The sequence below is a fragment of the Alteromonas sp. ALT199 genome, assembly GCF_018619335.1.
GTDB lineage: Bacteria > Pseudomonadota > Gammaproteobacteria > Enterobacterales > Alteromonadaceae > Alteromonas.
On the sequence record NZ_JAHHDX010000155.1, the window covers coordinates 1 to 57,671 of the forward strand.

51 protein-coding genes and 1 pseudogene (1 of these 52 running past the window's edge) are annotated in these 57,671 nt (G+C 44.3%); 16 read left to right on the top strand and 36 right to left on the bottom strand.

Annotated elements, in window-relative coordinates; all coding sequences use genetic code 11:
* Nucleotides 1-80: 80 nt before the first annotated feature.
* Both guaA and guaB read right to left on the bottom strand, forming a co-directional pair.
* On the bottom strand, nt 81-1,658 hold the full coding sequence (guaA, locus tag KL866_RS17540) for a glutamine-hydrolyzing GMP synthase (protein WP_214996240.1): 1,578 nt from the start codon (nt 1,656-1,658) through the stop codon (nt 81-83).
* 70 nt (nt 1,659-1,728) lie between these two features.
* Nucleotides 1,729-3,198 carry an IMP dehydrogenase gene (gene guaB / locus KL866_RS17545; RefSeq protein ID WP_025255901.1) on the bottom strand — a complete coding sequence of 490 codons (1,470 nt, stop codon included), beginning with the start codon at nt 3,196-3,198 and terminating at the stop codon, nt 1,729-1,731.
* Nucleotides 3,199-3,298: 100 nt separating this feature from the next.
* Between guaB and xseA the strand changes: the two genes are divergently transcribed.
* Both xseA and KL866_RS17555 read left to right on the top strand, forming a co-directional pair.
* Complete coding sequence (gene xseA / locus KL866_RS17550; protein ID WP_025255902.1) at nt 3,299-4,651, top strand: exodeoxyribonuclease VII large subunit; 1,353 nt, start codon at nt 3,299-3,301, stop codon at nt 4,649-4,651.
* A 114-nt stretch (nt 4,652-4,765) separates the two neighbouring features.
* Nucleotides 4,766-5,830, top strand: coding sequence for a hypothetical protein (locus tag KL866_RS17555; RefSeq protein WP_251140143.1), 1,065 nt, complete (start codon nt 4,766-4,768; stop codon nt 5,828-5,830).
* Here the strand turns inward: KL866_RS17555 and KL866_RS17560 are convergent.
* The 24 genes from KL866_RS17560 to trmJ all read right to left on the bottom strand — a co-directional run bounded on the left by KL866_RS17560 (nt 5,827) and on the right by trmJ (nt 31,725).
* The gene (locus KL866_RS17560) at nt 5,827-6,006 is read right to left on the bottom strand and encodes a hypothetical protein (RefSeq protein ID WP_025255904.1); all 180 of its coding nucleotides are present in this window, start codon (nt 6,004-6,006) and stop codon (nt 5,827-5,829) included. The genes KL866_RS17555 and KL866_RS17560 overlap by 4 nt on opposite strands.
* A 361-nt stretch (nt 6,007-6,367) precedes the next feature.
* A complete protein-coding gene (gene der / locus KL866_RS17565) occupies nt 6,368-7,813 on the bottom strand; it encodes a ribosome biogenesis GTPase Der (protein ID WP_025255905.1) in 1,446 nt (481 codons plus the stop codon).
* Nucleotides 7,814-8,112: 299 nt separating this feature from the next.
* A complete protein-coding gene (gene bamB / locus KL866_RS17570) occupies nt 8,113-9,372 on the bottom strand; it encodes an outer membrane protein assembly factor BamB (RefSeq protein WP_025255906.1) in 1,260 nt (419 codons plus the stop codon).
* 46 nt (nt 9,373-9,418) lie between these two features.
* The gene (locus KL866_RS17575; protein ID WP_025255907.1) at nt 9,419-10,039 is read right to left on the bottom strand and encodes a tetratricopeptide repeat protein; all 621 of its coding nucleotides are present in this window, start codon (nt 10,037-10,039) and stop codon (nt 9,419-9,421) included.
* Nucleotides 10,040-10,051: 12 nt separating this feature from the next.
* Entirely contained in the window at nt 10,052-11,335 is a 1,284-nt protein-coding gene (gene hisS / locus KL866_RS17580) for a histidine--tRNA ligase (RefSeq protein ID WP_025255908.1), read from the bottom strand.
* An 82-nt stretch (nt 11,336-11,417) separates the two neighbouring features.
* Nucleotides 11,418-12,536 carry a flavodoxin-dependent (E)-4-hydroxy-3-methylbut-2-enyl-diphosphate synthase gene (gene ispG / locus KL866_RS17585; protein ID WP_025255909.1) on the bottom strand — a complete coding sequence of 373 codons (1,119 nt, stop codon included), beginning with the start codon at nt 12,534-12,536 and terminating at the stop codon, nt 11,418-11,420.
* A gap of 8 nt (nt 12,537-12,544) precedes the next feature.
* Nucleotides 12,545-13,573, bottom strand: coding sequence for a RodZ domain-containing protein (locus KL866_RS17590; protein ID WP_214996242.1), 1,029 nt, complete (start codon nt 13,571-13,573; stop codon nt 12,545-12,547).
* A 6-nt stretch (nt 13,574-13,579) separates the two neighbouring features.
* Nucleotides 13,580-14,764 (bottom strand): type IV pilus biogenesis/stability protein PilW, encoded by a 1,185-nt coding sequence (gene pilW / locus KL866_RS17595; protein WP_025255911.1) that lies wholly within the window; start codon nt 14,762-14,764, stop codon nt 13,580-13,582.
* A 24-nt stretch (nt 14,765-14,788) separates the two neighbouring features.
* On the bottom strand, nt 14,789-15,907 hold the full coding sequence (locus KL866_RS17600) for a bifunctional tRNA (adenosine(37)-C2)-methyltransferase TrmG/ribosomal RNA large subunit methyltransferase RlmN (RefSeq protein WP_025255912.1): 1,119 nt from the start codon (nt 15,905-15,907) through the stop codon (nt 14,789-14,791).
* 313 nt (nt 15,908-16,220) lie between these two features.
* Entirely contained in the window at nt 16,221-16,652 is a 432-nt protein-coding gene (ndk, locus tag KL866_RS17605) for a nucleoside-diphosphate kinase (protein WP_012519000.1), read from the bottom strand.
* 283 nt (nt 16,653-16,935) lie between these two features.
* Entirely contained in the window at nt 16,936-17,346 is a 411-nt protein-coding gene (locus KL866_RS17610) for a SufE family protein (protein ID WP_025255913.1), read from the bottom strand.
* Nucleotides 17,347-17,400: 54 nt separating this feature from the next.
* On the bottom strand, nt 17,401-17,934 hold the full coding sequence (gene sufT, locus KL866_RS17615; RefSeq protein ID WP_025255914.1) for a putative Fe-S cluster assembly protein SufT: 534 nt from the start codon (nt 17,932-17,934) through the stop codon (nt 17,401-17,403).
* A 51-nt stretch (nt 17,935-17,985) separates the two neighbouring features.
* The gene (locus KL866_RS17620) at nt 17,986-18,342 is read right to left on the bottom strand and encodes an iron-sulfur cluster assembly accessory protein (protein ID WP_025255915.1); all 357 of its coding nucleotides are present in this window, start codon (nt 18,340-18,342) and stop codon (nt 17,986-17,988) included.
* Between the two features lie 9 nt (nt 18,343-18,351).
* Nucleotides 18,352-19,569 carry an aminotransferase class V-fold PLP-dependent enzyme gene (locus KL866_RS17625; RefSeq protein WP_025255916.1) on the bottom strand — a complete coding sequence of 406 codons (1,218 nt, stop codon included), beginning with the start codon at nt 19,567-19,569 and terminating at the stop codon, nt 18,352-18,354.
* On the bottom strand, nt 19,566-20,822 hold the full coding sequence (gene sufD, locus KL866_RS17630) for a Fe-S cluster assembly protein SufD (RefSeq protein WP_214996244.1): 1,257 nt from the start codon (nt 20,820-20,822) through the stop codon (nt 19,566-19,568). Before sufD ends, KL866_RS17625 begins: the two co-directional genes overlap by 4 nt.
* Nucleotides 20,819-21,580 (bottom strand): Fe-S cluster assembly ATPase SufC, encoded by a 762-nt coding sequence (gene sufC, locus KL866_RS17635; RefSeq protein WP_025255918.1) that lies wholly within the window; start codon nt 21,578-21,580, stop codon nt 20,819-20,821. Before sufC ends, sufD begins: the two co-directional genes overlap by 4 nt.
* A 3-nt stretch (nt 21,581-21,583) precedes the next feature.
* Nucleotides 21,584-23,020, bottom strand: coding sequence for a Fe-S cluster assembly protein SufB (sufB, locus tag KL866_RS17640; protein WP_214996246.1), 1,437 nt, complete (start codon nt 23,018-23,020; stop codon nt 21,584-21,586).
* Between the two features lie 467 nt (nt 23,021-23,487).
* A complete protein-coding gene (locus tag KL866_RS17645; protein ID WP_025255920.1) occupies nt 23,488-24,654 on the bottom strand; it encodes an IscS subfamily cysteine desulfurase in 1,167 nt (388 codons plus the stop codon).
* Nucleotides 24,655-24,672: 18 nt separating this feature from the next.
* Nucleotides 24,673-25,158: a Fe-S cluster assembly transcriptional regulator IscR gene (iscR, locus tag KL866_RS17650; protein ID WP_179984062.1), complete on the bottom strand. Its 486-nt coding sequence runs from the start codon at nt 25,156-25,158 to the stop codon at nt 24,673-24,675.
* 227 nt (nt 25,159-25,385) lie between these two features.
* The gene (locus KL866_RS17655) at nt 25,386-26,309 is read right to left on the bottom strand and encodes an alpha/beta fold hydrolase (RefSeq protein ID WP_214996248.1); all 924 of its coding nucleotides are present in this window, start codon (nt 26,307-26,309) and stop codon (nt 25,386-25,388) included.
* Between the two features lie 48 nt (nt 26,310-26,357).
* Nucleotides 26,358-27,812 carry an NAD(P)/FAD-dependent oxidoreductase gene (locus KL866_RS17660; protein WP_214996250.1) on the bottom strand — a complete coding sequence of 485 codons (1,455 nt, stop codon included), beginning with the start codon at nt 27,810-27,812 and terminating at the stop codon, nt 26,358-26,360.
* Between the two features lie 220 nt (nt 27,813-28,032).
* A complete protein-coding gene (locus KL866_RS17665; protein WP_214996252.1) occupies nt 28,033-30,045 on the bottom strand; it encodes a tetratricopeptide repeat protein in 2,013 nt (670 codons plus the stop codon).
* 85 nt (nt 30,046-30,130) lie between these two features.
* Nucleotides 30,131-30,955, bottom strand: a complete 825-nt coding sequence (gene cysE / locus KL866_RS17670; protein WP_214996255.1) for a serine O-acetyltransferase — start codon at nt 30,953-30,955, stop codon at nt 30,131-30,133.
* Between the two features lie 5 nt (nt 30,956-30,960).
* Nucleotides 30,961-31,725 carry a tRNA (cytosine(32)/uridine(32)-2'-O)-methyltransferase TrmJ gene (gene trmJ / locus KL866_RS17675; RefSeq protein WP_025255926.1) on the bottom strand — a complete coding sequence of 255 codons (765 nt, stop codon included), beginning with the start codon at nt 31,723-31,725 and terminating at the stop codon, nt 30,961-30,963.
* 360 nt (nt 31,726-32,085) lie between these two features.
* On the opposite strand from trmJ, the pseudogene suhB reads away from it, so the two are divergent.
* Nucleotides 32,086-32,861, top strand: a pseudogene (suhB, locus tag KL866_RS17680) (inositol-1-monophosphatase).
* Between the two features lie 171 nt (nt 32,862-33,032).
* On the opposite strand, the gene KL866_RS17685 reads toward suhB, so the two are convergent.
* Entirely contained in the window at nt 33,033-34,346 is a 1,314-nt protein-coding gene (locus tag KL866_RS17685; RefSeq protein WP_214996257.1) for an acyltransferase family protein, read from the bottom strand.
* A gap of 106 nt (nt 34,347-34,452) precedes the next feature.
* Between KL866_RS17685 and KL866_RS20595 the strand changes: the two genes are divergently transcribed.
* Nucleotides 34,453-35,349, top strand: coding sequence for a LytTR family DNA-binding domain-containing protein (locus KL866_RS20595; protein WP_311236161.1), 897 nt, complete (start codon nt 34,453-34,455; stop codon nt 35,347-35,349).
* Between the two features lie 77 nt (nt 35,350-35,426).
* Here KL866_RS20595 and secF read toward each other — a convergent pair whose 3' ends face one another.
* The 6 genes from secF to KL866_RS17720 all read right to left on the bottom strand — a co-directional run bounded on the left by secF (nt 35,427) and on the right by KL866_RS17720 (nt 41,577).
* A complete protein-coding gene (secF, locus tag KL866_RS17695; RefSeq protein ID WP_025255930.1) occupies nt 35,427-36,368 on the bottom strand; it encodes a protein translocase subunit SecF in 942 nt (313 codons plus the stop codon).
* A gap of 10 nt (nt 36,369-36,378) precedes the next feature.
* Entirely contained in the window at nt 36,379-38,223 is a 1,845-nt protein-coding gene (gene secD, locus KL866_RS17700; RefSeq protein ID WP_025255931.1) for a protein translocase subunit SecD, read from the bottom strand.
* A 55-nt stretch (nt 38,224-38,278) separates the two neighbouring features.
* A complete protein-coding gene (gene yajC, locus KL866_RS17705; protein WP_025255932.1) occupies nt 38,279-38,614 on the bottom strand; it encodes a preprotein translocase subunit YajC in 336 nt (111 codons plus the stop codon).
* Nucleotides 38,615-38,638: 24 nt separating this feature from the next.
* On the bottom strand, nt 38,639-39,751 hold the full coding sequence (gene tgt, locus KL866_RS17710) for a tRNA guanosine(34) transglycosylase Tgt (protein ID WP_014950189.1): 1,113 nt from the start codon (nt 39,749-39,751) through the stop codon (nt 38,639-38,641).
* A gap of 172 nt (nt 39,752-39,923) precedes the next feature.
* Entirely contained in the window at nt 39,924-40,970 is a 1,047-nt protein-coding gene (gene queA / locus KL866_RS17715) for a tRNA preQ1(34) S-adenosylmethionine ribosyltransferase-isomerase QueA (protein WP_214996259.1), read from the bottom strand.
* Nucleotides 40,971-41,292: 322 nt separating this feature from the next.
* Nucleotides 41,293-41,577, bottom strand: coding sequence for a DUF6471 domain-containing protein (locus KL866_RS17720; protein WP_025255934.1), 285 nt, complete (start codon nt 41,575-41,577; stop codon nt 41,293-41,295).
* Nucleotides 41,578-41,868: 291 nt separating this feature from the next.
* Here KL866_RS17720 and KL866_RS17725 point away from each other — a divergent pair, with 291 nt between their 5' ends.
* From KL866_RS17725 to KL866_RS17780, 12 genes are all read left to right on the top strand, one after another.
* Nucleotides 41,869-42,258 carry a DUF2170 family protein gene (locus KL866_RS17725; RefSeq protein WP_118493217.1) on the top strand — a complete coding sequence of 130 codons (390 nt, stop codon included), beginning with the start codon at nt 41,869-41,871 and terminating at the stop codon, nt 42,256-42,258.
* Nucleotides 42,259-42,282: 24 nt separating this feature from the next.
* Nucleotides 42,283-42,963 (top strand): PspA/IM30 family protein, encoded by a 681-nt coding sequence (locus KL866_RS17730; RefSeq protein ID WP_025255936.1) that lies wholly within the window; start codon nt 42,283-42,285, stop codon nt 42,961-42,963.
* 147 nt (nt 42,964-43,110) lie between these two features.
* Nucleotides 43,111-44,166, top strand: coding sequence for a potassium channel family protein (locus tag KL866_RS17735; RefSeq protein WP_025255937.1), 1,056 nt, complete (start codon nt 43,111-43,113; stop codon nt 44,164-44,166).
* An 11-nt stretch (nt 44,167-44,177) separates the two neighbouring features.
* Entirely contained in the window at nt 44,178-44,822 is a 645-nt protein-coding gene (locus tag KL866_RS17740; RefSeq protein ID WP_214996261.1) for a YjfK family protein, read from the top strand.
* Nucleotides 44,823-44,839: 17 nt separating this feature from the next.
* Nucleotides 44,840-45,256, top strand: coding sequence for a DUF350 domain-containing protein (locus KL866_RS17745; RefSeq protein WP_214996263.1), 417 nt, complete (start codon nt 44,840-44,842; stop codon nt 45,254-45,256).
* A 10-nt stretch (nt 45,257-45,266) separates the two neighbouring features.
* A complete protein-coding gene (locus tag KL866_RS17750) occupies nt 45,267-45,935 on the top strand; it encodes a DUF1190 family protein (RefSeq protein ID WP_025255940.1) in 669 nt (222 codons plus the stop codon).
* Nucleotides 45,936-45,937: 2 nt separating this feature from the next.
* Nucleotides 45,938-47,104, top strand: a complete 1,167-nt coding sequence (locus tag KL866_RS17755; RefSeq protein ID WP_214996265.1) for a glutathionylspermidine synthase family protein — start codon at nt 45,938-45,940, stop codon at nt 47,102-47,104.
* A 20-nt stretch (nt 47,105-47,124) separates the two neighbouring features.
* Nucleotides 47,125-47,664 (top strand): rhomboid family intramembrane serine protease, encoded by a 540-nt coding sequence (locus tag KL866_RS17760; RefSeq protein ID WP_118493205.1) that lies wholly within the window; start codon nt 47,125-47,127, stop codon nt 47,662-47,664.
* Between the two features lie 46 nt (nt 47,665-47,710).
* Nucleotides 47,711-48,412 carry a VC0807 family protein gene (locus KL866_RS17765; protein WP_025255943.1) on the top strand — a complete coding sequence of 234 codons (702 nt, stop codon included), beginning with the start codon at nt 47,711-47,713 and terminating at the stop codon, nt 48,410-48,412.
* A 356-nt stretch (nt 48,413-48,768) separates the two neighbouring features.
* Nucleotides 48,769-49,515 (top strand): ABC transporter ATP-binding protein, encoded by a 747-nt coding sequence (locus KL866_RS17770; protein WP_025255944.1) that lies wholly within the window; start codon nt 48,769-48,771, stop codon nt 49,513-49,515.
* Nucleotides 49,516-49,563: 48 nt separating this feature from the next.
* Nucleotides 49,564-52,536: an ABC transporter permease gene (locus tag KL866_RS17775; RefSeq protein WP_214996267.1), complete on the top strand. Its 2,973-nt coding sequence runs from the start codon at nt 49,564-49,566 to the stop codon at nt 52,534-52,536.
* A gap of 140 nt (nt 52,537-52,676) precedes the next feature.
* The gene (locus KL866_RS17780; RefSeq protein WP_251140145.1) at nt 52,677-53,969 is read left to right on the top strand and encodes a lipocalin-like domain-containing protein; all 1,293 of its coding nucleotides are present in this window, start codon (nt 52,677-52,679) and stop codon (nt 53,967-53,969) included.
* 41 nt (nt 53,970-54,010) lie between these two features.
* On the opposite strand, the gene glsB is transcribed toward KL866_RS17780, so the two are convergent.
* From glsB to KL866_RS17795, 3 genes are all read right to left on the bottom strand, one after another.
* Complete coding sequence (gene glsB / locus KL866_RS17785) at nt 54,011-54,919, bottom strand: glutaminase B (protein ID WP_025255947.1); 909 nt, start codon at nt 54,917-54,919, stop codon at nt 54,011-54,013.
* 176 nt (nt 54,920-55,095) lie between these two features.
* Nucleotides 55,096-56,574, bottom strand: coding sequence for an alkaline phosphatase (locus KL866_RS17790; RefSeq protein WP_214996269.1), 1,479 nt, complete (start codon nt 56,572-56,574; stop codon nt 55,096-55,098).
* Between the two features lie 235 nt (nt 56,575-56,809).
* Nucleotides 56,810-57,671 carry the 3' portion of a chemotaxis protein CheV gene (locus KL866_RS17795; RefSeq protein ID WP_214996272.1) on the bottom strand. It continues 98 nt past the right edge of the window, so the window shows 862 of its 960 coding nt (coding positions 99-960); the start codon falls outside the window, past its right edge — the gene reads right to left on this strand; it ends in the stop codon at nt 56,810-56,812.

Sequence of the window (57,671 nt, forward strand, 5' to 3'; positions counted from 1 at the left end):
ATTGACACTAATATAAAAAATGCCAGTAAACAACGCTGAATGGCACTATATTAGATTTTGTAAAGTATACGATTTAGATACTATTCCCACTCAATCGTAGCAGGTGGCTTACCAGAAATGTCGTAAACTACACGGCTAATGCCGTCGACCTCGTTAATAATACGGTTTGATACTTTACCTAAGAAGTCGTATGGCAAATGAGCCCAGTGAGCCGTCATGAAGTCGATAGTCTCTACCGCGCGAAGGCTTACTACCCAATCGTATTTACGCGCATCACCCATTACGCCTACAGAGCGCACTGGAAGGAATACGGTAAACGCTTGGCTTACTTTTTGATACAAATCTGCTGCGTATAGCTCTTCAATAAAGATAGCGTCAGCACGACGTAGAAGGTCGCAATATTCTTTCTTTATTTCACCAAGTACGCGAACGCCAAGGCCCGGGCCAGGGAATGGATGACGGTAAAGCATGTCATAAGGTAAGCCTAGCTCGAGGCCTATCTTGCGTACTTCATCTTTAAATAGCTCACGCAGTGGCTCAACAAGACCCAGCTCCATATCTTCAGGAAGACCGCCTACATTGTGGTGCGACTTAATTACGTGCGCCTTACCGGTTGCTGAACCCGCTGACTCAATCACGTCTGGGTAGATAGTACCTTGTGCTAACCATTTTGCGTTCTCAAGCTTGCTCGCTTCTTCGTCGAATACACGAACGAACTCATTTCCGATAGCTTTACGCTTAAGCTCTGGGTCTTCAATGCCTTTTAAGCGGTCTAGAAAACGCTCTTCGGCATCGACACGGATAATATTTAAACCAAAGTGGTCACCAAACATTTCCATAACCTGATCCGCTTCATTAAGGCGCAGTAATCCGTTATCTACAAATACGCAGGTAAGGTTTTTACCAATAGCACGGTGAAGCAACATAGCCGTTACTGAAGAGTCTACGCCGCCCGATAAACCTAATATGACGCGCTCATCACCTACTTTTTCTTTAATACGCTCAATAGCATCGTCAATAATTGCGCCAGCTGTCCATAGCTTTTCACACTTACAAATATCCATTACAAAGTTAGTAAGTAACCGCATACCTTGGCGTGTGTGGGTCACTTCTGGGTGAAACTGCACCCCGTAAAATTGCTTTTCTTCGTTATACATCGCCGCGTGCGGGCATGAAGCCGTTTGCGCAATGGTTTCAAACCCTTCAGGAATAGCTGCTACTTTATCGCCGTGGCTCATCCACACGTCAAGAAGCGCCGCACCATTATCGCCAATTGCATCTTCAATTTTATCTAGCAGAGGGCTTGGTTTAATCACTTCTACTTGTGCATAACCAAATTCACGCTTATCTGAGCCCAGTACGCCACCGCCTAACTGGTGCGCCATAGTTTGCATGCCATAGCACACGCCTAACACAGGCACGCCGGCTTCAAACACATACTCTGGTGCTCGCGGTGAGCCTTTTTCGGTTACTGACTCTGGTCCGCCAGATAAGATAATCCCTTGAGGATTAAATTCGCGGATTTGTTCTTCGGTCACATCCCAAGCCCAAAGCTCGCAGTAAACGCCGATTTCGCGAACACGACGTGCTATTAACTGCGTGTATTGCGAGCCAAAATCCAAAATAAGTATGCGTTGGTCGTGGATATTTGTGGTCATGTTTTATTTTTACCCGTTAAATAAAAGAACAAAGGCTGGTGTAGTACCAGCCTCGCAGTCGTCGGTCGCCTTAACCTAAGCGGTAGTTTGGCGCTTCTTTAGTAATGCTTACATCGTGTACGTGGCTCTCGCCCATTCCAGCTGAGGTCACGCGCACAAATTGCGCTTTGGTATTCATCTGTTCGATGGTAGCGCAGCCTGTTAAGCCCATAGCTGAACGCAAGCCGCCCATTTGCTGATGGATTATATTTGCAATAGGCCCTTTATACGCTACGCGACCTTCAATGCCTTCCGGTACTAATTTCTCTGCGTTGTCTGAGTCTTGGAAATAACGGTCTGACGAACCATGGCTTTGATCCATAGCGCCTAGCGAACCCATTCCGCGATATGATTTGTAATAACGGCCTTGGAATAATTCGACTTCACCCGGTGCTTCTTCAGTACCCGCCAGCATGCTGCCAACCATTACACAGCTTGCACCCGCAGCTAATGCTTTTGCAATGTCACCAGAAAAACGAATTCCGCCGTCGGCGATAACAGGAATGTCTGTATCTTTCAGTGCTTCTACTGCGTCAGATACCGCAGTAATTTGAGGTACACCACAACCGGTTACAATACGAGTAGTACAAATAGAACCAGGGCCGATACCCACTTTAACTGCATCTACGCCTGCGTCGGCCAATGCTTTTGCACCATCACCCGTTGCCACGTTACCCGCAATAATTTGTACATCAGGATAGTCAGCACGTACTTTCTTAACGCGGTCGATTACACCTTGTGAATGACCATGCGATGTATCGATAAGCAATACGTCAACACCTGCGTCAACCAATAATGCGATGCGCTCATCCGTACCGGCGCCAACACTAACCGCAGCACCAACACGAAGACGCCCTAATTCGTCCTTACATGCATTCGGCTTATTTTCTGCTTTTTGGAAATCTTTAACGGTGATTAGGCCTGTCAGCTTAAAGGCGTCATCAACAACAAGAATTTTTTCAATGCGGTGTTCGTGCATAAGATCTAGCACAACATCAGAACTTGCACCTTCTTTAACGGTAACCAGATCATCCTTACCGGTCATCACGTTGCTAATAGGAAGGTTTAAGCGTTTTTCAAAGCGAAGATCACGGCCTGTCACAATACCAATAAGGTTGTTCTCTTTATCAGTTACCGGAAAGCCTGAGTAGCCTAGACGCTTTGAAAGTGTAATTACGTCACCTATAGTTGCATCTTTGTCTACCGTCACTGGATCAGATACCACACCACTTTCGTATTTCTTAACTTCACGTACGTGTTTGGCTTGCTCTTCAGGCTTCATATTTTTGTGAATGAAACCAATACCACCCTCTTGAGCTAGCGCTATCGCTAGACGGGCTTCAGAAACCGTGTCCATGGCAGCAGACACCATTGGGATATTTAACGTTACACCGCGTGTAAGACGGGTTTGTAAGTTAGCAGTATGAGGGAGGACGGTCGAGTGGCCGGGAACCAGCAACACATCGTCGAACGTCAGGGCTTCTTGGATGATACGTAGCATGCAACAACACCTATTCAGTTGAGGGTTAATTGCGGCGCAATTGTAGTGTTTTTTGTTTTTCAGGTAAACTCTAAATGTATTAAACCCTGTGATTTTTTTTATGTTTACAAATTCGCCATCTACCTCACGACAAATTTTAACAGTTACCAAGCTAAATCGTTTAGCCAGAACCGTATTGGAGGGCGAGGTCGGCCTCGTTTGGCTATCGGCCGAAATATCCAACTTTGTGGCAGCGGCGTCAGGGCATTGGTATTTCACGCTGAAAGACAATAAAGCGCAAGTACGCGCAGCCATGTTTAAAGGCTCAAATCGCAACGTTCGCATTCGCCCTAAAGAAGGCGATAAGATTCTAGTGCGAGCCTCTGTAGGGCTTTATGAAGCGCGCGGCGACTATCAACTGGTTGTTGAGCATATGGAAAGCGATGGTGAAGGTGCACTTAAGCAAGCGTTCGAAGCTTTAAAGTTTAAACTAAACAATGAAGGTTTGTTCGATGCAACTAACAAGCGTCCTCTACCTGAACGTATTAATCGTATTGGCGTTATAACTTCATCAAGCGGCGCAGCACTTCACGATGTCTTAAGTGTACTAAAGCGCAGAAGCCCGCAGACTGAAATTATATTATATCCATCTATGGTACAGGGTGAAACCGCGGCTCTACAGCTAATTAGTGCGTTAAGAACTGCCAACAGACGTGCAGAAGTTGATTTACTCTTACTAACGCGAGGTGGTGGTTCACTAGAAGATTTGTGGTGTTTTAATGATGAACGCTTAGCCAGAGAAGTTGCTGCTAGTGCCCTGCCTATTGTCAGTGCCGTAGGACACGAAGTAGATTTTACCATTAGTGACTTTGTTGCCGATGTACGCGCCCCTACCCCCTCCGCGGCTGCAGAAATCTTAAGCCAGGACTCTACAGCCCTTTACCAAACGTTGAACCAGCAAAAGCAACGTTTAGCAAGAGCAATACATCAGTACCTTCAAGCTAGTCAGCAGCAGTTGGTATTAAAAAAGCAACGTTTAGGTGCATTGCATCCACAAAACCGTATACAGTCTCAGTGGCAAACATTAGACAGGCTGCAACTTCGGTTAACCCATAAAATGCAAAACGACGTGGCAAAAGCAGAAAAACACCTGCATGCACTAGAGTACAGATTAAACCAACAATCACCATCGGCAAATGTTGCTCGCGCGAAAGACAAACTGAATTACGCGAACACTAAGCTAATTTCTAGTATGCATGCGCTAATTAAGGATAAGAAAACTGAACTTGGCAGTAAAGTAAGCCTCTTACAATCAGTAAGCCCTCTTTCAACACTCGCCCGTGGTTATAGTATTACGTTTACCGATAAAACAGCCATAAATAGCTTGGATAAAGTAAATGTTGGAGATGAAATAAAGTCTCGAGTGACTGATGGGGAGATAACCAGTACAGTGACAAATATTCAGCGGCAATAGGTAGCTTTTAATTTTATGCCCGTTCATGTAATAAACAATTCGTTTTACAATTTGCACCTGCGGGCTCGCGAATGTTTCAGCGACGCATTTATCAATGTAGCAAAGCGAACAACTTTGCTATTTCTTTCCTTTTTTACCTTAACAAACTTATCTGGCCAAGCTTGGGCGTCTTCTGTAAATCAAGGTGTTTCAGTTTTCTCGACCTACCCTAGCCAAAATCTAGTGAAATCCTGCCATTTACAACAGGAACTCACTTTTACAGAGTCAGTGCATGCAGATAAAGCCAGCCTTTGTCTAGAAGATGCTATTTCTCCAGAGAGCTTTATTGAAGAACTTAGCAAGTCTGGCGAATTTAGCAATCTTCTACCCTATGGCGAGGGCAACGATTACGAGTTGCTCATCGCTAATGTTGGTGTCGCGCCCGGTGAACATGAAGGAGATGCTAAGCAGTTCGCTGAATTCACGCTGCAATGGCGAGGAATTGAAATTGATTCTAAGGCGTTCGACAGTAAAGTAATAAAAAATGATAGCAGTAGCCAAGACAGTCATTATGCAAAAAGTGAAGCACACTTATTAGTTTATCGTTGGCTTGAACATGTTAAACAAGCAAGATTGTTCACCAGTCAGTTCTTATTTCAAGCACTTGAAGCGAGTAATTATGACGTCGCACTAGAGGTACCTGACACAATTGGTGAATTCACAAAATTGGATACCCAGCTTTTTTCAGACCCTTTTAGCGGCGCAATCACTCGCTACACCCATCCAGATTTTGAGGATGCATTAGTCGATGTTACTGTCTATCCATTTTTATCTCAGTTGGCTTTAGAAGAGAGTGTGTTATTGCCGAAGCAATTGGAAAATGACTTACAAAAGGCTTCAGCAACTGCCGAGCTACAGCAGTTAACCTTATCTCAAGTTAATCCTGCATCACATTATACGGTAAATAGCGTCGTATCTGGATGGAGACTGGGGCTGAGTGCGACCTCAGAAGTATCGCCCACGATCTTCGCGACGACCTATGTATTTAAGCAACAAGATAAAATCGTAAAAGTGTCTACCACCTTTCCATCTGACTTTTCAGACACCATTGTCAATCAATTGATTGTACAGATTAAAGTGCCGCAAGAGTCTGAAATGATGAAAAAAGTTCGCTTGTTACTTTTGGAAAGTCAGCGCTAGGCTTTTTTCACTCTACGTCGCTTGCCCAGCAATAACTTCAACTTTGACTTTTCTTCTTTGCCACTGTTGAGAATATGGATTTTTTGCTGCTCCTGTGGTTTATACCTATCAAACCAGTTGTACATTTGATTTTTTTGCAATGGTATAGCGATGTTTCGCAATTTTTCTACTGACAAAGTGTCTCCAAAACGCTGTTAGTTTTTAGCTAATCTGAATACGCTTGCAAAAAAGGCTCCACAACTTACTGATGAAATGCCCCCATAGTTCTTCAAAGGTGAGCGACTAGAGACAAGGAGAAACTCGAAGAGGGTGAAAAGAGCACAAGGGAAAAAATACAATTTACTTGTAGATATTGCCCAGTAAATTCGACTAAAAAGCAGATACTTAATCGAACAAAAAGGCATGTCGGAGCAGCATAAAATTAGTTCAGCACTTAATTCATACTTCAACTAATACGGCTTTGGTTTCACTTAGAAATTAGAAAGAGATATAGCGCTACTTCAACTAAAATAGAAGCAGCGCCCATTTCTTTTAGCTTTATTTTTTATCTTTATAAAAAGACATCATTCGGCGACGCTTACGCTGTTGCGCCAATGTCAGATTAGCCTTTTTACCTTCAAACGGGTTGTTACCTTCTCTAAATTCAATCTTGATCGGTGTGCCCATTATTTCTAGTGCTTTTCTAAAATAATTCATCAAGAAACGTTTATAAGAGTTCGGTAAGTCATCTACCTGGTTACCATGAATAACGATAACTGGCGGGTTGTAACCGCCCGCATGAGCATACTTCATTTTGACACGACGACCTCGAACCAGCGGAGGCTGATGGTCATCCTGCGCCATTTCCATAATTTGAGTTAGCAGTGCAGTGTTAATTCGCTTAGTCGCACTCATGTACGCTTCTTGCACTGACTCAAACAGATTGCCTACACCAGAGCCATGTAGCGCTGAAATAAAATGAATGCGGGCAAAGTCAATAAAGCCAAGACGACGGTCCATCTCGCGCTTAATGTCATCTTTGACGTCCGTACTTAGCCCATCCCACTTGTTCACAGCAACTACTAATGAACGTCCGGAGTTAAGTACAAAACCTAATAAGCTCAAGTCTTGATCGGTGATACCTTCTCTAGCATCAATAACGAGCAATACAACGTTTGCTTCTTCAATCGCTTGAAGGGTTTTTACAATTGAGAATTTCTCAACTGCTTCACTTATCTTCCTGCGCTTTCTCACGCCCGCAGTGTCAATAAGAACGTATTCTCGCTCGTCCCTTTCCATCGGAATATAAACGCTGTCGCGGGTTGTACCAGGCATATCGAATACAACGACACGCTCTTCACCCAAAATACGGTTTGTAAGCGTCGATTTACCTACGTTAGGCTTTCCTACGATAGCGAGCTTAATAGGCAACTCTTGCAAGCGTTGACGCTGGGTTTCAGCATCCTCTTCTTCCTCTGGCTCTTCGTCGACTATTTCCATATCAGGAAAGTCTAGTTCAAGGGGCTTTAAGGAGTCTTGCAGTAATTGGCTAATACCTCTTCCGTGGGCCGCTGCAATTTGCTTTATTTCACCCAAACCTAAAGAGTAAAATTCCGCGCTTTCGCTATCGCCATCAATACCATCGACTTTGTTTGCCACAACAAACACTTTTTTGTTTATGCGCCTGAGGTGATCAGCAATCCCTTGATCGGCTGGCAGCAAACCTGCTCGTGCGTCAACCAAGAATAAAACAACATCAGCTTCTTCAATCGCCAATAAAGACTGCTGCGCCATTTCAGCATCAATGCCTTCTTCATCGCCTGTAATACCGCCGGTATCAACAACAATGAACTGGCGTTTTTCAAACTTCGCTTGGCCGTATTTACGGTCGCGAGTTAACCCCGGGTAATCGGCAACAAGTGCATCACGGGTATTAGTAAGGCGATTAAACAAGGTTGATTTGCCAACATTAGGGCGGCCAACCAAAGCAACAACGGGTAACATTTATCAGATCCTAAGGGTCATGAAAGCGAAAAAAGCATAAGCCATACTCACCGTGTACTGTATAAGCAACGTTTGGAAAATTAACTCTCTAACGATTGGTGATTTGCATGAGGCTTTTGAGAATGGGCGCATTATACCTTGTTCACTACCTAATACCAATGTAGTTCAGTACGACCGACAAAGATCGTTTAGGGTGGCCATATTAGCGTGCACCAAAAGATAAAACAGTTTATAAAAAAGGCGCTTCAGGTAGAATCTCAAACGCCTTCTAAAAATTTTACTTGTTGAGCTAGATAGACCTAGTTCGGAGCCCGTACTGAAGCCACTACCCCATTTCTCGTTACCGTAACAATGCTACTGTCAACGTTAAGTGGTGCAGCAAAAATGGCGTCATCTTCGTCATCGCCGCCTACATCTAGACGAGCTACCACCTCACCGGTTTCTTGTTCAATCCAATGTAAGAAACCCCAGTTGTCACCCACAACGATATGCTCACCCACAGGGGTTGCTGCCGTTAGTGAACGCTGTTTAAGTAAGCCTTGAGACCACAGCTCTACACCGTTTCGTCTATCAAGGGCATAAACGTTAGAGTTATTGTCTACAACAAAGATTTTGTTTCCATCAATGTTCAGGTTTCTAAATGAGGCGTATTCACGCTTCCAAATAACGCGACCAGAACGAAGTTCTACGGCCGCCAATGTACCATTATACGAGACGGTGTAAATAGTGCCGCCAAACAAAACTGGTGTGGTATCGATATCAACAATACGTTCTAATTCTGTTGCGCCCGACGGAGTGGCGATAACGGTTTCCCATGCAAGTACGCCGGTTTCGATAAGGTTTACCTGAATTTTACCGGTAGGAGTACCCACAATTGAGCCGCCGTTAGACGCGATTGGCCCAGAGATACCGCGAAGTGTCAACGGAGGCGTATCGCCCTCGTGTCGCCACACCTGCTCACCGGTTCGCGTATTAAAACCAAACAAGCTTCCAGCACCTGTATTGACCACAAGAATGCCTTCATCAGCAGCTGGTGCAGCCAGAATTTCACCAGGTACAGTCGCTTCCCACACAAGCTCACCAGTTTCAGCGTCCATTGCCGCTACATATCCATTTTCAGTGCCAATGAATACGTGTCTGTCAGCTACTGCAATACCACCAATACGCGCCGTTTCACCGCTACGCCAAAGCTTAGTGACCGAGCTTAACATGCCTTCAGAACGAAATTGTGCGAAGTCTTTTTCCCACAATACTTTTCCCGTTTCAGGCTCCATCGCCACAACAACACCATGACGGTCTGCGGCGTATAGCTTGTTGTAGGCATAAACAGGACGAAGACGTGAGAAGTAATGGTCAACGCCATCACCAATATCACGGTCCCATACTAATTGAGGTGTAAACTTAGCCTCAATAGGCTTTAAACGACGAATTTCTAATTCTTCGTCATCTGCAAACCAATCTGAAATAGTTGTACAGCCAGACATTGTGATAGACACCGCGAGTGCCATACCTATCGTGCGAGCAAATCGACCTTTACGGCCACACGTGTTGTGAAACAAATTGCGTACCTCTTTATTATTTACACCAGCCCTATAGGGCCATCGCTTATTGAGCAGCAGAAACCGACAGGTTGTCTAGCTTCATTTGTAAAAGCGGATTGTTGGCATTTTTTTCTAACGCATTTGAATAAGCTAAACGAGCATCATCAAACTTACCTTGTTTTTGATACACATCGCCTTTTAGTTCAGAAACCTCTGCGGAAAATGCGTCGTTTGTTACATTGCTAAGCGTAGACAACGCCGCGTCCAGCTGGTTCATTTCAATTTGCACGCGAGATAAACGAAGTGAAGCAAGAACTTTTAATTCATCATTTTCAGCAAAGGTAACAACGCTATTTAAATGCGATGCTGCAGCGTCTAAGTCACCCGCATTTACCGCCTGTTTTGCCGCGAGTAGGCCCGCTATGCTGGCATAACCGCTATCTTTATTTTCTTCAATAAACGTACTAACTTTATCTTCGCTACCATCAGTACCAAAAGTTTCAACAGCACTTTGATACGCTACCGACGCTGCTTCTTTATTTTCAATTTGAGCTTCTGAATACGCTCGCCAGCCCCAAAGGCCACCTAGCCCGAGTGCAGCGCCTACAATAATTGCCGTGCCGTGCTCTTTCCAAAAACGCTTAATCGCTTCTACTTGTTGTTCTTCTGTTGCGAACTGTTCCATGATGTCCTCTATTTATTTTGCGCTCAGCATCTCGCTAATCTTATCAGATAAGGCGTCAAAGCTGACTGTAATTTGTTCTTGACCATCGCGTAGCGGCTTAACACCTACTTCGCGAGACTGCATTTCGTCATTGCCTAAAAGCAGCGCCAAACGTGCTCCGGTTTTATCTGCACGCTTTAGTTGTTTTTTAAAGTTGCCGCCGCCACAGTGCATCATTACGCGTGTGTCAGGAAGCGTATTGCGAAGGTGCTCAGCAACTTCAATAGCATAAGACTGAGCGTCATCGCCCATTGCAGTTACGTAAACGTCGGCAAAGCTTGTATCCTGACCTTCTTCAGTTAGCGTAGTGAGCAACAGTACCAAACGTTCAATACCCATAGCAAAACCTACCGCTGGTGCAGATTTACCGCCTAACTGCTCTACTAATCCATCATAACGGCCGCCCGCACAGACTGTGCCTTGTGCCCCTAAGCTATCTGTAACCCACTCAAATACAGTACGGTTGTAGTAGTCAAGACCACGAACTAAGCGAGGGTTTATTTCAAACTCAATACCTGCTTGCGTTAAACGCGCGCATAAAGTCTCAAAATGTATCTTAGATTCTTCATCAAGGTGATCGATTAGCGCAGGTGCATCGGTAATAGCTGCCTGGACGTCAGGATTCTTTGAATCGAGTACGCGAAGCGGGTTCGTTTCAAGTCGACGCAATGAATCTTCATCAAGTTGGTCTGCACGTTCTTTTAAGAATTCAACAAGCGTATCGCGATATGCCGCACGTGCTTCGTTAGAGCCTAGAGTATTAATTTGCAGTTTCACATGCTGATCAATACCAAACGCTTTCCAAAAACGCGCGCTAAGAAGAATGACCTCTAAATCGATATCAGGGCCATCCATACCGTAGGTTTCTACGCCAAACTGATGGAATTGACGATAGCGGCCTTTTTGCGGTCGTTCATGACGGAACATAGGCCCCATATACCAAAGACGTTGCTGTTGGTTATACAGCAAACCGTGTTCGTTACCTGCACGTACGCAACTTGCTGTGCCTTCAGGGCGCAGGGTCAAGCTGTCTCCGTTTCTATCTTCGAAGGTATACATCTCTTTTTCAACAATATCGGTTACTTCACCGATTGATCGTTTGAATAAGTCAGTGCTTTCAACGATGGGAGTACGTATTTCTTGGTAACCGTAACTCGCCACAACTTGGCGTAGTACAGATTCTACCTTCTGCCATGTACCGGAAATCTCCGGTAGGCAGTCATTCATGCCTCGAATTGCCTGAATAGTCTTAGCCACGTGAAATTCTCATACTGCTAAATAGTGAAAAGCCCCGCATTATAGGGGCTTTGGGAATAAACAACAATGAACAAAAATTCTCTTAGTCTTTCACTGATACCTGAATTTTATTTTGCTCACTCATGCGAGATGCTTTTGCGCGAATTTTCGCTTCCAACTTGTCGACCAGATCGTCATTAGCAAGGCGTTCTTTTACACGCTTGCCGTCTTCGTATAGACCACTCATATTTCGCGCGCCAGTAAGTCCTAAATCAGATACTTCAGCTTCACCAGGACCGTTAACCACACAACCGATAATAGACACATCCATTGGAGTCAGAATATCTTCCAATCGTTGCTCTAGGGCATTCACTGTGCCGATAACGTCAAATTCTTGCCTCGAACAGCTTGGGCATGCGATGAAATTAATACCACGAGAGCGAATACGAAGCGATTTTAGGATGTCGAAGCCAACTTTAATTTCTTCAACCGGATCGGCCGCTAATGATATGCGTACCGTGTCACCTATGCCTTCGGCTAAAAGCATACCAAGGCCTACGGCACTTTTTACTGCCCCAGCGCGCTGACCTCCGGCTTCAGTAATACCCAAATGCAAAGGCTGGTCAATTTTTTTCGCCAACAAGCGGTATGCGCCTACTGCAAGAAATACGTCAGACGCTTTCACACTCACTTTAAACTGGTCAAAATTGAGCTTATCTAGAATGTCGACATGACGCATCGCAGACTCTACAAGAGCTTCTGGCGTTGGTTCGCCGTACTTTTCTTGTAAATCTTTTTCCAGCGAGCCGCCATTAACACCAATGCGAATAGGAATGTTTTTATCTTTTGCACAATCTACCACAGAACGAACTCGTTCCATGTTACCGATATTACCAGGGTTTATGCGTAAGCAATCTACACCGTATTCGGCCACTTTAAGCGCAATGCGATAATCAAAATGAATATCCGCTACCAGCGGTACACTCACCTGCTTTTTAATTTCTTTAAATGCTTCTGCTGCTTCCATTGTAGGAACAGATACGCGAACAATTTCGCCACCCACAGCAACAATACGATTTATTTGATCGACAGTCGCAGCCACATCTGTAGTGCGCGTATTTGTCATAGACTGAACAGCAATGGGAGCACCATCACCAATGGGAACGTTACCTACATTAATACGCGTAGACTTTCTGCGCTTAATAGGGCTTTCTGCAAACATCTAATTACCTATAAAGGAAGTACGAAGCGAGCTGTTTGACCATTTTGATATGGAGAAATATCAACAGCGTCGCCGTTAACTGATATGCGCACATTATCCGGTGCGCCGAGCGTAACTTCAACAGGAGGAACGCCTTGAATTTCCATGACACGCCCTTTTTGTTTTACACCGTAGGCGATAGCCTCGCCAGAGGCGTCTTTAATATTAACCCAACAGTCATCTTCAAAGGTGAAAACCATTGATATTGGCGCTGCGTCATTTTGTGTATTTAGGGCAATATCAGATTGAGGTTCGTTATCGCTATCTACTGCATTAACTAATGCAGTTAAGTTGTTACTGTCATTCACTGCAGTATCAGGGGCCGAGATTGCCCCACTGTCTAAGCTGCCATCCTGGGTAAAACCACTATCTTGCTCATTTGCTCTGCGATTGGAATCTGCTAATGCAACGTCGTTTGAGACAGAGTTTAACTCTTCATTTGTTTGAGAAAACTCATTACCTTCTTGTGAATTATTTAACGTTTTATCACGTGAAGAAATTGGTGTGTTCGCCGCTTCTCGCTTAACCGCTTCATTGAGAGGCAGTTCGGAAACCGCATCGTCGTTTGGCTGTTGGTACCACCACACTACAACCCCAGCGATGATTAACAGTAAAATAACATATGTCACCATCATCCAACGGTCATCGTGTGTCTGTTTTGCGACACGCTTTGAGAAGCTTTGGAGCTTTTCCGATGAAGGAACTGATGTTTGATTGTGGAAGCGCTCAAATGCTTCAATCACGTCATGAGAATTCATACCTAATTGTTTGGCATAATTTCTCACGTATCCTTTAGTAAAAGTAACCGACGAGTTTTCGTCGACGACATCGCTTTCCAACTCGTTGATTTGCTTGACCTTTAAAAACAATTTATCAGCAACATCTTGTTGAGACAAACCTAGCGTTTCACGGCGCGCTTTAAGCATTGTCCCTGGACTTGGCGTATTTTCTTGTTGTGGCGAAGTAACTTCTTGATTCGCTTTTTCTTCTGACACCATTAAACCTTATTCCTCCTGCATACTCTGTGGTACCAACCAAAGCGTCTGACCAGCAATAATAGCGCCAGTATTTTCAAGGTTGTTCCACTGTTGCAGTGTCGCCATTTTGATATTGTGCAATAAAGAAATACGATATAAGTTTTCACCTTCTTTTACTACATGGAATTTGTCACTTTGCGCAGATAATTCAGTATTTTGCTTATTATCTTCATCGTTGCCCCCTGCTGTCGATGTTTGCTCATCGCTAGCGATACTTTCCTGATGTTCAACAATGTCTTTATTGGAGGATGGCAACTCACTGGCCGTTTCGCTTTGGCCTGCTTGAACAACTCGTTGGTTATCTCGCTCAGTATCAAGCTGCGTAGGCACTTCATTAGAAGTGGATTTAACCTTCTTGGTGATTTTGTTTTGCAGGCTCTCGCGTTGTGCCATGTACCGTTTTGTCAATTCACTCTCGGGAAACAGAGACTCCATCATCTCGCCATATCCTATAGCTTTTTCGACATCGCCTTGGCCTTTCGCAATTTCAAGGGCCAACCACAATGAACCAGGTGTCGTTTTAGCAACCCGTTCATACTTTCGAAGGGTAGACTCGGCTAGTTCCCACTGTTCTGAAACTGTATAAAGTTCACTTAGCAGAAATAAACTCTTACCTCGGGCAGGTTGATGCTGTAGTGCGTCTTGAAAGTACCCAATTGCTTCATCGAGTTGTCCCTGGCTTTGTGCACACAAGGCGAGATTTTCATAGGTTTGCGCTGCATTCGCGTAAAGACGGTTATTAATCGCATCAAAGAAATAAACTTTGGCTTTTTCGTACTCACCGTTCTGACATTTAAACGCCCCGTAACTATTGGCAATATCACCATTGTTCGGCGCTAATTCGATGGCTGTTTCGTAATACTCTTCGGCTCTGAGGTTATCGCCTACCAATTGGTAGTAATACGCCATGGCAAACTGAACATCTGCAGAGCGGGGATTAAACGCAAGTGCCTTATCGAGATTCTTTTTGGCTTGTGTGTAGTTATTGTTTTGAAGGTAGGTAAGACCAAGAGACGTGCGCGTCTTAGCGGCTTCTTCATGATCAAAGTCACCGCCATACAAGCCTGACTGGCTGTTACTGACACAACCCGCGGTTAATATAACCGCGCTTAATAAACTAGCTCTCAGTGAAGTCCGCATTCCTGCAACCATAGTCTTACCCTATTATCTTAATGATTATTGGGCCATTTTTACTGAAATTGCTTCGCCCTTCACCTGTTTTTTTAACAATCTTTTCGTTCTATCGACTACATCGCCCACTAATTGACCACACGCTGCGTCAATATCATCGCCTCGGGTTTTACGCACAACAGTGGTAAATCCATATTCCATAAGCACTTTTGAGAATCTGTCGATGCGCGAGTTGCTAGAACACGTGTAAGGCGAACCCGGGTATGGGTTAAAAGGTATTAAATTTATTTTACTAGGTGTGTCTTTTAATACCTTTGCCAATTGATGCGCTTGTTCAGTGCTGTCATTTATGTTTGAAAGCATTACGTATTCAACCGTTACGCGACCTTGGTTCGCTTTAGATTTAGCCAGATAGCGACGTACACCTGCTAAAAATGCTTCAATATTGTATTTTTTATTAACCGGTACAATTTCATTGCGCAACTCATCCGTTGGCGCATGCAGTGATATAGCTAAGGCCACATCAATTTGGTCGCCCAACATATCTAGGGCGGGTACAACACCAGATGTGCTTAGCGTAACCCGGCGCTTAGACAAACCGAAACCAAAGTCATCAAGCATGATATCCATTGCTGGCACTACGTTTTTAAGGTTAAGTAGTGGCTCGCCCATGCCCATCATTACTACATTGGTGATTGGGCGCTTGCTTGAGTCTTTTGAAAGGCCAAGGAAGGTAGCTACGCGCCATACCTGACCGATAATCTCACTCACGCTTAGGTTACGGTTAAAGCCCTGTTGCGCTGTTGAACAGAAAGTACACTCCAGCGCACAACCTACCTGTGATGAAACACAAAGCGTCGCACGGTCTGTTTCAGGGATCCAAACAGATTCAACTTCCTGACCGCCTTCAAGGGTAAGTGCGAACTTGATAGTACCGTCGCTCGCTTCTTGGAAGTAAGCGATTTCAGGCGCTTTTATTTCACAATTTTCAATAAGCATCGCGCGAAGGTTTTTGTTGAGATTACTCATTTCCTCAAAATCGCTGACACCGTGCTGGTAGATCCATTTCATTACCTGGTCGGCACGAAACGGCTTCTCGCCCATTTCCTTAAAGAAATTGCGCAAGCCATCGCGATTTAAGTTTAATAAGTTAGTTTTTGCCATGAATAAGATGACCCTTTTACCTTCGAGGGATGCCCCTCTAACTGCTAAATACTGTGTAAAAATCAGCGATTCGACTGTGTCTTGAGTAACGAACACAAGCTGATTAAAATTTGTGCGGATTTTACCACAGATGAGATACGAGAAAAAGCCGATTTAACGCAGAGAAACGTTAAGTTTAGCAATGCGCAAGACGCGAGGTTTAACTAGTCTAAATGAGCAACGAATAAAACAATATATGACTTACTTTTTATCTTTACTTTTTGATAAAAAAACGGGACACCAAGGCCCCGTTTTTTTGTCTACCTGCGTAATCTTAGCGAGTACGCGGGCAGATCTCTTCTTCAGAGAAGAAGTATGCGATTTCGCGAGCTGCTGACTCAGGTGCGTCAGAACCGTGAACTGCATTTTCGTCGATTGACGCTGCGTAGTCTGAACGTAGTGTACCTGCAGCTGCGTCAGCTGGGTTAGTAGCGCCCATGATTTCACGGTTAGCTAGAACTGCATTTTCGCCTTCTAGAACTTGAACCATAACAGGACCAGACGTCATGAAGTCTACAAGTGCGCCAAAGAAAGGACGCTCTTTGTGTTCTGCATAGAAGCCTTCTGCTTGCTCTTTGCTCATGTGGATCATCTTAGATGCCACGATGCGAAGACCTGCAGATTCGAAACGGTTGTAAATTGCACCGATAACGTTTTTAGCTACCGCATCAGGCTTGATAATCGAAAAAGTACGCTCAAGAGCCATGTTCTCTCTCCAAACAAATAGTGTATGTGTCTTTAAATTTTGGCCGCGAATTATAGGCAATTAATAACGGCTTGACCAGCGCCTTTTTAAATCAGGCGTAACGCGTTGTTTTTGCTGACAATATAGTAATAGATTAACCCACCAGCTATGACAATATGATGACAGTGTTTACTTTATTTTGCGAAGGCAGATATTTTAAACCAGTAATATCTGCACTCACGATGGTTGCTATCAACAATTAAAGTGAAGTGGGATAACTAACCTAGCAATAAGGAATTAGGTTTTAGGCGTTAGCTTTTGCAAGCTCTTGAATTTTACCCACGATAGCACGTAAGCCATTGCCTCGCGTTGGGGTGATATGACGCTCAAGATCTAACGCTTCAAAATAACCGTCGATATCAAACGCCAAGATATCTGCTGGCGTCTTGCTATTGTACGCAGCTAATACTAATGCTAGCAAACCCTGAACGATTACGGCATCGCTGTCTACATCAAAGTTAATTTTATTACCGTCGTAAGACTCGACTAACCACACGCTGCTTTGACATCCCTTAACGAGTCGCTCTGGCGTCTTGGCATCTTCTGCAAGCCCCGGAATAGATTTCCCTAAGTCAATGATGTACTGATAACGCTGTTCCCAATCGTCGAAGAACGCTAAATCATCAATAATTTCGTCACTGCTAGGTAGTTGCATTGCTATTTCCGTAATTTTGTAAAAAGAATAATAGGTAGGAGGTACATTAACCGCCTAAAAGAAAAGACCCGCTTCAAGTTGCGCTTCTTCACTCATCATGTCTCGTGACCAAGCTGGGTCGAAAACCAACTCAACGTTCACGTTTTTAACATGAGGAACCATGGCCACACGATATTCCACATCGCCAACCAAAACTGGCCCCATACCACAGCCAGGTGCTGTAAGTGTCATATCGATATTTACTGCACCTGTTGTTTGATCTATATCCACTTTATAGATAAGGCCAAGCGACACAAGGTTAATTGGAATTTCAGGGTCATAAATAGTTTCTAAAGCATCCCACACTTGCTGTTCACTGATGTTCCCGTCTTCGGGAGCGTCAAAGCTTAGTGTCATGGCTTTACGGCCAATTGCGCCAGCGTCGGTACCATCAATACGGTACATATTACCACGCCAGGTTACGGTGTAATTACCACCAAGCTCTTGCGTGATATTGACAAACTCACCTTCAGGTATAACGGTGGGATTGCCTGCAGGAACCAAGCGTGCCTTACATTCGCGCTCGGTGGTCACCATTTTTTGCTTCATAAACGATTTTGTACTCTTGGTAATACTATTTGTGGATTAAAAACGCAGGCGTTAGCCTACGTTGAAGCTCTCGCCACACCCACATTCATCAACCACATTAGGGTTGTTGTACTTAATTATGCCGTTCACACCTTCAGTAACGTAATCAATTTCTGTATTACGCAAAAGGTCTGTTGCATCAGCTGCTACTGCCACATTTACAATTGGAGAAATCTCTACGATTTCATCCCCTGCTTGTGCGCCATCAGCGAAATCGAGTACGTAAGCATAACCCGTACAGCCGCTTACTTTTGTCGATAAACGAATTAACTGACCAGGCTTGTCTTTAAGCTTACTTTCGAAATGCTTAACGGCACTGTCAGTTAGCGTAATGAGCTTTGTACTAGGTACGAAAGTTTCAACACTCATAATGCCTCCTTAGGCCAACATCATTTTTGCTTTCTTAAGCGCAGCGAATAGGCTGTCTACTTCTTCAAGCGTATTATAAATTGAGAACGACGCACGGGCGGTACCCGGAATACCAAAGCGTTTCATTAGCGGCTGAGCGCAGTTATCGCCGGTACGGATTGCAACGCCTTGCCTATCTAAAATAAAGCCTACGTCCGCTGGGTGTGCCCCTTCAAGTAAGAAGCTTAATACCCCAACTTTGTTAGGTGCTGTACCAATGATACGCATGCCGTCTAGGGCTTCTGCCTGTTCGGTAGCGTAGGCAAGTAGCTTCTGTTCATGTTCATGCAGTGCGTTAACGTCAAGTGCGCTAAACCAATCTACTGCTGCACCCATACCAATGGCACCAGCAATGTTAGGCGTACCTGCTTCTAAACGATTTGGCAATGCCCCCCATGTAGCTTCATGGTAAGTCACATCTTTGATCATCTCGCCGCCCACCTGCCATACTGGCCAGGTTTCAAGCACCTCTTTTTTGCCCCACAAACAGCCTATGCCTGTTGGACCGAAAAGTTTATGCCCGGAAAATGCGTAAAAGTCACAACCAATGTCTTGTACGTCAACGCCGCCGTGGGCAATACCTTGTGCACCATCTACTAATACCCATGCGCCAACAGCTTTGGCTTTTTGGGTAAGTGCTTTAATAGGGTTAACCGTGCCTAACGCGTTCGATACGTGTGGGAATGCCACCAATTTAGTGTTTTCAGACAACAACCTTTCGAAAGCGTCTACATCAAGCTCACCGCTATCAAAAATAGGCACAACATTTAGCGTTGCACCAGAGCGGCGGCAGGCCTGCTGCCAAGTAACCAAGTTAGCATGGTGCTCCAGCTCGGTTACCATCACTTCATCGCCTTCAGCTAGAAGCTGACTTAAACCATTAGCGACAATATTGATAGCTTCAGTGGTACCGGCAGTCCAAATAACTTCTTCGCGAACACTCGCATTAATAAACGTAGCAACGCTGGTACGTGCATTTTCGTAGCGGCGCGTGGCTTCATCTGATAGATGATGCGCTCCGCGGTGCACGTTTGCGTTCGTACCCGTGTAAAAATCTACCAAGGCGTCGATCACCGCCTGAGGTTTTTGTGTTGTTGCCGCGTTATCAAGGTATACCAGCGGTTTGCCGTCTACCGTTTTCGATAAGATAGGAAACTGGGCACGAAGTGCTGCAACGTCTAAGCTCATTTCACCTCCATCTGGGCGAAACGCTCGCTTAATATAGGCGCAATCCACTCGCGTACGGCTACGCTTGGCACATCGTTAATAAGCTCTTGGATAAAGCCAAAGTTCAGCATAACGAGGGCCTTACTACGAGAAATACCACGAGTAAGCATGTAGTACAGGGCTTCTTCTTCAATCTCTGCCACTGTCGCACCGTGGGCACATTTTACGTCATCAGCATAAATCTCAAGCTCAGGCTTGGTATTGATAACGCCTCGGCGAGATAGCAATAGATTGCGGTTATTAAGCTCAGCGAGTGTTTTTTGTGCGTCGCGATGAATATGAATACGACCATTAAATACTGCACGTGCCTTATCACCTACAATACCTCGCGCGTTTTCTTCTGTTGTACCATTTGGCATAGCGTGCTCAATGGTTGAGTGAAGGTCGAATAGCTCGCCCTCTGCCAGAAGATAGATGGCGTTCATTTTCGCATCAGCAAATTCACCGGCATGATGAATATCTACATCTAAACGTGAAAGCTCACTGCCATAGCCCACCATAGTGCTGTTAAGCGTGGTGCGGTTATGTAGTTTGAAGTGGCTGCCACCTAGCTGCTTTGCCTTGTCTGTGAACATAGCAAAACGATAGTGCTCTAAATGCGCATCATCGGCTAAATCATATTCAGCAAACGCGGTGGTTAAGCTTTCAGTATCACCAAAACCTTGCTCTATAACAGTGGCGCTCGCACCTTCTGCTACTTTCACTACTACACGCGTATGCGCATCGACATTTTGTGAAGCCATGTTCACGATGCGTACCGGTGTATCAATTTTTACGCCAGCTTCAACATTAATAAATATACCATGTTGGCAAAGCGCGTCATTCACCAAACCGAACATATGACGGGTTGGTTTAACTTGACCGTAAACACTGCTAATAGCTTGCTGCGTAGCTGCATCGTCGGTATTAAGCGACGTAATTGTCATGCCCGCAGGTACATCCAGGGTGTTTACTTGCGTGACCAATACGCCATCAACGAAAATTAAGTCGATAGCATTCAGGTTGTCTATTGCTGGAACTGGCAGGCTGTCTGCTTGAACAGCTTGTTTCGCTTCACGCTTTTCTACAGGCGTGAGTGGAGTAAAACGCCAGCTCTCACTTCTGCGCGCTGGCCAGCCGTCAGCTTTTAACTGTGTTAAGGCCTGTTGACGCACGGGCGATAAATAATCGTCGCGCTGTGCGCTATCAATGACCTGTTCTAGCCATTGACTCATGCCTCGACCTCCTCGTACGCTTTACCTAGGAATGCATAACCGCTCTTCTCTACTTCTAGTGCAAGTGACGCGTCGCCGCTTTTTACGATTTTGCCGTCAGCAAGAATGTGCACAAAGTCAGGCTTAATGTAGTCAAGAAGACGCTGATAGTGGGTTACCACGATAAAGCTACGCTCACCGTCGCGTTGGCTGTTAACGCCATCTGCAACAACCTGCAATGCATCAACGTCAAGACCTGAATCAGATTCATCTAGAATGCAAAGTTTTGGTTCTAGCAAAATCATCTGCATGATTTCGTTACGCTTCTTCTCACCACCAGAAAAACCTTCGTTCACACCACGCTTTAAAAAGTCTAATGGAAGCTGAACTTGCTTACAGGCTTCTTTCGCTTTTTTAAGAAACTCAGCAGCTGACAGAGGCTCTTCGCCACGCTCTTCGCGCATAGCGTTTACCGACTCTTTCATAAATTCCATGTTGCTAACGCCAGGAATTTCTACTGGGTATTGGAATGCAAGGAAAAGGCCTTCGCGGGCACGTTCTTCTACGTCAAGCTCAAGTAGGTCTTTGCCGTTAAGCATTGCTTCGCCTTCGCTAACTTCATAACCGTCACGGCCAGATAGCACGTAACCTAGTGTACTTTTACCGGCACCATTGGGGCCCATGATAGCGTGTACTTCACCAGGTTTAACTTCAAGGTTAAGACCCTTAATGATGTTTTTCTCTTCTACGCTGGCATGTAAATTCTTGATACTAAGCATTGATTACCCCACTGAACCTTCAAGACTAATTTCGAGCAGCTTGCCGGCTTCTACGGCAAATTCCATTGGCAGCTCTTTGAATACTTCTTTACAGAAACCGTTAACAATCATAGAAACGGCTTTTTCCGTGTCTAAGCCACGTTGCTGACACAAAAATAATTGTTCGTCGCTCACCTTCGATGTTGTTGCTTCGTGTTCAACAATAGCTGAAGGGTTACGGCTTTCGATATACGGGAACGTGTGCGCACCACATTTATCACCGATAAGTAACGAGTCACATTCGGTAAAGTTACGTGCACCGTCTGCGCGCGGGCCCATTTGGACTAACCCGCGATAGGCATTGTTACTATTCCCTGCTGATATACCTTTAGAAATGATGGTCGACCTAGTGTTTTTGCCCACATGGATCATCTTAGTGCCGGTATCAGCCTGCTGACGACCGCGAGTAAGTGCTACTGAGTAGAACTCGCCTACGCTATTGTCGCCTTTAAGTACACAGCTTGGGTATTTCCACGTAACCGCAGAGCCTGTTTCTACCTGTGTCCACGAAATTTTTGCATTAGTATGTGCAATACCACGCTTAGTCACGAAGTTGTAAATACCGCCTTTACCGTTCTCGTCGCCAGGGTACCAGTTTTGTACCGTCGAGTACTTAATTTGAGAATCATCCATTGCAACAAGCTCAACCACCGCCGCGTGCAGCTGGTTCTCATCACGTTGCGGAGCAGTACACCCTTCAAGGTAGCTCACATAACTGCCTTCATCAGCAACAATCAAAGTACGCTCAAACTGACCTGTATTCATTTCATTTATACGGAAATAGGTAGATAGCTCCATTGGGCAACGTGTGCCTTTTGGAATATAAACAAATGAACCATCAGTAAATACGGCGCTGTTTAGCGCAGCGAAGTAGTTGTCTGTGCGCGGAACTACTGAGCCAATGTGTTTTTTAACAAGGTCAGGATACTTCTGAACCGCTTCAGAAATTGGACAGAAGATAACACCAGCCTCTTCAAGCTTCTCACGGAATGTTGTAACAACCGATACCGAATCGAATACCGCATCTACAGCAACGCCCGCCAACATTTCTTGCTCGTGCAGCGGAATACCGAGTTTTTCGTAGGTGCGCAGTAGCTCTGGGTCCACCTCGTCTAACGACTGAGGTTTGTCTTTCATACTCTTTGGTGCCGAGTAGTAAGAGATGGCTTGATAGTCAATTTTTGGATAGTCGACGTGCGCCCAATCCGGCTCTTCCATCTCTAGCCATGCATGATAAGACTTCAAACGCCATTCAAGCATCCATTCAGGCTCGTTCTTCATTGCTGATATGCGGCGGATAACCGACTCGTCCAGGCCGCTTTCAAACGTTTCAGACTCGATTTCTGAATAGAAACCTGCATCGTACTTTCTTTCTAACGCCTGTTCGATCTGTTCACTCATGTTGGGATCTCACTTGTTTGCCTGCATTTGCTGCCACTAACCTTTCTGCTTAACTGGCAAATAAATCACCCCACGGTCTTGGTAATTTATATAGACATTCAACTTCAACAACTTCATTTATTTGGATTTACGCCCAAACAGAATTATTGAAACTGCCAGTTACATTGCGGACAGCCTAAAATTTTGGTGCCGTAGTATATAATACCCGACTATTTCACTCAAATATTCAGCCATTAATTTATGGCCACTTACATGTTCTAAACGCTGCTTGAAGCTCAATTTCCTTCAAGCGCACATTAATTTTCGTCCACATTCCCTAAAATCAATAGAATGTGTTAACACAACCTACGCCTTGTTCCGAACAATAACGCTTGCTCAAACCTACGCTCTAATGGTTGTTCGAACTCTACACAAAGCTCTGTTTTTAGCGCTTAGTTAAACACCTAGCTAAACGACTATAAAAGCGCTTATGCTAAGACCGCATGGCGCAGTCGTGTAGTTACATCAACCACTTTGTTTACTACGTAATCAATGTCTTCTTGGGTCGTAAAGCGGCCTACGCTAAAACGTATACCTGCATGAGCCAGCTCATTACTGCGGCCGATGGCTTTTAGTACATAAGAAGGCTCTAAACTCGCTGACGTACACGCCGAACCTGAAGATACGGCAATGTCGTTTAGCCCCATCATCAAGCTTTCGCCGTCTATACCTGCAAAACTCACGTTTAAGATGCCTGGAATGCGCTGCGTGGCATCTCCGTTCAAATAAATATCATCAAGCTGTTGAAGACCCTGCCACAGCGATTCACGCAGTTTTAAGATGCGCGCACTGTCTTCATCCATTTTTGACGACGCCAGTGCAATAGCCTCACCCAACCCCACAATTTGGTGGGTGGCTAAGGTGCCCGAGCGCATGCCGCGCTCGTGGCCACCGCCATGAATTTGCGCCACGACATTAATTTTCGGGCGACGGCGCACATACAAAGCTCCCATACCTTTCGGGCCGTAAATCTTATGGGCCGATATAGACAGTAAATCTACCGGGAGCTCAGCTAAATCAATCGCTATCTTACCCACACTTTGTGCGCCATCTACGTGAAAAAACACGCCCTTGTCGCGACAAAGTTGTCCAATGGCTTGAATGTCTTGGATAACACCAAGCTCGTTGTTAACGTGCATAACAGATACTAAAATAGTGTCTTCACGCAACGCGTCTGCAAGTTCTTTTAGGTCAATTAATCCGTTTGACTTTACTTCAAGGTACGTAACTTCAAAGCCTTGGCTTTCTAAAAACTCACAGGTATCTAATACCGCTTTGTGCTCGGTATTAACAGTAACAATATGTTTGCCTTTTTCGGCATAGCCTTGCGCAATACCTTTAATAGCAAGGTTATTTGACTCAGTTGCGCCAGATGTGAAGACAATCTCTCTAGGGTCGCAATTCAGCGCGTCGCTAATCTGATTTCTAGCAACATCTACCGCCTCTTCAGCCATCCAGCCAATGCGGTAGCTACGAGAAGCCGGATTACCAAAGTTACCTTCTAGCGTTAAGCATTTTGCCATCGCCTCGGCCACACTTGGATCTACCGGTGTCGTTGCTGCGTAGTCTAAGTAAATGGGTGTTGATAAAGCCATGCGTTACTCAATACCAATTTAAAGTTGAATACTAACTTCGATATCTTTAGTTATATGACGAAGTGATGCATTGCCGTCTTGACGGCCGGCCACTTCCTGCACATCACGCTTAGCCATTAATTCGCCCAGCGTAATTGAATTTAAAAACGCAGCGATGCGATCACTTAGGTCTTGCCACAAGCTATGCGTTAGACAGCGATCGCCGCCTTGGCAGTCGGCTTGTCCCTGACAGCGCGTGGCATCAATGGACTCATCGACGGCGCGAATGACTTCACCTATTGCAATATCACTCGCTTCGCGACCCAATAAATAACCGCCACCTGGCCCGCGAACACTGTCTACCAATTGCTCTTTACGCAATCGAGAAAAAAGCTGTTCAAGGTAAGATAAAGAAATTTCTTGTCGTTCTGAAATGTCGGCAAGAGGCACTGGACCACGCTTTGAATGCAAAGCGACATCAAGCATTGCGGTTACCGCATAGCGCCCTTTAGAAGTGAGTTTCATTTGGATTCCTCCGCCGTTTTGTACTGTAGGAATTTTCACATACCCGACTAAAATGGTCAAGTATAAGACCTAGTAAATTAGTCAAGTATTATTGATGCGTGTAATCGCTTTTCTTCATTAGGGATGTAGCTCAAGCTACAGGGCATGCCAGACATACGCTGCGGCGGCGTTTCGATTCTTGCTCGCGTCGTATAACGCGTGTTTATTCCATACTTAAAAATTTACAGCTACCGTGTACGCTTACCGTTAGCATTTAGGTGGATATGAGCAAGAATACTGTCTGCTATTCGATGTGACTGGATATTATCTATTTGATGGCGCAATCCCTGAAGAACCTGATGCTTGGCGCCAGATATAGCTTTAGCAGTTGCTGCACCACCCGTTGGGTGAACCATACGATCGACATCTCCGTGTATCACTAACGTTGGTGCTTTGACATTCTGAAGCATTAACGTTCGGTCACCCGATTTCATGATCGCACCTATTTGTCGAAACATGGCTTTTGCGTCACTCTTACCACCGTTGCGCTGCCATGCCAATCGCGCATATTGATGCCATTGGTTTATGGCATCTTCAGCCGCAGCATCGCCTATATGGGTCATCATTGCTTTATAGTTCCTAACTGCATCATTTTCATTTACTGGAGTTTTTGCTCTTGCCAGCCGCCATAGCGTTGAATACGACGGCTGACCGACTTTTCGACTCCCAGTGGTAGAGAAAATAGACGTCAAAGATTGCACTTTTTCCGGGTGTAGGCTCGCGAGCGTTTGCGCAATCATCCCTCCCATAGACATTCCAGCAATATGCGCGCTTTCAATATTTAGCTCCGCTAAAAGCTGGGCAGTGTCTTCAGCCATACGCTCCAGTCCGTAAGCGCCCTTAGGTGCCTTGCCTCTTAACTGTTGAAGAAGATTAGGGTGCGGCGTGCTGCTGCGTACGGACTTTCCTGCATCACGATTGTCAAAGCAAATAACACGAAAACCACCGGCTACCAGACGCTCTATTAACGCTTTTGGCCAGTAAACCAGCTGGAGACCCAGTCCAACAATAAGAATGATTGTTTCACTATTGTCACTACCATGTTCGGCATAGCAAAATTTATCGCCGTTATTAAGCGTTACGAATTGCTCATTATGCTGGGCTAAGCTCATTTCACTTTCTCTGTTATTGATAACTCTGTTTTCGGGGTGGGCAGAAACTTATTCAAATTTCAGTGCCGGATCGTCTACACGGCCTTTTCGAAAGATCTTCACATCTTCCGCATAATTGAACGACATTGACCAAGGATAGCGCGTGCCCTGCCGTGGCAACGTATCTAATGAACGCTGAATGTATCCGGCCCCGAAGTTAAGCAGTGGCTGTGTTGCCATGTTCGGTTCGACAACAGGTGTACATTGTACATAATCTTGGTGCCCCATATAGTTCAATAGCCTAGTAAAATGCTCACACAACAGACCTATCTTTAAGGTCCATGATGAAGATGTATACCCCACAGCAATAGCAAAGTTAGGCACGTTACTGAGTAACATACCTTTGTACGTGACGCACTCGGGAAGCGAAACGGCTTTGCCATCTATTTTAGGGACTAATCCTCCTAATGGCAGAAGGTTTAAGCCTGTAGCCGTTACAATAATATCTGCATCTATATGCTGCCCCGAATTAAGTTTAATGCCCGATTTGGTAAACGTATCTATCGTATCTGTTTCAACAGATGCTTTTCCATTTGAAATTGAATCGAATAAATCACCACCTGGTACTGCGCAAAGTCTCTGTTCCCAAGGGTTATAGGGAGGGTTAAAGTGCACATCTACCGGATACCCTTCGGGTAACATCTTTGCATTAAGACTGCGTATTATTTTGCGCGCACGATGCGGAAAGCGCTGACAAAACGCGTATACCCAGCGCTGTTTAGCAATGTTAAACCGACGTGCGGCCTTGAACGCTATATCTTCGCTAAACCACCCACGTAAATATTTTGCGATTGGATCATCAACGGGTACCGGTAAAATATAGGAGGGTGTTCTCTGGAGCATAGTCACATGGCCGGCTGTTTTCGCTAATGCGGGAACCAAGGTTACCGCTGTAGCACCGCTGCCTATCACCACTACGCGTTTGTTTTCGTATTCCAGATCTTCGGGCCAATGCTGAGGGTGGACAATTTGCCCTTTGAAGCGGGATTGCTCCTTAAAATTTGGGGTATAACCTTTGTCATAGCGGTAATAACCTGATGCATTAAATATCCATCTTGCAGCGATGTGTTCATGCTGTCCGCTTTCTTCTGACTTTAACGTTACTCGCCAATATTTCTTATCGCTTTGCCAGTCTAAATCCACAACCCTTGTCAAAAAGCGTATATGCTCCTTGATCCCATTTTCAGTAGCGGTTTCGTCAACATAGGCTTTTATCGAGTCGCCATCAGCAATAGCCTTTTTCTCTTTCCATGGCTTGAAGTCGTACCCAAAGGTAAATAAATCGGAATCAGAACGTATACCAGGATATTTAAATAAGTCCCAGGTTCCGCCCAAATCTCCTCGGGCTTCTATAATAGAATACGACAGGCCGGGGCATTTGTTTTGAATGTGATATGCACAGCCAATACCTGAAATACCCGCTCCTATGATTAAGACATCTAACAATGGCGCGTTTTTTTGCACGTTTCCCCCAAGGAGACAGTAAACTTTACCCCAAAGAGATGCATTAAGGGTACATTGTCAATATATACTCACTCACATCTATGAGCGACAACGTATTCATACCATAGTAGTTTAATGTCGAATAGTTTAAGGAGCGACGACAATATTTGGCGTAGTAAGCATATATTGCAAGTATGCCTGAGTTTCAAAATAAAAATTAGAGGTCTTCCAGCTTTACTAGTTAGCAGTGCTCAAGCAATTGCGCAGCACGGACTTTATCATTCTGATTTTGATGAAAATTATCCAAAACACTTCCCAATTTACATTGCGCTTTATAGTGGCCTAATTGAATAGCCCTATCAAACCAGTCTACAGCTAGTGAAATGTCTCTCTCAACCCCTTCGCCGTTGAGCAGCATCTCGGCATATAAATATGCTGAACCCGCATCATCGACGAATTCCGCAGCCTTTTTCGCGTACTGGAAAGCAGTCGATAAATCGATAGAAACTCCCTTGCCTTTACGATAAACGTTGGCTAATTCTCTAAATGCTGCACTTACCCCTTGCTTACTTGAAAGCTCAAAGTATTGCCTTCCTAACCCTTCATCTTGAGCAACACCATCACCATTTATATACATCATCCCCAATTTGAATTGAGCTATCGAGTCATTACTCGACTGATGTGCGCGCTCGAAAAAGCTCGCAGCTATCAATTTATCTTTAGCTACGCTAATACCATAATAATAGAGCTCACCAATTAACGAGTCGGCATTCCATCCTTGATATTCAGCCCAGTTTTCAGCTACTTCAAGGTTAGTTTTAAAAGGAGAATTGAGTAGATTATTATCTCTGACACAATCAAGTAGGTTTAAGTACGATTCTTCGTGCCTACGTTCAAACGCGACCAAGTACCAATTACACGCTTCTACTACATTATCAGCTTCGCTATAAACCTCAGCAAATTCAAACGCGAGTTGGGCAGACCCCTTTGATGCAACAAACCATTTGCGCTCCTCTTCTTTGAATTGCTCGGCTAAAGTCTCAAGCGCAAAATTTATCCCATCTTTCACAGATTCATAGAGGTAGTCTAATGCGAGACTTCGATTGTACAGGGGGAGATTCCTATCTAGATACAACTTGGCCAAGTCTAATTTAGACTGATCATATCCAAGCGATATAGACTTTTTAAAAAGAGTCTCCGCTTCATACGCATCTGCTTCTACACCACTACCTAAATGATACATCAATGCTAAATTACGATAAGCATATGAATTACCTTTATCTGCCGCTTGCCAATAGAGTTCAAGTGCTTTGTGGTAGTCAACTTCTTTGCCAATTCCTTCGCGATAAAAAGTAGCAAGGTTGTTGTAACCCCAAACTTCATCAGCTTCTATTGCTTTTTCGTAGTAATACTTAGCAGTTATAGGATCTTTGTTGCCAAACTTACCCACTTCGTACATAAAACCTAAGTTAGCGAAGGCATTTTCTCGCCCCAGCGCTGCGGCTTTTAAATAGACCTGTTTTGCTTTTTCAGCGTCGGCCTCTATGCCTTTCTCACCGAAGTCGTAAATAAGAGCTTGTACAAAGGTGGCCTCTGCGTTTTCAGTTTCAACGCCAAACTCACTCCAATACAATAGTTTATCTGGATCATTATGCTGTTCATAGCCCTCGTACAGTAGCCAAGAAATAGCTTGTGTGCACAGGACCTCTCCTGACAAAGCTGCACCTTCCATTAACTCAACAATACGTATTACATTTTCCGGCTTCCGCTTGGACATGATATTCCCGTAATGACAGATTGCTGGTTCATAACCTTGTTCGTAAGATGCTAAATAGTAATCGAGGGCTTGGTCCTCACTTTCATTTCGTCCATTACCAGTAAGAAATGCGTTTGCCATGTTAAAAGACGAATACATGTTCCCAGCAAAAGCAGCCTCCTCCCATAAAGACAGCGCAGTCGCTCTATCTTGATCAACACCCATTCCCCAGTTGTATAAACTTCCTAAGTTGTGAAGGGCCTGAATTGAGCCTAATGATGCTGCTTTTTCGTAAAGCTCTTTCGCTGCAATATAATCAATGTTTACCCCTTCACCTATCTCATAATTAAGTCCCTGTTGAAGAAAGTATTCAGCTTGCTCTTCCAAGCTTTGCACCTGACTATTTTCTTCTTTCACGGGGTTGTAAGTTTCACTAGTTGTGCATTCGTAGAATGTACATGGAATAAGAGGGAGGATTTTCAGAATACCAATCAACATACATGCACTTCCTTGTTCGTATTACACAAAAATTACCGGGGTGGACGTTTAATGATTAAATCACTATTAGACGTATTATTTTAAGTTAAATTGCTGGGTCGAACGAAGAATGAGCCTTTTCTCGCTCTTGGGTTTCGGTTAAGTCAAAGCCCGTATCTGCGAAATCTTCAGCGCTAATGTTGTGTAAGTTATCAGTACACACATCGCCACCCAATGACTGAATGACCTTGCACATTTCCTCAACTTTTGTATCCATCTGATGCATATGCTCAAGCATTATGCCCATAGCATTAGCCACTGGGTCAGGGTTATCTGGCGCGACTGCATAGGCATCAAAACCATATTTTTGGGCAATTTTATCTCGCTGAGGGTTGACCGACGCATTCATCTCTTTTTGCTTAGAAATAATAATACGCCCTGGAATGCCAACTGCTGTAGCGCCATCTGGAATATCTTTTACAACTACAGAATTAGACCCTACTTTGGCGTTTTCACCAATGGTAATCGGCCCTAATACTTTGGCACCGGCGCCAACCACGGCACCTTTTTTAAGGGTTGGATGGCGTTTTCCTGCTCTCCAGCTTGTTCCACCAAGGGTAACACCATGGTAAAGGGTGACATCGTCGCCAATTTCTGCGGTTTCACCGATGACTACGCCCATTCCGTGATCGATAAATACCCGCCGCCCCAACGTTGCCCCTGGATGAATTTCTATACCCGTAAGCCAACGACTAAAAGTTGATAAGGTGCGCGCCAACCATTTCCACCCTGCCTTCCACAACTTGTGGCTAATTCGATGTAGCCACACTGCATGAAGGCCAGGATAGTTGGTGAGTACTTCAAAGGTGTTCCTGGCCGCAGGGTCGCGATGAAAAACACCTTTGATATCGTCTTTAATACGGGCGAACATAGAGTTTACTCTTTTTCTTCTATCGCTGGTGCAGGGTCTGCGTCGCCTAAGTTAGCATTCTTCACCGATTTGTCGATAGACGCCAATATACCGCGCAAAATATTTAGCTCTTGAGATTCAGGACGTGCTCGGTTAAACAAGCGGCGTAGCTTAGTCATCACCACACCTGGGTGGCTTTTACGTATAAAAGACGTGCCTTCAAGCGTTGTTTCCAAATGGGTATAAAAACGCTCTAGATCGTCATTTAGCGGGTATTCTTCTTCAACGCTTGGATAGGTTTCACGATTTAAATACGCCATGCGAATCTCATAACACAGTGTTTGCACTGCTGCTGCTAGGTTAAGAGAGCTATATTCAGGGTTGGCTGGAATGCACATATGGAAGTGACATTGCTGTAATTCTTCGTTAGTTAACCCACTGTTCTCACGGCCGAATACTAAAGCTACCGGATATTTTTCTACTTCTTGAACAAGCTTCTCGCCGCAATCACGCGGCCCGAGCATAGGCCACGAGTGTGTACGCGAACGTGCCGACGTACCTACCACCAAACCACAGTCTTTCACCGCTTCTTCCAACGTGTTCACGATTTTCGCGTTAGCAAGGACATCACCAGCCCCTGCCGCCAACGCACTGGCTTGACCGTCGGGCTCGTTCACTGGATCAACAAGGTATAAGCTGCTCAGCCCCATGGTTTTCATAGCACGCGCTGTCGAGCCTATGTTTCCAGTGTGAGAAGTGTTAACTAAAATAATGCGAATATTCTCGAGCATGCCTGTGATACCTACGTACTTATATAAAAAGATGATATTCGCTAACGCGTATCACCCTACAAACTTCAATTGGGTCAAGTTTACCATAGTGGCAGTATAGAAGGCTATGCGCAGCTCTTTCTGCCGACCAAGCTATGTCGTGTTGTAAACGTATAATTCATCCATATTGCGGTAATAGCCTACTCATGACCTCACAATCAGCATTCAAAAAAGTACTCGTCATTATTAATAATTTAGCTAGTGGGAATTCATTTGCATCGTGCATAGATTCTGGTAGACTCCGCCCGTTTTCGTAAATAACTAGCTATTTTTTATACAGCTGGTTCGTTACATTGGTCTTTTACAATTGGTGGTTTATCTATGCATCCTATGCTGAATATTGCGGTGCGCGCTGCGCGTGCGGCTGGAACAGTTATTGTTCGTGGTTTTGAAAAACATAATGAAGTAGCAACAGAGTCAAAAGGCTTGAACGACTTCGTTACACAAGTTGACAAAGAAGCAGAACAAGCAATTATTTATAAAATTCAGCAATCATTCCCAGAACACTGCTTTTTAGGCGAAGAGTCTGGTGAAGTTCACGGCAAAGAAACCGACTATCAGTGGATTATTGATCCGCTAGATGGCACCACCAATTTCGTAAAAGGCATTCCTCACTTTGCCGTTTCAATTGCACTTCTTCACAAAGGTCGTCTAGACCAAGCGGTTGTTTTCGATCCAATTCGCAGCGAATTATTTACCGCGAGCCGCGGCCAAGGTGCACAGCTTAATGGTTATCGTATTCGCGCGTCTAAGCCTCGCGACCTTACCGAAACCATTATCGCTACTGGATTACCTTTTAAGAACAAAGCTGCATTTGGTGAGTACGCGCTAAGTTTAAACAAAATTTTCCACGAAGTGGGTGACATTCGCCGCGCAGGTAGCGCAGCGCTAGACCTTGCTTACGTTGCTGCAGGCCGTCACGACGGCTACTGGGAGCGTGGTATTAAGTCTTGGGATATCGCCGCGGGAGAGCTTATTGTTCGCGAAGCTGGTGGCTAGTAACAGATTTTAAAGGCAATAATGACCCGCTACATAAAGGCGAAATCGTTGCTGGTAGTGCAAAAGTAGTTCAAGGCCTAGTTAAGCACCTTAAGTAAGAAGCACCTAAAATAAACTGCTTTTAAGCACGTAAACTGCGCCAATAAACGAAGCACAGTTAAAAACGAAGGCGCTATGACATGAAGTGACATAGCGCCTTTTTTCTCTTTCTCACTCTTTGTTTTGTCACCTTGATGTAGAACCACTATACCTGCGATAACGCGCCGCGATTACGAACATTTTAAATCTCGCTGAGTGGGTAATGATCTATGAGGGCTGGTATTAAACCTAAGACCGAACAAAAACCTTAGTACTAAAAAACGCTTCGCGATTTCGTATGTCATTGCACACCCTATAACGGTTATTAGCGTTATCAAAATAAACTCTCCGATTGTAGATGAAACACGAGAGTTCAAGTAGAACGCCGCCACCACAATGATCGTTTGATGCACTATATAGTAAGGTAATACCCCTTTGTTCAAGTAGTTCACCACCCTACTCGGGCTAGACAGATGTTTTCGACCAAACCCCAATATTGCCGCTAGCCACGACCAATGATTAAGCACAACGATTACACCAACCAAAATACGAAACCCACGTGACGACTCCATTAACTGTCCTGTAGGACCAAGCATGTCGTGCCGGTCTAAAATTATGATGCTGTAAAGCAATATCGCTATGGTTAAGCTCACGTAACGGGAATTCATAATTGCAGCATACAATGCGGGTCTAAGCACAACCACTATTCCTACCAGCATCACAAAAAAGTACTTTGCGTGGCTATACCAATCGTTAAGCAAGTCGTGAGACGTGGGGTATGCCGCGCGAAGATTCAACCATATGACAGTCATGAACGTTACCACTATCACGCTAAACAGCGGCAAGCTATCGAGTGCTCTCAACTTTGTCACTTCCATAAATCTCATAAGCGGAAAAAGCAGCAAAATGATAGCGCTGTACACAAAAAGGTAAGGTAAAAACCAAAGGTGGTTCCACGTTAGTAAGCCTATTACTGATTGTTTCTCGGTAAACACGTCGGTATTTGGATTGATGTAGGCAATGTAGAACTCGATAAACGACATATTTAACTCCCCGTTTACCGTCCACTCTATATAAACTTGTGGTGCAACAATAACGAACATACCGAATACAAGTGGAATTAGTATTCTCAGTGCCCTCTTCCCCAACAGTAAAAGGGATACACGCAAGCGAGACGTCGGTTTGTCATATGCTTTGTGCAGAACAACAGTAAATACCATTGCAGATATTAAGAATAATAAAGACATGCGCCATTGATTGGTTAATATCATCACATCTTGTAACAGTGGAAACTGCACATCGCTTTTGATATGCCAACCCCACTCAAAAACGTAATACATTCCGATGTGGTACAAAATAAGTACACCAAATGCGATGACGCGCAGCGCGTCTAACTCGAAATAACGCTTCGTAAGTGGACTCTCAGCCGCGGCCTTCTCTTGAGTTTCAGTCTTTGAATTTCGTTTAATAAATGGTGCTTTTTGACCAACATATACTTGCGTCAATGTCTTTGCTCCTATTCAATAGTGCTTAACTAATGTATTGCATCTAATGTGATAGACGTTCGATAGCAAACGCCTAAGTGACGGAAAGTATGGGAAAAAGGGTTAAGTGGTGAATAGTTGGGATGAAAAATGGAGTCAGTTTCTTAGGAATACTGAACCAAAACATAAATACGCGGCATTTATTTTACTTACTGCCTACTTATTTATTAATAACTCGATCAATGCGGCGTCTAAATGGACTGAATTTACCCGAAGCGACAGTAACAATGTGGCACTTTGGGAACCGTATGTATGGGAATACTCCAGTGCTCTGAGTACGTCATTACTCGTAATACCCCTAATCATCGCGATACGCAAACTCGAGCAAAAAGAAAAGTTAGGAGTATCTTGGCTAGGGTGGCACTTCGCTTTTGCCAGTCTTTTTTCGGTAGCACACGTATCATTAATGGTAGCGTTTCGAAAGCTTGCCTATTTATTTTCAGAGCGCAATTATGACTTTGGGATATGGTTCAACGAATTCATCTACGAATATCGAAAGGACGTATGGGGCTATATTACTCTGGTTACTTTTTATTATATTGCACGGTTTGGATACCAACGTCTAATAGGTGAAGCCTCACTTATCACTAGCGATACAGTGCAAGATTCAAATGACAACGCTGTCGACTCATTGCCCGACTATCTGCTGGTGAAGAAACTCAACAAGGAGTTTTTGGTTCAAGTAACTGATATACAGAGAGTAGAAGCATCAGGAAACTATATTAACCTTCATACTCACTTGGGCGTTTACCCCTTGCGTTATACCCTTAGCCGGTTCTGTGAAGAAGGGGCACATCAAGGCTTTATGCGAGTACATCGGTCCCACGCTGTACGAATACCAGCCATTGTGTCTATAAGTTATGAAGAAACAGGAGATGGGTCGATATTACTTAACAATGGGCAAACTGTGACACTTTCAAGGCGGTATAAAGATAGCCTAAAGCAGGTATTAGCTCCTAATTAGCAATCAATTTCACCGTTCATAAGTCATAAAAAAACCGCATCGAGATGCGGTTTTTTGTGCGTATCAGGCGGATAAAACTAAGGCATAGGATCTAAATCTGCGCCTTCTTTTTCCACTTGTGGTGGCATTAGGTCTTCTTTACTAATACCTAACGCAAGTGCCACTGAGCTCGCGATATACACCGATGAGTAAGTACCTACCACCACACCGAATAGCAACGCCGTTGCAAACCCGTGAATAAGCGCACCACCCTTGTAGAATAACGCAACTAAAACCAACACCGTGGTTAATGAGGTGATGATAGTACGGTTTAGGGTCTGCGTGAGTGAGATATTGATAATTTCAATAGGCTCACCTTTACGAATTTTGCGGAAGTTCTCACGAATACGGTCGCACACAACAATGGTATCGTTAAGTGAATAACCAATTACCGCAAGTACCGCTGCAAGTACTGTTAGGTCGAACTCAATTTGAAGTACTGAGAACAAGCCTAGTGTAAGAATAACGTCGTGAGCTAGCGCAGCCACTGAGCCTAAAGCGAATCGCCATTCAAATCGCATTGCTACATATACTAGGATGCACAAGAGTGCCACTAGCATCGCAAGGCCGCCCTGCTCGGTAAGCTCTTCACCTACGTTAGGACCTACGAACTCGATACGACGCATATCAACCGCAGTACCGTCCGCGCGCAGCGCAGCTAGTACTTGCTCACCAATGGTTACTGCTTTTACACCGTCACGTGGCGCAATGCGGATAAGTACATCCTGGCTGCTACCAAAATTTTGTACAATGGCATCTTCGAAGTCTGATTTATTAAGCTGCGCACGAATAGCTTCTAAATTTGCTGCGTCTTCATAGCCTACTTCAATAAGTGTACCGCCCGTGAAGTCTAGCCCCCAGTTAAGGCTATTTACACCTAAAGAAACAAACGAGCCTAGAATCAGTATTGTCGACAGCACCATCGCTGGAATGCGAAGGCTCATGAAATTAACGGTTTCGGATAATTTTAATAACTGCATTTTACGCTCCTTAAATCGCCAATTTCTCTACACGTTTACCACCCCATACTGCGTTAACGATAACGCGAGTAACCAAAATAGCGGTAAACATAGATGTTGCGATACCAATCATTAGCGTAATAGAGAAGCCTTTAATTGGGCCGGTACCCACTGCAAATAAAATCATACCTGCAATAAAAGTCGTAATGTTCGCATCCAATATGGTTGAGAACGCGCTGTCGTACCCTTGATGAATAGCTTGTTGCGGACTGCGTCCATCGCGAAGTTCTTCCCGGATACGCTCGAAAATAAGCACGTTTGCGTCTACCGCCATACCAACGGTAAGTACGATACCCGCCATGCCCGGAAGGGTTAATGTAGCACCAGGGATCATCGACATAATGCCTACAATCATGACTAAGTTAGTAACAAGTGCAATGTTTGCTACCACACCAAACGCTTTGTAGTAAATCAGCATGAATACAAGTACTGCAGCCAGACCGTATGTGATCGCTTGCATGCCGAGCTCAATGTTTTCTTTACCCAAGCTTGGCCCAACGGTACGTTCTTCAACAATTTGAATAGGCGCAATAAGTGCACCAGCGCGAAGTAGTAAGGCTAAATCACGTGCTTCTTTTGGTGAATCAAGACCAGTAATTTGGAACTTGCTACCAAGTTGTGCACGAATGGTGGCAACTGAGATAACTTGCTCATGCTTTTCAAACACAAGTTTACCGTCGTCATTTCGCTCTCCGGTAGATTTGTACTCGATAAAGACCGTAGCCATTGGCTTACCAATGTTGCCGCGGGTTGAGCGAGACATTTTGTTACCGCCTTCCGAATCTAGCGAGATATTTACATTTGGCAGACCATATTCGTCAACGCCGCTGTTCGCATCTATAATATGGCTACCTGTAAGCATAATACGCTTTTCGAGTAGCTGAGGAATGCCTTGCTGATCTTCAATCACCTGAGAGCCAGGAGGAACGCGACCGTTCAATGCATCACGGATGTCATTTTTCTGGTCAACCATGCGAAATTCAAGAGTGGCTGTGGCGTTTAGAATTTCTTTGGCACGAGCGGTATCCTGAATACCAGGAAGCTGAACAACAATTCGGTCTGCGCCTTGTTTTTGAACAAGAGGCTCAGCAACACCAAGCTGGTTAACACGATTACGAATAATAGTGATGTTTTGCTTAACCGCGTTGTCACGAATTTCTTGTAGCTTACTTTCAGCGAAAATAGCGCGAAGCGTTAAGTCGTCCACTTGGTTAAAGGTAAGGTCGCGACTCTGGTTGCGCAGGAAAAATTGCGCTTTATCTAGCGCATCTTCATCACGAAAAGTAATGTCGATATGATCATCAACCTGCTTTACACCACGATAACGTATACCTTCTTCACGTAGTGAGGTACGAAAACCACTCTCTGCGTCTTCGAGCGACTTGGTAATAACTTCCGTCATGTCCACTTCCATTAAGAAATGAACACCACCGCGAAGGTCAAGACCCAGTTTCATTGGCGCGCCACCTAAACCTTCTAGCCACTCTGGCGTGTCAGGGGCAAGGTTCATGGCAACGTAGTAATCATCGCCAAGCGCTTTTTCTAACGTTTCGCGAGTAACTAGCTGGGTGTCTGAGTCTGAAACGCGAACTAAAATTTGTTCACCTTCGAACTCAACACGCTTTGGAGAGATGTTTTTTTCACTTAGCGCGGCTTTTACTTGTTCAACAGTGGCGTTAGTTACCACGGCATCACGACCGGCTGAGATTTGTACGGCGTGATCTTCACCGTAAATGTTAGGAAGTGCGTAAAGTGCACACATTGCAACCACAATGAGTGCACTCAGTACTTTCCAAATAGAGTTTTTGTTTAGCACTGGATAATCCTTTCGTGCCAGTACCGGAAAGCGTCCCGGCCCCGGCGATTGCTACTTACAGTGACTTCATGGTGCCTTTAGGCAGCACAGCAGTTACTGAAGACTTCTGAACAACGATATTGTTTGAATCGTTAAGTGCAACTTCAATGAAGTCTTTTTCTTCTGACACTTTAGTGATTTTTCCAACCAAACCACCTTGTGTTAATACTTCATCGCCTTTGCCTAGCGAAGATACTAGGTTTTTATGCTCTTTTACGCGCTTAGCCTGTGGGCGGTAAAGCAAGAAGTAAAAAATTAAACCAAATACAGCTAGCATGATGATCATTTCCATACCGCCACCTTGCGGCGCACCAGCAGACTGTGCGTAAGCGTTCGAGATAAATAGGCTCATAAAATTCCCCAAATATTATCGTTGTTATAGTGCCGGAACCGGCAACCCTTTTTGTTCATAAAATTCTTGTACAAACTCATCAAGCGTACCTGCGTCAATCGCATCGCGAAGACCCTGCATAACACGCTGATAGTAACGAAGGTTATGGATGGTGTTTAAGCGCGCACCCAATATTTCGTTACACTTGTCCAAATGATGTAGATAAGAGCGAGAATAGTTTTTACAAGTGTAGCAATCACAATTCTCATCTAATGGTGAGGTGTCATTTCTGTGCTTCGCGTTGCGAATTTTGACAACGCCTTCTGTCACAAATAAATGACCGTTTCGCGCGTTACGCGTTGGCATAACACAGTCAAACATATCGATACCGCGGCGCACAGACTCAACCAAATCTTCTGGCTTACCTACGCCCATTAGGTAGCGAGGTTTGTCCTCTGGAATTTTTGGTGCAGTGTGGTCGATAATGCGGATCATGTCTTCTTTTGGCTCGCCTACTGAAAGGCCGCCGATAGCGTAGCCGTCAAAGCCAATAGCTTCTAAGCCAGCAAGTGAAACATCACGTAACCCTTCGTACATACCGCCTTGGATAATACCAAACAGTGCCGCAGGATTATCACCGTGGGCCTCTTTACTGCGCTTTGCCCAGCGCAGCGACATTTCCATTGAAACCCGCGCTTCTTGCTCAGTAGCAGGGTACGGCGTGCACTCGTCAAAAATCATTACGATGTCAGAACCCAAATCGCGCTGAACTTCCATCGACTTTTCAGGCGTAAGCAAAATCTTTTCGCCATTAATTGGAGAGCGGAACGTTACACCTTCTTCGGTAATTTTACGCAAGTCACCCAAACTAAATACTTGGAAACCGCCCGAATCAGTAAGAATTGGTTTGTCCCAATTCATAAAGTCGTGCAGATCGCCGTGCTGGCGAATAATACCAGTACCAGGGCGTAGCATTAGGTGAAAGGTATTTCCAAGACAGATGTGTGCACCGCTGTCTTTTAATTCTTCAGGGGTCATTCCCTTAACAGTACCGTAAGTACCAACTGGCATGAACGCTGGAGTTTCGACAACACCGCGTTCAAACACCAAACGACCGCGTCGTGCTCGGCCTTCGGTTTTTAACAACTCAAATTGCATGTGAAAGCATTCCCACTTTTATGCGCTTCTGCGCTGGGTATAAAAATAAATTGGCGGCGATTATACCAGTAATTCAGCTGAGATCATGCCCCGTATCTATGTTTATCTGTAACTAAACTAGAAAGGCCTGAAAAACACCGATTTAAGCGCTATTGAACGTAGACTTATGTGCTCAGGCGCGCTTAATAAACATAGAATCGCCGTAACTAAAGAATCGATACTCTTTTTCTATCGCTTCTTGATAGGCATTCATCACGTTGTTTTTACCGGCAAATGCACTAATTAACATCATTAGCGTAGACTCTGGAAGGTGAAAGTTAGTGAACATGGCGTCTACTACTTTGAATTCAAAGCCTGGGTATATAAAGATCTCTGTGTCTTCATTGAAGGCTGCAATAATTTCTTTACCACCACGTTCTGCACTTGCCTTTGCCGCCGACTCTAACGAGCGTACAGAGGTTGTGCCCACTGCGATAACACGCTTTCCATTAGCTTTTGTAGCTAACACAGCGTCAACGACTTCTTGGGGGACTTCTGCAAACTCTGCGTGCATTTTGTGCTCAAGAATATTGTCAACCCGCACGGGTTGGAAGGTACCTGCACCCACGTGCAGGGTTACAAAAGCCAAGTTCACACCCTTCTCTTTTAGGGCTTGTAAAATATCGTCGTCAAAATGAAGTCCTGCAGTTGGTGCTGCAACAGCGCCTGGCTTTTGATTGTAAACGGTTTGGTAGCGTTCTTTGTCTGAGTTTTCGTCCGGGCGGTCAATATAGGGAGGAAGCGGCATATGCCCATGTGCTTCCAGCAGTGATAGCACAGTTTCATCGTGATCAAATTGCAAAATAAATAGCGCATCGTCTCGACCCGTAACCGTCACATTTACTTTTCCTTCAAGAATAAGCTTAGTTCCCGGCTTAGGTGCCTTACTCGCGCGCACATGCGCCAACGCAGTATTGTCTGAGGTAATACGTTCAATCAGCACCTCTACTTGTCCGCCAGTTTCTTTTTTACCTAAAAGTCGTGCGGGAATAACTCGGGTATTATTAAAAACCAGCAAGTCACCTTCTTCTAAAAGTTCAACCATATCAGCGAACATACTGTGGCGAACGTCACCCGATTTACCGTCTAGCTGCAAGAGGCGACTGGCTGAACGATTTTCGGTGGGATATTTTGCAATTAGGCTTTGTGGAAGCGAAAAGCTGAATTCAGATAGTTTCATAGATAATAGATTCTTAATTTAAACGCAATTTATGTTGCTTTCTTTATGGTTTAACACAATATTAAGAGGAGGTAATTATACTAAAGTTGCGAAATTTCACAGAAACCGATGTCGACCAAAGTCTTAGAAATCCTACCTCTCAGGCTATAAGTATAGATATTAATACCTACTTATCGCTCAAAATACGCACTAGTTGATTTTAGTACTAGCGAGCATATGCTTAAACGATTAATATCCGCTCCAGATAGTGATGATGTTCTCCCATAACATTCCTTATCGTTCGTACCCGGCATTTGCTGGGTACTTTTTTATCTGCCCTATTCTACTCTTTCGACGCACTAAGATCAGTTAAGATTTCTTCTAAAAGCGCAGCATCTAACGGTCGAGCTTTAAGCACGTATAAAATCTGAAGCAATAAATCGGCCCCCATAATACCTTTATTCACTTTATTTCTTAAATTGTCAGCGCTTTGATCCACGCCAATTTCTTCAAGCCTTTGGCTTAGCGCTTGATATTTTACGCCGCGCACAGACATTTCAGATTTAACGACTCTTGCAACCGTTTGTCGCCATGCATTCTTTGCACTCTGCGTATTTCCTGTGTTCACACAGCCTCCAAAAACCACACAAATGTGATGTATATTTTACAAAAACACACTTTTTTACACTTATAGCATGCATTTAATGTTGACGATTATGGCACAACAGGTCTACACTGCAAGTCAAGATATTGGCGAAGACGTAAATAGTCGTTACAGTAACTGCGGTTGTTCTTTTAGTAATGCAAGGTTTAGGTTTTGTGTTTCAACACCGATTTAAGCTAAGCAATGCGTCACAAAGCACCACGTTTACGACATTCGTTTTCAACATTGTCGCTTTAATAACTAAAGGAGAAAGGTATGAGCTGGGAACTGGAAAGCATCGAAGCCTTATTTAAAGAGCACGATGACTTTGTGGTAACACATGAGGAAAACTGCTTACTTATTGCTAATCAAGATGGCATTGATGCATGGCTTGCTATTAGCGGAGAGCAAATCTTAGTAGAGAGTCTCTTGTTTGCTGCATCGGAAGTAAAAGATAAGCCAGCGCTTGACCATGAAATACTATCTACCCATATGGTGTTTCCTCTTACTACGGTAGGTATTTCAAATATTGGTGGCGAAGAATATTACACCGCCTTTGGCGCACTAAGTGCTCAGTCGAAAGCCGAAAGTATTGTTATTGAAGTTGAAACCTTGTTTCAGAATGTTGCATCGTTCTTAGATGCCTACGAAACACACCTTAACTAAAATTTACTTCTTAAGGAGAAGCGAATGTCAGTGTGGAAAAAACTAATTACTGCAGTAAAAGGTGGTGCTACCGAAGCTGCGCAGTCTGTTGCAGACAGTCAGGCAATTCGAATTTTGGAACAAGAAATTAGAGAAGCCAAAGAAGAGCTACGCAAGTCTGATCATGCACGAACGCAGATTTTGGCGAAATGTAAACTTTCTCAACAGAAAGTAGATAGCTTTAACTCGTCAATAGCCGAGTACGAAGAGCATGCGCGTAAAGCGATAGATAACGATCGACAGCTTGCTCTTGACTGTGCTCAGAAAGTGTCAGAGTTGAAAGAAGAACGTGAGCAAGAGCAAACCTACCTTGATCAGTTCAAACAGTCTGAAAAGCAGTTGGCTAATAATATTCAGCAAGCTAAAGCGAATTTACGTCGCTTAGAACAGCAAGTGGATATGGTTAAAGCTACTGAAAGTGTTCAAAAAGCGCAGGTTGCAGTATCTTCACGCCACATGGGCGCGAACAGCAAAATGAAGACAGCTACTGAGTCTTTGTCTCGCATTCAGGATAAGCAAAAGATGCGCAACGCAGAACTTCAAGCAGCTGAGGAACTAGCTGGCGAAGAGTCGAGCAGCGACTTAGAAAAACGCCTATCTGAAGCAGGCATCAAAGGGGGTAAAACCTCGGCCGATGACGAGCTGGCGCGAATTCTAGGCAAGTAAGTTAAAAAATGGGAGCCAACGGCTCCCATTTTTAATTCTTGTTACAAAAATTTTCTGCATAAGTTGCCAGATGACAACAACCTAACCTAGACAAATCAAGCACTTCAAGGCAGAGTAAGGGCACGCATAACAAGGGCTGTTTGTTTTATGTCTCCATGGATTAAACTGCGAAAAGTCATGCTGCAATACTTTGCAGAATCTCGCTGGTACACCATTGTTGGTGCCACCGCTTTTTACGCAGTAACAAGCTATTGGCTTCTTTACGCTACAGGTGAACACGACTTAATTGCTAAAACCGACTTTATCTATTGGTTGGCGGTCACTGCCTCAACGGTGGGTTATGGCGACCTGTCTCCTGCCACATCAGCAGGAAAATTAGTTGTTGCGCTTTATGTCATACCGCTTGGTTTGAGTATTTTCGCCATGGTGATTGGTCGAATCGCAGCTTGGGTTTCATTAACGTGGAAGAAAGGATTGTTAGGTATGAATAGCTTGATGCTAAATGAACACATCTTGGTAATAGGATGGAATGAGCAGCGCACCATGATGCTGCTTGATTTAATTCTTCAAGAGCGTGATGCCATGTCCGAACGCCCAGACATTGTGCTTTGCGTAAAAGCTGATATTACCAACCCCATGCCTGGCGTCATTGAGTTTGTAAAAGTAGATTCGTTCAACAAAGACGAAGATATGGACCGCGCGTGTGTAGCTAGTGCTAAAACCATTCTTATCGATAACCCGCAAGATGATGTCACCATGACTACCGCGCTATATTGTACTAAGCGCAATCCTGATGCACATCAAGTGGCCTATTTCGACGATGACAGCTTAGTTAATTTGCTTCAGGACCACTGCCCTAAAGTGGAATGCACGCCCAGTGTGGCAATCGAAATGCTGGTTAAAGCGGCATTTGATCCAGGCTCAAGCATGCTTCATCACGATTTGCTAAGTATTGATGAAGGACAAGCACAATTTTCAGTAAAAATACCGCAAAGTTGCCAAGCGATTTCCGTTGCCAAATTATTTATCAATTTAAAGCGTAAACACGATGCCATCTTTATCGGTTATGCGCCCAACGGCCTTGTTAAAGAAATGGTGGTAAACCCGCCGTTAGACGCTACGTTAAACCCAGGTGACACCTTGTTTTATATTGCTGAGCGACGCATTAACGCAATAAACTGGTCCTCACTGGACGCTGATTAAGAGGCGTAAACATGTTTAGTAAACTATTTAAAAAATCAGAACCTAAAAAACCTAAGTCGCCAGAGATAATGGGACTTTATTTAGGTGGTTCTTTCGAGTTAGATAACTTAAAGCTTTCGTTATTGGAGCCAGAACTGACCATTGAAGGCGCAGCACGTTCTCAGTTAATTCAAGCGGTAGGTGAAGCCCCCTTGGATACTGGCGGCACACTGCTTCGTTTTTATACTGACGATGATGGCTTTCTACAGGTGGTCACCGATGGCGGACTATCAGAGAACCACATCACTGATGTTAAGCTTTGGCACTTTTATGAGACAAAAACCATTGGCAATACCGCACAGTGGAATGAATGTTTAAAGAGCGTAATCAGTCAGCCTACCTACGAGCTTGAGGGCAAGGTTTACACCCGTGTATGGGGAGCTGTGGGCGACGAATCACCGCCAGTTGCGGTAACCGAAACGACCTACGAAGAAGATGGTGATGTCAGTAAAACAGATCAGTTTATGATGTTATACGAACGCCCCATCAGTAACGACAGAGTTGAGACCTTGCTTGTTGTCGGTGAAGAAAAACAAGTGGGTAATAATTTAGACAGATGCTTAGTGATTTCAACGGGGTTCGATGTTGAGCCTGCGGACATCACAATAAACGGTTAATAAAAAAAGGAATAACTATGGATACCATCATGCACTCTTTGGCCGGCCTGGATAACTTTGCGCTGTACTTTGGCCTATCGATTGTTTTCTTGTTTATCTTCAAATTAGTGTACGCCTTGGTCACCCCTCACGATGAATGGAAGCTGGTAAAAGAAGAAAAAAATGCAGCAGCAGCCATCGGCTTTGGCGGTGCTATTATCGGTTTTGCGATAGCTCTTGGCAGCGCAGCCTCAAACTCTGTTGCCGTGGTGGATTTTGCTATCTGGGCGCTTGTTGCTGTTATTGCTCAATCTCTTGCGTTTGCCATATTGCGTTTCAGCTTTATGCCCAAAATCGCGGAGCGTATTAATAATAACGAAGTCTCTGCAGGTGTTATGCTTGCCAGCATGTCTATTGCCGTAGGCTTACTAAACGCCGCTTGCATGACCTATTAAGGGGGCAGCAATGACTGATAAAAGTAACCTAGAACGTCAAATTGTTGATAACCAGCAAAGTGAGCGGCCAGTTATGAAGCGCACTAAGCACATTAACCTAAACCGTATGCGTAAAGGTTTTAATGTTAAGCCTTTAGCGTTAGGCGTGGCTAGCGTCATCCTTAGTGGTTGTGGTGGTGAAAAAGAAGATGCCACTATTTACACGTCGCTAGAAGATTGTAAGCAAGACTACCCAGATGCGGTAGAACGCTGTGAAGCTGCCTATCAAACGGCGGTGGATGAAGCTATGCGCACCAGTCCACGCTTTAATTCTGAATACGACTGTGAGCACGAGTTTGGCCCTAATCAGTGCCAATACGTAAATAACAGTGGCAGCAGCTTTTTCATGCCGTTCATGGCAGGCTATATGGTGAGTTCTCTGCTTTCACCAAGTCGATACTACTCACAACCCTTATATACCTCCTATTCATACAATTCACCGTTTCGTTCACGCTGGATAACCGCAGACGGTTATGTCTTCGATGGCGATATTCGAAAAAGAAATTACCGCGTAAACAAAAGCGTTTATAAACCAAAACCGACGGTGAACCGCACTATGAAACGGGGCGGCTTTGGCAGCAGTGTGCGCGCTAAGTCATCTTGGGGTAGCAGTAGCCGTAAAGGCGGCTGGGGCGGATAAGAATGTTTAGAATGCCTTGCCAGCCTCGTAAGGGCTGGCAGCAGTTGGCCAATGAGTTTGGTTTCCATTTTCACACTATGTACGGCGAGCCGTACTGGGATGAAAGTGCTTACTACCAATTCACACTAGCACAAATTGAAAACGACATTGAAGACCCCACTGCCGAATTACATCAAATGTGCTTGGCGGTTACCGAAGATGTGGTTAATAGTGAACAATTACTTACTCGCTTTTGCATCCCCGAGCAGCATTGGGATTTAGTACGTAATAGCTGGAACGAAAGAGCCCCAAGTTTGTACTCTCGCCTTGACCTTGTTTACAACGGTAAAGGTCCGGCAAAACTTCTTGAAAACAATGCAGATACACCCACCAGCCTGTATGAATCCGGTTTTTGGCAATGGCTGTGGCTTTCACAAAATGTTGATGCAGGCAAACTTGCTCTGCATGCCGACCAGTTTAACAGCTTGCAAGAAAAGTTAGTTCATCGCTTTCGTGAAATTGCGCTGCACTACAATATAAACCAACTACATATGGCGTGCTGCAAAAATACTGTTGAAGACCGCGGAACCGTGCAATACCTTCAAGACTGCGCCAAAGAAGCTGGGCTTATGGCTGACTTTGTGTTTATCGAAGATATTGGGCTGGCAGACACCGGTGTTTTTACTGACCTTAAAGATGCCCCTATTACTGATTGTTTTAAGCTTTACCCTTGGGAATTTATGCTGCGCGAAGAGTTTGGCGACGTATTAGAAGACGCCAAAGTAAATTGGTTAGAGCCCGCGTGGAAATCAATTATTTCAAATAAAGCGCTGCTTCCCCAGCTTTGGAAAAAATTTAAAGGTCACCCTAACCTACTTCCCGCTTATTTTTCAGACGAAATAAATGCAAATAGCCTGTCCGGCAAGTGGATTAAAAAGCCCCTCTTTTCTAGAGAGGGAGCCAACGTATCGATTATCGAAGGTGGTGTTGAGAGCATTTTAAGTGACGGACCTTATGGTGAAGAAGGTTTTATTGTTCAAGCTTTTGAACCATTGCCTGTTTTTGAGGGTAATCATACACTTATAGGTAGTTGGTTAGTAGACGACATGCCAGCGGGTATTTCGGTTAGAGAAGATGCCTCTGCCATCACCCAAGATCTTTCTCGCTACCTTCCCCATATTATTTTGTAATCTATCTAAGGGGCCTTTATATGAAGCCGCTTTCATTTCAAATTCGCGTACTGCTAACGTTAGGTGCACTATTAATTGTAATAGAGGTGGCTAACTTACTCACTGGCAATGCGCTTAATCAGTTTGGTGTAGTGCCTCGTACCCTATCTACTTTGCCCTATATATTTACAGCCCCTTTCCTTCATGGCACGCCGACACACTTGATGGCAAACTTAGTGCCTCTTTTGCTGTTTATGTGGCTTACTATGCAATGGGGAAAACGTACGTTTCTCATCGCAACGCTTAGTGCACTCCTTATAGGTGGCATAGGCGTATGGCTGTTTGGCAGAACCGCTACGCATATTGGCGCAAGCGGTATGGTATATGGCTATTTCGGCTTTCTCGTACTGGCTGGCTTTAGAAGTAATAAAGTGCGGTATTTGCTCATATCACTGGTAGTAGCTGCACTGTACGGCGGAATGTTAGTTGGTGTACTTCCCACGTCGAAATTTATTTCCTTTGAATATCATTTATTTGGCTTTATTGGTGGCTTATTTGCCGCATGGCACTGGGCACGCTAATTACTTTCCGTATAATTAGCCTTAAGATAAGACGTTATTAAAAGATATGTCAGCAGTACAAGAACCTACTCAAAAGAATCAAGGCTTTTTCGGCAACCTCGCGTTTAACATTGTTATTCCTGTGGTGTTGATGAGCTATGCAAGTTCAGAAGATTACCTAGGGCCAGCATGGAGTATCGTAGCTGCACTCAGCTTCCCTATTGGTTACGGTCTATGGGACCTAAAAGAATCAGGAAAGGTAAACGGCTTTTCTATTCTCGGGATTATCAGCGTGTTGCTTACCGGCGGGTTTAGCTTACTTAAACTGCCAGCAGAGTACATTGCGATTAAAGAAGCGGCCATACCGGGCATTATCGGTATAGCGGTGTTAGTGACCCAATACACTAACAAGCCTTTGGTGAAAATGCTTATTTTGAACGACCAGATCATTAACTGGCCCCACCTCAATCAGGTATTAGATGCCAAAGGAAAGCAGCCAGAGTTTAAAAAGAAAGTGGCGGTAAGTTCTTATATTGTCGCGAGCTCCTTTTTTCTCTCTTCGGCGCTTAATTATATTTTGGCAAAAATGATATTGGTTAGTGAGCCCGGTACTACTGCGTACACTGAAGAGTTGGGTCGAATGACAGCGCTTAGCTACCCGGTCATTGTTATCCCAAGCATGATTTTGCTTATTGCCGCGCTTTGGTATTTATTTGCACAAATTAAAAAAATTACTGGCGAAGAACTCGATAACTTTATTAACCAGTAACGATACAAACTAGAAGGGGCTTACAGCCCCTTCTTAATTTCCAGTTCAAAGCCCCTGCCCCATGGCGTAAGTTAAGCCAACTTCTGGTATCACGAACCACCTAGAACAATAGAACATTGAATTTCCCTCCCGTTTTTTTAACCAAAAATCGCGCACTTTACGTATACTCTCAGAAAGAAAAACAATTAATTTTATTAGCGTGTATGGGCATTTAGTATATTTTAGCTGCGAGAGCCTGAAATTCGACCTACTCTTTGCCCTATGATTATTGACGCCACAATTAGGCCCATATTTTTACGCTATAACGCTGAGCCTTTAATCCTGAACCTTTAATCCTGAACCTTTAATCCTGAGCTATGCTGACAATAAAAGACTTAAAGAAATCCTTTTCAAAGACAGGGGTTGAGCTCATAAACAACCTCAGCCTTACCGTAAAGACAGGTGAATCGGTGAGTATTCAGGGGGCATCTGGCTGCGGCAAGTCTACCTTGCTGTCGCTTATTGCTGGGTTTGAGACTCCCGACGGCGGAGACATTGCGGTAAACGGGTTGTCGATTGCTGGCTATAGCAAGCTCGATAACACGTCTAAAGCGAGGGATATCGATAATTTTCGCAAGCAACATTTAGGTATTGTGTTTCAAAGCTTTAACTTGTTCGACTGTTTTAACGTATGGGACAACATTGCCTTTACCGCAAGGCTAAAGGGTAACGTGGATAAAGACTATCAATTAGCGTTAATGGATGAACTTGGAATACTACCCTTAGCGCAAAAGCCGCTAAGCCAGTTATCAGGTGGCGAACAGCAGCGCTGTGCCATAGCCCGAGCGCTCGTGCATCGACCCTCGCTTATTTTAGCCGACGAACCCACCGGCAATTTAGACGAGACCACCAGCGAAACCGTATCTGACTTACTTTTTCAAACCTGCAAGCAAGCCAATACATCCCTTGTTGTGGTTACTCATAGTCAAGACGTTGCGATAAAAGCGGATTCTGTTTTGCGTCTTCATAAAGGCGTATTGGAAGATGCGAAGCCCGAAAGTATGACTAATGCTCCTGCTTCACAACAGATATCGGCAGACGAGCTTAATGGCGGTGATGTTTAACGATATGGGTATTTTTAAAAACACACCCCTCGAGAAAGAGAAAACGCTTTGCTGCGTACTTCACTGCTAAGCCTTTCTAGTTTTCTCGCGATGGCGAGACATAGACCGTGGGAACCATTACTCATTATGGTCGCAATAGTTTTGGCCAATGCCGGGCTTGTTACTGTTTTGCTGATAAACGAGGGCGCAACTCAGGGCGAATTATTGCAGTCAAAGCAAGGTATTTTTACAGGGAGTATCATCACCCCTGTCGAAAGCAAAACTCAGATTGAACAAGATAAAGGCACGCAAGGCAGTGTTAAACATAAACACTCTTCACATGAGCACTCTGCACAAGAGCAAGTTTCACATGAGTACTTCAAACGTGAGCGCTTTACAAAGGAAGATTATGCCACCCTCCGCAGACATGGCTTTATCCAACTTATTGCTATATCTGAGCGCAGTATTACTCTTTTCTGCAGTGATAATGAAGAAACACCAATTACACTCAATTTGCTTGGTGTTGATACACAGCCGCTCTTAGGTAGTGCATTTCGAGCAGAAGATAAATTCTTTTCTCTCACCTCTCTTTCATTAGGAAATGGTAACAAAGGAAGTAAAACGGCCTCTAATGCTCGGGTATTACGTGCCAATTCTCCAGACACTTTTTACGCAAATGGCTTAATTCACCCTGTTACAAATGCAAAACTAACTTGTCACGATACGCTAAATGAAAGCGATAAAGAGTCGACATCATCACCCTACTGGCCGGCAACGCTTAATACTTATGTGAGTAGTCTAGTACAGCAAGATACAATCGTGAGCTCTATCGACGACTTTTACAGAGGTGGGATCAGCCTTACTAACAATGAAGATGATAAAATATCCGACCCTAACGACATTGTAAAACAGCAAAAAAGTTTTGTGCCGCTTACCGGCTTAGTCTCTCTTTCACCGCTTTCAGAGCAGAGCCTTGGAAAAATAGAAAGGTTACTTGGATTCCCCGTTAAACAATCAATCAGCGACAGGGGCAATGATACCGGCTCCTTGCCAGACAGCTTTAGATTAAACCTGTGGGCAATGAGCGCGCTTATGGGCGTAGTTTCACTCTTTATAGTGCTGAACGCGCTAAACTTGATGTATCGCACACGTTTACCTAACGTAATTCGGTTACGACAACTGGGCATATCAAAACGTGTATTAGGTGGGGCACTCTTTGTTGAGCTGCTGATTTACTGCGTAATTAGTATTCCAATAGGCATGTTTATTGGTTTTCAAGCTGCATCGACATTATCGCCGGTAATAAGCGGTACCTTCACATCTTTGTTTAACGCCGTATTTATTAATCCTGACGTAAACCTGCTTTTTGTTTTCGGTTTTGCGCTAGTTACGACCTTTACATCGTTAGTCGTTTTTTCTTTAGCTTCCATAGCTAAGCTTTCAAATGCGCTAACCGTTCACCCTGTTAGAAAAGAAAAGGCGATGCTTGCACGGGTTGTTGGCTTTGTATCATTAGCCGCCGTGGTCCTGCTATTTATTGCTGAAGCCTTTGTTACCTCTACGGCGTCTGCACTAACCTTTGTTGCATTGTTACTACTTACCAGCTGCGTACTTGTACTTTTGTGGTTGCCTATTATAGCTAAACTACTAACTACATTTGTACCAAGGCAATGGCCTGTATTTCATTACGTGATTGCTAATATGCATCTACTGTCTAGTAAAACACGCCTTGCTGTGTGCGCATTCTTTATCGCGCTAACGGCAAATATCGGCATGAATACCATGACCGACAGCTTCAGAAGCGCAACGGAACAATGGTTAGAACAAAGGCTGTACGCGCCTTTCTACCTATACACAGACGTGCCGCTGAGTAATGTGGAGTCGCTAACAACCAACTCATTATCTCCATTGGCTGTAACACCTTTGCTTAAAGCTGATGGCGAAGTTTTGAGTTTAAACGGCATAGAAGAGACAGAGGAAGTAACCCCAAAACCTACTTACATTTCTATTAGCAGCTATCCTGTTCACCAAAAAGGTAAAGAGGGACTGGTCCTCGACAGTGTAATAAATAACAATCTAAGTACCGCTTGGCGGGCGTTTACGGAAGGGAAAGGGGTATTTATTAATCAGCAATTAGCCTTCGCGCTTAAGGCTGAATTAGGCGACATGCTTAATGTAGCTAATATAAGGTTTCGTAAAGGGATAAGTGGGAGTAGCTCTAGCTCTAGCTCTAGCTCTAGCGCTACCTATCCAACAAATTCAGCAACCGATAATACCGCAGGAGCGAACGCCAGCAACTCGTCAAGCAGCTCTTCAAATACGAGTATTTTCTCAACACGGCCTGAATGGAAAGTACTTGGTATATACCCCGACTATGGCAACCTAAATGGGCAGATATTAGCGCCACTCCCTTTATTCAACAAACAAAGCGTTGCAGTTAGAAACAACCTATTTTCCGGCGTATTGGCCATATACCCCAAGCCAGACGGCTACCAAGGGCGCACGGCGAGTAGCGAAGTTACCTTCACAAAAGAAACCCTCGAACAACAGCTAAAACCTCACCTTGGAGATGAAGCCGACATAACCCTGTATAGCAGGCAGGCGCTCTTAAATATCTCTATGGACACGTTCGATCACACCTTTGTGTTGACCGACGGCCTGAATATTACAACCTTGCTTGTTGCAGGTATTGCCTTTGCCGTGTCTCTTACCGTTTTGACTATAGGCAGTTCAGCGCAATTGTCTGTGCTAAGAGCACTGGGGGTGAGCCAGTTTAAAGTTAAACTTTCGCTGTTTATGCAATATCTATTACTTTGCTTTGTTTCAGCATTGCTCGCCATTCCCTTTGGCATTTACTTAGCTTACGTCTTTATAAATTTAGTCAATCGTTACGCATTTAACTGGGTGTACCCTCTTTCAATTGAAGTAAACGTCATTCTGTCTAGTGTGGGGGTATCTCTACTTATCGTTTCACTGGTGCTTTTGCTACCTCTAGGAAAACTCAAACCTAAAATTGATTTAAGACAGGAAGTGCAGCTATGACGAACATAGGTACATGCAATAGTCTCCAACCCCATAGGCACTTAAGAAAATTAAGCTGTTTGTTGTTTATACTTATTTGTTCATTCCTGTCTGCTTGTAATGATAACTCGAATATAGAAGAGGTAAATAAAAGCAGAGAATTGTCAAAAGCTTCTACACCACGTGGTTTCTTTGGCGAGATGCAATCGAGCGATACATTTACTACAGTAGAAAGAAGCACGTATGTTGAGCTTCCTGAAGACCATAAAAGCCATCCGGACTTTCAATTAGAGTGGTGGTACCTAACCTTTGTATTAAGTGGCGAAGACGGTCAGGAATTCGGATTGCAGTATACGCTTTTTCGATTCAATACTGATACAGCCTCCGGTAAAAGTACTGATGAGCCAGTCGTGCGAAATTGGGCTAACGGACAACAATGGATGGGGCACGCCTCACTGCACACTTTAAATCATCACTATTTTGAAGAGCGATTTGCGAATGGCGGCGTAGGCAACGCTTACGTAAAACCAACCCCCTTTACTACGGTTATAGATGATTGGGTATGGAAGGCTGCACAGACTGAGCCAGAATCAAAATCCACGGAAGATAGTAGAGCCATGTTTCCTTCCACGTTGACCTTTGCTTTTGGTCAACGACATACTCGCGATACAAACCAGCCATCTAATGTAACCTTTAAGTCCACTGAAGGCGCGTTACCTAGAAATGGTGTAACTCAAAACGGTGCTGTCAATAGAGCTTCACCTGCAGATACGCAGTTGAACAATGAAGTAACACCAATGAATAAAGCCGTTAAGGTTGCGCTTAACTTAGACTCTTCGGGCCCTTTTATAAAGCAAGGCGATAATGGCTATAGCAAAAAAACGCAAGACGAACGGCTTCGCTCTTACTATTACAGCCAGCCCTTTATTAACGCCCAGGGCACAATAAACATAGAAGGCAATAACGTGCAGGTTAAAGGTAAAGGCTGGTTTGATCACGAATGGACAAGCCATTTGGCCAACAGCGAGGCACTGGGCTGGGATTGGTTTTCACTACATTTAAACGATGGAAGCAAACTCATGGCGTTTCGGATGCACGCTAATAATGAAAGCCAAGAAAAGAGCGAAACTCAGAACTCTGAAATATTCACCACGGCCAGCTATACATCTCAAAATGGAATGAAAGAGACCATCGAACAAGCCTACGTAACTATTACGCCAACAGGCTATGAGTTAATTCAAAAAGGAAGCAAACAAGGAGGCGAACACGGAAGCGCAGCCCGTTCCGTTCCCACGTCTTGGCGCATTCAATTACCGACAAAAAATATCGATGTTTCCGTTAGCGCGTTTAAAGAAAAACAGTGGAATGAAAGTTTATTTCCCTACTATGAGGGACGAGTTGAGATAGACGGCTCCCACTCGGGGAGCGGCTTTATGGAATTAACTGGGTACTAACGGCCTGCTGACCTTTAATGTACAGCAAAGATCAAAAAGCCCTAATAAATAGACCAGTTAATGCGCTCACTTAGCGAGGTTAATGCTGCAACACCTAGCTGAGAATTCCCTACACTATTAAGAGCAGGAGAAAACACGCAAATAGTGAATCGACCAGGTACTACGGCAACAATACCGCCGCCTACCCCACTTTTACCCGGAAGGCCTACTTTAAAAGCAAAGCTGCCTGCTTCGTCATACATGCCGCTAGTCGCAAGCAAGGCATTAACCTGCTTAGTTTGGTAGGGTGTTAATACCTGCTCATTTGCGCAGGTTGAAAAACCTGCATTAGCTAAAAAGCTTGTAGACCGTGCTAAGTCTTCACAGCTCATTTCTAATGCACAGTTGTGAAAGTAATTGCGAAGCACATCTTCCACGTCGTTTTCAAAATTGCCGTAGGCTTTCATCAAGTATGCCATCGCTGCATTACGAGAACGGTGTTCAAATTCCGAATCAGCGACTTCTTTATTAACTACGATTTCACCATTGCAGCTTAAGCGCCTTACAAAATCTCTCATGGCAATAAAAGGTGATGCAAAGCGCGATTGCACCATATCACTTACCACCAGTGCGCCTGCGTTAATAAAAGGGTTACGCGGAATACCGTGTTCGTATTCTAACTGCACTAAGGAGTTAAACGGCAGCCCAGATGGCTCACACCCTACCCGCTCCCACATGGTTTCACCATAATGGTTGATAGACAAAACCAAGTTAAAAACTTTTGAGATACTTTGTATAGAAAAGGGCACGCTAGCGTCACCAATAGACGTGATGTGCCCGTTGATATCACAAATGGAAATGCCAAACTGACGAGGATTCACCGTGGCTAACGCGGGGATATAGTCTGCGACTTTGCCCATGCCAAGCATAGGCTCGACTTCGTCATAAATATCCTGCAGTAACGATAGCATTTCGCTTTCCATTCTCTCGTTTGACCTCTTTTTTGCTAGTATCTTTTTTGTAAATAAAAGAAAAGCGCCTGTTAAAAAACGCCGGCGCTTCCATTTTAGTTAAGCTCTATAGGCTAAGTGTTGCTTCAAAAAACCGCTTTGCTACACAAGCCTTAGCCTGCCCATCTACCCGACGTTTAGTTACAGCGCCAGTCTTCTTTGAAGTCACATAAGCCGTCGTCATCTTCGTCTGACGTAAGCTCAATATTGGTCGTCACCTTTCTTGATACTTCATTTGCATCATTATCGATTTCTGTTGGCTGTTTTTTATCAATAAAACTGAAAATGGTTTTAGCAATATCGGTATTGTCAATTTGCCCCAGAAACGACTGATAGCCAGCACCAAAAGCAAACACTTCAACATCTACACCAGTATGACCGCCTGTAGTCCAACCTGTATTTGTTTTTGAATCTAAGAAGGTTTTCAACGCCATAAAGCGCGTTTTATCATCTTGATTCGATACACTATTGAGCGTAGCTAGCTCTTCTTCACTTAACGATAGCCCAAGCTTCTGCGACACATACTCACCAGGGTTTTCTTCATTAGCCATATCTAGCGCTATTGTCATCACCGACGCTGAAATTGATTTTAAATGTTCAGGGCTCCAGCGATAATCGCCGTTTGCACCAATTGTTAAACCGCCGGTGCTATGGTCGGCAGTTAGTACAACCAGTGTGTCGGGGTTTGCTTTTACATAGTCGCGCAGATATTCCATGGTTAACGCTAGGTCGTGCATTTCAGCCATCGCAGAGGCGATATCATTTGCGTGACCGGCCCAATCTACTTGACTTGCTTCAACTAAAAGGAAGAAACCATTGTCGTTTTCTAAGTGCTTGATAGCATGTTGAGTTAAGTACTCAAGACGGTTTTTACGCTTGTCATCAAGTACCGCAGGCAACGCTACAGGAGCAAACAGACCAAGCACATTGCTTCCTGCTGGTACTGAAGCTAAGCGATTATATGAATCGGCGTATTCATAGCCAGCATCAATAAATTGCGCCAGAATATCTCTATCATCGCGCTCGAAGTAAGAGGTTCCTCCACCTAGCATTACGTCTGCCACAAACTCGCCGTTTGCGCGCACGTCAAAGAAATCCTCAGCAATTTCGTTGTAGTTCTTGCGGCTTTCATTATGTGCAATGTATGAAGCTGGTGTGGCATGAACAATTTGAGATGTAACGGCCAAACCAGTACGCATACCTTTGCTCTTGGCATGGTACATTACTGAGTTTACCGGCTGTTTATTAACATCCACACCTATTGCACCGTTGTATGATTTAACGCCAGTAGCAAGCGCAGTTGCAGCAGCAGCTGAATCGGTAACATAACCAGATACGCGAGCGGGGTAAGTCGACGCGTTACCCACTAAAATGTCGTCAAACACGACCGACTCTATTTTCGGGGTTGACGGGTCATCTACATAATTGCGATAGGCGGTGGTGTAGGCTGGACCCATACCGTCGGCAACAACCATAATGATATTTTTCGGCACACCTTTAATCTGGCTACCATTTACGCTTGCTGTTTCGGTCTTAGATTCAGTGATACCACAGCCCGCAAGTACAGCAATAGACGCACAACTTAGTAGTGAGGTGCGAACAAATTGTTTAATCATTTAAACTTCCCTGAGTAAGTAAAGATACCTGCTGGCCTTATTAGCCGCAGATACTGCAAAATCGATACTATCGCGAATGATTCTTTGGTGATCATAAAGGTATTAGCAAAGCGATAAGAAGTAATAGTGTAAATCAGGCAAGCAAGATGCTCAAAGCTTTTGGGTAAAATAAGCTAGCTATGAGGTGACCGTATGAGTACCTCTTTAAGTTTGGATATTTTTAAGAAGGAAAAGTCTATTTGGTTTGAGAAGCGAGGTATTCACGCATGCGCTGCTGCGCCACGTCTACAAGCATATCAGGCTGGAATTTCGAGATAAATCTATTACACCCCACTTTTTCTACCATGGCATCGTTAAAGCTCCCACTCAATGAGGTGTTTAACGCTATGAACAGATCGCTCATACGCGGGTCGTTACGTACCTCCGAGGTAAGCCGATAACCGTCCATTTCCGGCATCTCTGCATCGGTGAACATAAGCAAGATTTCATCGGTAGGGTTTTTCCCTTCATCAGCCCACTGTTTAAGTAGTGCTAAAGCCTCTGCACCGTTCTTTCGCTCAATAATGCTGATACCTAACTGCTCTAAGGTGTCTTTTATTTGTTTTCTTGCCGTGCTGGAATCATCAACTATCAACACTTTCTTACCCAAAAAGTGATTAACAATACCCTTGTCTAACACTTCCTCAGAGATGGATGTATCGTAGTCGATGATTTCCGCGAGCACTTTTTCGACATCAATTATCTCAACCAGCTCTTGTTTACCCTCAACATTCACCTGAGTTATGGCGGTTAAATAGTTAGATTTACCAATTCCGCTTGGGGGCGGCTGTATGGTCCCCCAGGAAGTATTTACTATGCTTCTAACTTCGCCAATAATAAAACCCTGCACACTTCTATTGTATTCAGTGATAATAACGTTTTTCGCTGTTTCTTCTGTGGCAGCACCACGCATTTTTATCGCCTGACGCAAGTCTATAATCGGAATGGAGCTGCCGCGGTAGTTCATCACACCTTTAAGATTATTGTGGGAGCCGGGCATAACGTTAAGCTTAGGAACGTTTATAACCTCTTTGATTTTAAAAACGTTCATGGCAAAA

Coding starts and splice junctions, on each gene's coding strand:
- KL866_RS17770 (WP_025255944.1), top strand. CDS start 48,769: ATGCTGACAATAAAAGACTTAAAGAAATCCTTTTCAAAGACAGGGGTT.
- KL866_RS17645 (WP_025255920.1), bottom strand. CDS start 24,654: ATGGCTTTATCAACACCCATTTACTTAGACTACGCAGCAACGACACCG.
- trmJ (WP_025255926.1), bottom strand. CDS start 31,725: ATGCTCGAGAATATTCGCATTATTTTAGTTAACACTTCTCACACTGGA.
- KL866_RS17665 (WP_214996252.1), bottom strand. CDS start 30,045: ATGTTGATTGGTATTCTGAAAATCCTCCCTCTTATTCCATGTACATTC.
- guaA (WP_214996240.1), bottom strand. CDS start 1,658: ATGACCACAAATATCCACGACCAACGCATACTTATTTTGGATTTTGGC.
- KL866_RS17725 (WP_118493217.1), top strand. CDS start 41,869: ATGAGCTGGGAACTGGAAAGCATCGAAGCCTTATTTAAAGAGCACGAT.
- KL866_RS17750 (WP_025255940.1), top strand. CDS start 45,267: ATGACTGATAAAAGTAACCTAGAACGTCAAATTGTTGATAACCAGCAA.
- KL866_RS17735 (WP_025255937.1), top strand. CDS start 43,111: ATGTCTCCATGGATTAAACTGCGAAAAGTCATGCTGCAATACTTTGCA.
- KL866_RS17620 (WP_025255915.1), bottom strand. CDS start 18,342: ATGAGTGTTGAAACTTTCGTACCTAGTACAAAGCTCATTACGCTAACT.
- KL866_RS17625 (WP_025255916.1), bottom strand. CDS start 19,569: ATGAGCTTAGACGTTGCAGCACTTCGTGCCCAGTTTCCTATCTTATCG.
- KL866_RS17610 (WP_025255913.1), bottom strand. CDS start 17,346: ATGCAACTACCTAGCAGTGACGAAATTATTGATGATTTAGCGTTCTTC.
- tgt (WP_014950189.1), bottom strand. CDS start 39,751: ATGCAATTTGAGTTGTTAAAAACCGAAGGCCGAGCACGACGCGGTCGT.
- KL866_RS17755 (WP_214996265.1), top strand. CDS start 45,938: ATGTTTAGAATGCCTTGCCAGCCTCGTAAGGGCTGGCAGCAGTTGGCC.
- KL866_RS17730 (WP_025255936.1), top strand. CDS start 42,283: ATGTCAGTGTGGAAAAAACTAATTACTGCAGTAAAAGGTGGTGCTACC.
- KL866_RS17745 (WP_214996263.1), top strand. CDS start 44,840: ATGGATACCATCATGCACTCTTTGGCCGGCCTGGATAACTTTGCGCTG.
- der (WP_025255905.1), bottom strand. CDS start 7,813: ATGTTACCCGTTGTTGCTTTGGTTGGCCGCCCTAATGTTGGCAAATCA.
- sufB (WP_214996246.1), bottom strand. CDS start 23,020: ATGAGTGAACAGATCGAACAGGCGTTAGAAAGAAAGTACGATGCAGGT.
- sufD (WP_214996244.1), bottom strand. CDS start 20,822: ATGAGTCAATGGCTAGAACAGGTCATTGATAGCGCACAGCGCGACGAT.
- KL866_RS17740 (WP_214996261.1), top strand. CDS start 44,178: ATGTTTAGTAAACTATTTAAAAAATCAGAACCTAAAAAACCTAAGTCG.
- pilW (WP_025255911.1), bottom strand. CDS start 14,764: ATGGTTGCAGGAATGCGGACTTCACTGAGAGCTAGTTTATTAAGCGCG.
- KL866_RS17790 (WP_214996269.1), bottom strand. CDS start 56,574: ATGATTAAACAATTTGTTCGCACCTCACTACTAAGTTGTGCGTCTATT.
- xseA (WP_025255902.1), top strand. CDS start 3,299: ATGTTTACAAATTCGCCATCTACCTCACGACAAATTTTAACAGTTACC.
- glsB (WP_025255947.1), bottom strand. CDS start 54,919: ATGCTATCGTTACTGCAGGATATTTATGACGAAGTCGAGCCTATGCTT.
- KL866_RS17575 (WP_025255907.1), bottom strand. CDS start 10,039: ATGGAACAGTTCGCAACAGAAGAACAACAAGTAGAAGCGATTAAGCGT.
- ndk (WP_012519000.1), bottom strand. CDS start 16,652: ATGGCTCTTGAGCGTACTTTTTCGATTATCAAGCCTGATGCGGTAGCT.
- iscR (WP_179984062.1), bottom strand. CDS start 25,158: ATGAAACTCACTTCTAAAGGGCGCTATGCGGTAACCGCAATGCTTGAT.
- ispG (WP_025255909.1), bottom strand. CDS start 12,536: ATGTTTGCAGAAAGCCCTATTAAGCGCAGAAAGTCTACGCGTATTAAT.
- KL866_RS17655 (WP_214996248.1), bottom strand. CDS start 26,309: ATGAGCTTAGCCCAGCATAATGAGCAATTCGTAACGCTTAATAACGGC.
- yajC (WP_025255932.1), bottom strand. CDS start 38,614: ATGAGCCTATTTATCTCGAACGCTTACGCACAGTCTGCTGGTGCGCCG.
- KL866_RS17765 (WP_025255943.1), top strand. CDS start 47,711: ATGTCAGCAGTACAAGAACCTACTCAAAAGAATCAAGGCTTTTTCGGC.
- queA (WP_214996259.1), bottom strand. CDS start 40,970: ATGAAACTATCTGAATTCAGCTTTTCGCTTCCACAAAGCCTAATTGCA.
- sufT (WP_025255914.1), bottom strand. CDS start 17,934: ATGAAGCAAAAAATGGTGACCACCGAGCGCGAATGTAAGGCACGCTTG.
- KL866_RS17760 (WP_118493205.1), top strand. CDS start 47,125: ATGAAGCCGCTTTCATTTCAAATTCGCGTACTGCTAACGTTAGGTGCA.
- sufC (WP_025255918.1), bottom strand. CDS start 21,580: ATGCTTAGTATCAAGAATTTACATGCCAGCGTAGAAGAGAAAAACATC.
- KL866_RS17600 (WP_025255912.1), bottom strand. CDS start 15,907: ATGGCAAAAACTAACTTATTAAACTTAAATCGCGATGGCTTGCGCAAT.
- cysE (WP_214996255.1), bottom strand. CDS start 30,955: ATGTTCGCCCGTATTAAAGACGATATCAAAGGTGTTTTTCATCGCGAC.
- guaB (WP_025255901.1), bottom strand. CDS start 3,198: ATGCTACGTATCATCCAAGAAGCCCTGACGTTCGACGATGTGTTGCTG.
- KL866_RS17590 (WP_214996242.1), bottom strand. CDS start 13,573: ATGGTGTCAGAAGAAAAAGCGAATCAAGAAGTTACTTCGCCACAACAA.
- secF (WP_025255930.1), bottom strand. CDS start 36,368: ATGCAGTTATTAAAATTATCCGAAACCGTTAATTTCATGAGCCTTCGC.